At 69.6% G+C, this 53497-nt stretch carries 67 protein-coding genes and 1 pseudogene (2 of these 68 only partly in view); 27 read left to right on the forward strand and 41 right to left on the reverse strand.

Going from position 1 to position 53497, the window contains the following annotated elements; translation table 11 throughout:
- Nucleotides 1-563: the 3' portion of a sulfotransferase family protein gene (locus tag ACIA1L_RS11710; protein WP_396072620.1), read on the forward strand. Its footprint begins 499 nt before the window's first position; 563 of the gene's 1062 nt are visible here — the last part of the coding sequence; the start codon falls outside the window, past its left edge; it ends in the stop codon at nt 561-563.
- A gap of 69 nt (nt 564-632) precedes the next feature.
- Here ACIA1L_RS11710 and ACIA1L_RS11715 read toward each other — a convergent pair whose 3' ends face one another.
- From ACIA1L_RS11715 to ACIA1L_RS11760, 10 genes are all read right to left on the reverse strand, one after another.
- A complete protein-coding gene (locus tag ACIA1L_RS11715; RefSeq protein ID WP_396072621.1) occupies nt 633-1124 on the reverse strand; it encodes a hypothetical protein in 492 nt (163 codons plus the stop codon).
- Nucleotides 1125-1131: 7 nt separating this feature from the next.
- Nucleotides 1132-1494 (reverse strand): response regulator, encoded by a 363-nt coding sequence (locus ACIA1L_RS11720; RefSeq protein ID WP_396072622.1) that lies wholly within the window; start codon nt 1492-1494, stop codon nt 1132-1134.
- A complete protein-coding gene (locus ACIA1L_RS11725; protein ID WP_396072623.1) occupies nt 1491-1973 on the reverse strand; it encodes a chemotaxis protein CheX in 483 nt (160 codons plus the stop codon). The genes ACIA1L_RS11720 and ACIA1L_RS11725 overlap by 4 nt, the downstream gene beginning before the upstream one ends.
- A complete protein-coding gene (locus tag ACIA1L_RS11730; protein ID WP_396073041.1) occupies nt 1970-2347 on the reverse strand; it encodes a response regulator in 378 nt (125 codons plus the stop codon). Before ACIA1L_RS11730 ends, ACIA1L_RS11725 begins: the two co-directional genes overlap by 4 nt.
- Before the next feature lie 15 nt (nt 2348-2362).
- Nucleotides 2363-3208: a CheR family methyltransferase gene (locus ACIA1L_RS11735; RefSeq protein WP_396072624.1), complete on the reverse strand. Its 846-nt coding sequence runs from the start codon at nt 3206-3208 to the stop codon at nt 2363-2365.
- Complete coding sequence (locus ACIA1L_RS11740) at nt 3205-4386, reverse strand: chemotaxis response regulator protein-glutamate methylesterase (protein WP_396072625.1); 1182 nt, start codon at nt 4384-4386, stop codon at nt 3205-3207. The genes ACIA1L_RS11735 and ACIA1L_RS11740 overlap by 4 nt, the downstream gene beginning before the upstream one ends.
- Before the next feature lie 16 nt (nt 4387-4402).
- On the reverse strand, nt 4403-5275 hold the full coding sequence (locus ACIA1L_RS11745) for a hypothetical protein (protein ID WP_396072626.1): 873 nt from the start codon (nt 5273-5275) through the stop codon (nt 4403-4405).
- Nucleotides 5275-5712: a chemotaxis protein CheW gene (locus tag ACIA1L_RS11750; RefSeq protein WP_396072627.1), complete on the reverse strand. Its 438-nt coding sequence runs from the start codon at nt 5710-5712 to the stop codon at nt 5275-5277. The genes ACIA1L_RS11745 and ACIA1L_RS11750 overlap by 1 nt, the downstream gene beginning before the upstream one ends.
- 1 nt (nt 5713) lies before the next feature.
- A complete protein-coding gene (locus ACIA1L_RS11755) occupies nt 5714-8089 on the reverse strand; it encodes a chemotaxis protein CheW (RefSeq protein WP_396072628.1) in 2376 nt (791 codons plus the stop codon).
- Nucleotides 8090-8176: 87 nt separating this feature from the next.
- The gene (locus ACIA1L_RS11760) at nt 8177-8875 is read right to left on the reverse strand and encodes a response regulator transcription factor (protein WP_364699100.1); all 699 of its coding nucleotides are present in this window, start codon (nt 8873-8875) and stop codon (nt 8177-8179) included.
- 191 nt (nt 8876-9066) lie between these two features.
- Between ACIA1L_RS11760 and ACIA1L_RS11765 the strand changes: the two genes are divergently transcribed.
- Nucleotides 9067-9759 (forward strand): sensor histidine kinase, encoded by a 693-nt coding sequence (locus ACIA1L_RS11765; RefSeq protein WP_396072629.1) that lies wholly within the window; start codon nt 9067-9069, stop codon nt 9757-9759.
- 116 nt (nt 9760-9875) lie between these two features.
- Entirely contained in the window at nt 9876-10391 is a 516-nt protein-coding gene (locus tag ACIA1L_RS11770; protein WP_396072630.1) for a CAP domain-containing protein, read from the forward strand.
- Nucleotides 10392-10395: 4 nt separating this feature from the next.
- On the opposite strand, the gene ACIA1L_RS11775 is transcribed toward ACIA1L_RS11770, so the two are convergent.
- Entirely contained in the window at nt 10396-11505 is a 1110-nt protein-coding gene (locus ACIA1L_RS11775; RefSeq protein ID WP_396072631.1) for a UDP-N-acetylmuramate dehydrogenase, read from the reverse strand.
- A gap of 58 nt (nt 11506-11563) precedes the next feature.
- Here ACIA1L_RS11775 and ACIA1L_RS11780 point away from each other — a divergent pair, with 58 nt between their 5' ends.
- From ACIA1L_RS11780 to ACIA1L_RS11790, 3 genes are all read left to right on the forward strand, one after another.
- Nucleotides 11564-12325, forward strand: coding sequence for a maleylpyruvate isomerase family mycothiol-dependent enzyme (locus tag ACIA1L_RS11780; RefSeq protein ID WP_396072632.1), 762 nt, complete (start codon nt 11564-11566; stop codon nt 12323-12325).
- A gap of 86 nt (nt 12326-12411) precedes the next feature.
- Complete coding sequence (locus ACIA1L_RS11785; RefSeq protein ID WP_396072633.1) at nt 12412-13836, forward strand: GH1 family beta-glucosidase; 1425 nt, start codon at nt 12412-12414, stop codon at nt 13834-13836.
- A 4-nt stretch (nt 13837-13840) separates the two neighbouring features.
- Nucleotides 13841-14857 (forward strand): LacI family DNA-binding transcriptional regulator, encoded by a 1017-nt coding sequence (locus ACIA1L_RS11790; RefSeq protein ID WP_396072634.1) that lies wholly within the window; start codon nt 13841-13843, stop codon nt 14855-14857.
- Between the two features lie 48 nt (nt 14858-14905).
- Here the strand turns inward: ACIA1L_RS11790 and ACIA1L_RS11795 are convergent.
- The 11 genes and pseudogenes from ACIA1L_RS11795 to ACIA1L_RS11845 all read right to left on the reverse strand — a co-directional run.
- Nucleotides 14906-15412, reverse strand: a pseudogene (locus ACIA1L_RS11795) (O-acetyl-ADP-ribose deacetylase); the annotation flags it as partial.
- Nucleotides 15412-16239: an EI24 domain-containing protein gene (locus tag ACIA1L_RS11800; RefSeq protein WP_396072635.1), complete on the reverse strand. Its 828-nt coding sequence runs from the start codon at nt 16237-16239 to the stop codon at nt 15412-15414. The gene ACIA1L_RS11800 and the pseudogene ACIA1L_RS11795, both read right to left, overlap by 1 nt.
- 20 nt (nt 16240-16259) lie before the next feature.
- The gene (locus tag ACIA1L_RS11805; protein ID WP_396072636.1) at nt 16260-16694 is read right to left on the reverse strand and encodes a hypothetical protein; all 435 of its coding nucleotides are present in this window, start codon (nt 16692-16694) and stop codon (nt 16260-16262) included.
- 31 nt (nt 16695-16725) lie between these two features.
- Nucleotides 16726-17616 (reverse strand): alpha/beta fold hydrolase, encoded by an 891-nt coding sequence (locus ACIA1L_RS11810; protein ID WP_396072637.1) that lies wholly within the window; start codon nt 17614-17616, stop codon nt 16726-16728.
- On the reverse strand, nt 17613-17933 hold the full coding sequence (locus tag ACIA1L_RS11815; RefSeq protein ID WP_396072638.1) for a DUF2516 family protein: 321 nt from the start codon (nt 17931-17933) through the stop codon (nt 17613-17615). Before ACIA1L_RS11815 ends, ACIA1L_RS11810 begins: the two co-directional genes overlap by 4 nt.
- Nucleotides 17934-18011: 78 nt before the next feature.
- Nucleotides 18012-18491 carry a hypothetical protein gene (locus ACIA1L_RS11820; RefSeq protein ID WP_396072639.1) on the reverse strand — a complete coding sequence of 160 codons (480 nt, stop codon included), beginning with the start codon at nt 18489-18491 and terminating at the stop codon, nt 18012-18014.
- Nucleotides 18488-19141 (reverse strand): helix-turn-helix domain-containing protein, encoded by a 654-nt coding sequence (locus ACIA1L_RS11825; RefSeq protein WP_396072640.1) that lies wholly within the window; start codon nt 19139-19141, stop codon nt 18488-18490. The genes ACIA1L_RS11820 and ACIA1L_RS11825 overlap by 4 nt, the downstream gene beginning before the upstream one ends.
- Before the next feature lie 69 nt (nt 19142-19210).
- Entirely contained in the window at nt 19211-20143 is a 933-nt protein-coding gene (locus ACIA1L_RS11830; RefSeq protein WP_396072641.1) for an asparaginase, read from the reverse strand.
- Complete coding sequence (locus ACIA1L_RS11835) at nt 20140-20973, reverse strand: 3-keto-5-aminohexanoate cleavage protein (RefSeq protein ID WP_396072642.1); 834 nt, start codon at nt 20971-20973, stop codon at nt 20140-20142. The genes ACIA1L_RS11830 and ACIA1L_RS11835 overlap by 4 nt, the downstream gene beginning before the upstream one ends.
- Nucleotides 20974-21059: 86 nt before the next feature.
- Nucleotides 21060-22118 carry a YgfZ/GcvT domain-containing protein gene (locus ACIA1L_RS11840; protein WP_396072643.1) on the reverse strand — a complete coding sequence of 353 codons (1059 nt, stop codon included), beginning with the start codon at nt 22116-22118 and terminating at the stop codon, nt 21060-21062.
- 49 nt (nt 22119-22167) lie between these two features.
- Nucleotides 22168-22566 (reverse strand): Fur family transcriptional regulator, encoded by a 399-nt coding sequence (locus ACIA1L_RS11845; protein ID WP_396073042.1) that lies wholly within the window; start codon nt 22564-22566, stop codon nt 22168-22170.
- A gap of 62 nt (nt 22567-22628) precedes the next feature.
- On the opposite strand from ACIA1L_RS11845, the gene ACIA1L_RS11850 reads away from it, so the two are divergent.
- On the forward strand, nt 22629-23399 hold the full coding sequence (locus ACIA1L_RS11850; protein ID WP_396072644.1) for an aminotransferase class IV: 771 nt from the start codon (nt 22629-22631) through the stop codon (nt 23397-23399).
- Between the two features lie 30 nt (nt 23400-23429).
- On the opposite strand, the gene ACIA1L_RS11855 is transcribed toward ACIA1L_RS11850, so the two are convergent.
- Both ACIA1L_RS11855 and mtfM read right to left on the reverse strand, forming a co-directional pair.
- Nucleotides 23430-24038, reverse strand: a complete 609-nt coding sequence (locus ACIA1L_RS11855) for an FABP family protein (RefSeq protein ID WP_396072645.1) — start codon at nt 24036-24038, stop codon at nt 23430-23432.
- Nucleotides 24035-24139: a small membrane protein MtfM gene (gene mtfM, locus ACIA1L_RS11860; RefSeq protein WP_268245086.1), complete on the reverse strand. Its 105-nt coding sequence runs from the start codon at nt 24137-24139 to the stop codon at nt 24035-24037. The genes ACIA1L_RS11855 and mtfM overlap by 4 nt, the downstream gene beginning before the upstream one ends.
- A gap of 14 nt (nt 24140-24153) precedes the next feature.
- Between mtfM and ACIA1L_RS11865 the strand changes: the two genes are divergently transcribed.
- Nucleotides 24154-24528, forward strand: a complete 375-nt coding sequence (locus tag ACIA1L_RS11865) for a DsrE family protein (protein WP_396072646.1) — start codon at nt 24154-24156, stop codon at nt 24526-24528.
- On the opposite strand, the gene ACIA1L_RS11870 is transcribed toward ACIA1L_RS11865, so the two are convergent.
- The 6 genes from ACIA1L_RS11870 to ACIA1L_RS11895 all read right to left on the reverse strand — a co-directional run bounded on the left by ACIA1L_RS11870 (nt 24522) and on the right by ACIA1L_RS11895 (nt 29158).
- Nucleotides 24522-25592: a hypothetical protein gene (locus ACIA1L_RS11870; RefSeq protein ID WP_396072647.1), complete on the reverse strand. Its 1071-nt coding sequence runs from the start codon at nt 25590-25592 to the stop codon at nt 24522-24524. The genes ACIA1L_RS11865 and ACIA1L_RS11870 overlap by 7 nt on opposite strands.
- Before the next feature lie 234 nt (nt 25593-25826).
- A complete protein-coding gene (locus tag ACIA1L_RS11875; RefSeq protein ID WP_396072648.1) occupies nt 25827-26153 on the reverse strand; it encodes a DUF1416 domain-containing protein in 327 nt (108 codons plus the stop codon).
- A gap of 4 nt (nt 26154-26157) precedes the next feature.
- Nucleotides 26158-27006 (reverse strand): sulfurtransferase, encoded by an 849-nt coding sequence (locus ACIA1L_RS11880; protein WP_396072649.1) that lies wholly within the window; start codon nt 27004-27006, stop codon nt 26158-26160.
- Nucleotides 27007-27168: 162 nt separating this feature from the next.
- Nucleotides 27169-27246: an Ms5788A family Cys-rich leader peptide gene (locus ACIA1L_RS11885; RefSeq protein ID WP_342353765.1), complete on the reverse strand. Its 78-nt coding sequence runs from the start codon at nt 27244-27246 to the stop codon at nt 27169-27171.
- Between the two features lie 70 nt (nt 27247-27316).
- Nucleotides 27317-28105, reverse strand: coding sequence for a DUF2993 domain-containing protein (locus ACIA1L_RS11890; protein ID WP_396072650.1), 789 nt, complete (start codon nt 28103-28105; stop codon nt 27317-27319).
- 39 nt (nt 28106-28144) lie between these two features.
- Nucleotides 28145-29158 carry a hypothetical protein gene (locus tag ACIA1L_RS11895; RefSeq protein ID WP_396072651.1) on the reverse strand — a complete coding sequence of 338 codons (1014 nt, stop codon included), beginning with the start codon at nt 29156-29158 and terminating at the stop codon, nt 28145-28147.
- Nucleotides 29159-29412: 254 nt separating this feature from the next.
- Here ACIA1L_RS11895 and ACIA1L_RS11900 point away from each other — a divergent pair, with 254 nt between their 5' ends.
- The 11 genes from ACIA1L_RS11900 (at nt 29413) to ACIA1L_RS11950 (ending at nt 38210) form a co-directional block, all read left to right on the forward strand.
- Nucleotides 29413-30129: a winged-helix domain-containing protein gene (locus ACIA1L_RS11900; RefSeq protein WP_396073043.1), complete on the forward strand. Its 717-nt coding sequence runs from the start codon at nt 29413-29415 to the stop codon at nt 30127-30129.
- An 11-nt stretch (nt 30130-30140) separates the two neighbouring features.
- A complete protein-coding gene (gene mshD / locus ACIA1L_RS11905) occupies nt 30141-31010 on the forward strand; it encodes a mycothiol synthase (protein ID WP_396072652.1) in 870 nt (289 codons plus the stop codon).
- Nucleotides 31011-31266: 256 nt separating this feature from the next.
- Complete coding sequence (gene pstS / locus ACIA1L_RS11910; RefSeq protein ID WP_396072653.1) at nt 31267-32361, forward strand: phosphate ABC transporter substrate-binding protein PstS; 1095 nt, start codon at nt 31267-31269, stop codon at nt 32359-32361.
- Nucleotides 32362-32399: 38 nt separating this feature from the next.
- On the forward strand, nt 32400-33446 hold the full coding sequence (pstC, locus tag ACIA1L_RS11915; protein WP_396072654.1) for a phosphate ABC transporter permease subunit PstC: 1047 nt from the start codon (nt 32400-32402) through the stop codon (nt 33444-33446).
- A 100-nt stretch (nt 33447-33546) separates the two neighbouring features.
- The gene (gene pstA, locus ACIA1L_RS11920) at nt 33547-34593 is read left to right on the forward strand and encodes a phosphate ABC transporter permease PstA (protein WP_396073044.1); all 1047 of its coding nucleotides are present in this window, start codon (nt 33547-33549) and stop codon (nt 34591-34593) included.
- Between the two features lie 16 nt (nt 34594-34609).
- Nucleotides 34610-35386: a phosphate ABC transporter ATP-binding protein PstB gene (gene pstB, locus ACIA1L_RS11925; protein WP_396072655.1), complete on the forward strand. Its 777-nt coding sequence runs from the start codon at nt 34610-34612 to the stop codon at nt 35384-35386.
- Nucleotides 35387-35546: 160 nt separating this feature from the next.
- Entirely contained in the window at nt 35547-35996 is a 450-nt protein-coding gene (locus ACIA1L_RS11930; protein WP_396072656.1) for a hypothetical protein, read from the forward strand.
- Nucleotides 35993-36307, forward strand: a complete 315-nt coding sequence (locus tag ACIA1L_RS11935) for a winged helix-turn-helix domain-containing protein (RefSeq protein WP_396072657.1) — start codon at nt 35993-35995, stop codon at nt 36305-36307. Before ACIA1L_RS11930 ends, ACIA1L_RS11935 begins: the two co-directional genes overlap by 4 nt.
- Nucleotides 36308-36461: 154 nt before the next feature.
- A complete protein-coding gene (locus tag ACIA1L_RS11940; RefSeq protein WP_396072658.1) occupies nt 36462-37469 on the forward strand; it encodes a hypothetical protein in 1008 nt (335 codons plus the stop codon).
- 25 nt (nt 37470-37494) lie between these two features.
- Entirely contained in the window at nt 37495-37926 is a 432-nt protein-coding gene (locus ACIA1L_RS11945; RefSeq protein ID WP_396072659.1) for a hypothetical protein, read from the forward strand.
- Nucleotides 37917-38210 (forward strand): hypothetical protein, encoded by a 294-nt coding sequence (locus tag ACIA1L_RS11950; RefSeq protein WP_396072660.1) that lies wholly within the window; start codon nt 37917-37919, stop codon nt 38208-38210. The genes ACIA1L_RS11945 and ACIA1L_RS11950 overlap by 10 nt, the downstream gene beginning before the upstream one ends.
- 7 nt (nt 38211-38217) lie before the next feature.
- Here ACIA1L_RS11950 and ACIA1L_RS11955 read toward each other — a convergent pair whose 3' ends face one another.
- A complete protein-coding gene (locus tag ACIA1L_RS11955; RefSeq protein ID WP_396072661.1) occupies nt 38218-39015 on the reverse strand; it encodes an NUDIX hydrolase in 798 nt (265 codons plus the stop codon).
- Nucleotides 39016-39034: 19 nt separating this feature from the next.
- On the opposite strand from ACIA1L_RS11955, the gene ACIA1L_RS11960 reads away from it, so the two are divergent.
- Complete coding sequence (locus ACIA1L_RS11960; RefSeq protein WP_396072662.1) at nt 39035-40018, forward strand: Gfo/Idh/MocA family protein; 984 nt, start codon at nt 39035-39037, stop codon at nt 40016-40018.
- On the opposite strand, the gene ACIA1L_RS11965 is transcribed toward ACIA1L_RS11960, so the two are convergent.
- Nucleotides 39997-40464, reverse strand: coding sequence for a GNAT family N-acetyltransferase (locus ACIA1L_RS11965; protein ID WP_396072663.1), 468 nt, complete (start codon nt 40462-40464; stop codon nt 39997-39999). The two genes, ACIA1L_RS11960 and ACIA1L_RS11965, sit on opposite strands and share 22 nt — an antisense overlap.
- 90 nt (nt 40465-40554) lie before the next feature.
- Here ACIA1L_RS11965 and ACIA1L_RS11970 point away from each other — a divergent pair, with 90 nt between their 5' ends.
- Nucleotides 40555-41148, forward strand: coding sequence for a histidine phosphatase family protein (locus tag ACIA1L_RS11970; RefSeq protein WP_396072664.1), 594 nt, complete (start codon nt 40555-40557; stop codon nt 41146-41148).
- On the opposite strand, the gene ACIA1L_RS11975 is transcribed toward ACIA1L_RS11970, so the two are convergent.
- Nucleotides 41137-41340: a hypothetical protein gene (locus tag ACIA1L_RS11975; protein ID WP_396072665.1), complete on the reverse strand. Its 204-nt coding sequence runs from the start codon at nt 41338-41340 to the stop codon at nt 41137-41139. The genes ACIA1L_RS11970 and ACIA1L_RS11975 overlap by 12 nt on opposite strands.
- A 593-nt stretch (nt 41341-41933) precedes the next feature.
- Between ACIA1L_RS11975 and ACIA1L_RS11980 the strand changes: the two genes are divergently transcribed.
- Together ACIA1L_RS11980 and ACIA1L_RS11985 are read left to right on the forward strand one after the other, a co-directional pair.
- The gene (locus tag ACIA1L_RS11980; RefSeq protein WP_396072666.1) at nt 41934-42824 is read left to right on the forward strand and encodes a helix-turn-helix domain-containing protein; all 891 of its coding nucleotides are present in this window, start codon (nt 41934-41936) and stop codon (nt 42822-42824) included.
- Nucleotides 42814-43014, forward strand: a complete 201-nt coding sequence (locus ACIA1L_RS11985; protein WP_396072667.1) for a DUF397 domain-containing protein — start codon at nt 42814-42816, stop codon at nt 43012-43014. Before ACIA1L_RS11980 ends, ACIA1L_RS11985 begins: the two co-directional genes overlap by 11 nt.
- Nucleotides 43015-43016: 2 nt before the next feature.
- On the opposite strand, the gene ACIA1L_RS11990 is transcribed toward ACIA1L_RS11985, so the two are convergent.
- Nucleotides 43017-43778 (reverse strand): alpha/beta fold hydrolase, encoded by a 762-nt coding sequence (locus tag ACIA1L_RS11990; RefSeq protein WP_396072668.1) that lies wholly within the window; start codon nt 43776-43778, stop codon nt 43017-43019.
- Nucleotides 43779-43837: 59 nt separating this feature from the next.
- Nucleotides 43838-44548, reverse strand: coding sequence for an SAM-dependent methyltransferase (locus tag ACIA1L_RS11995; RefSeq protein ID WP_396072669.1), 711 nt, complete (start codon nt 44546-44548; stop codon nt 43838-43840).
- Between the two features lie 158 nt (nt 44549-44706).
- Here ACIA1L_RS11995 and ACIA1L_RS12000 point away from each other — a divergent pair, with 158 nt between their 5' ends.
- Entirely contained in the window at nt 44707-45174 is a 468-nt protein-coding gene (locus ACIA1L_RS12000; RefSeq protein ID WP_396072670.1) for a DUF4279 domain-containing protein, read from the forward strand.
- 48 nt (nt 45175-45222) lie between these two features.
- Here the strand turns inward: ACIA1L_RS12000 and ACIA1L_RS12005 are convergent, their stop codons facing one another.
- From ACIA1L_RS12005 to ACIA1L_RS12015, 3 genes are all read right to left on the reverse strand, one after another.
- The gene (locus ACIA1L_RS12005) at nt 45223-46230 is read right to left on the reverse strand and encodes an anion permease (RefSeq protein ID WP_396072671.1); all 1008 of its coding nucleotides are present in this window, start codon (nt 46228-46230) and stop codon (nt 45223-45225) included.
- Between the two features lie 3 nt (nt 46231-46233).
- On the reverse strand, nt 46234-46860 hold the full coding sequence (locus ACIA1L_RS12010) for a DUF47 domain-containing protein (RefSeq protein ID WP_396072672.1): 627 nt from the start codon (nt 46858-46860) through the stop codon (nt 46234-46236).
- Nucleotides 46861-47015: 155 nt separating this feature from the next.
- Entirely contained in the window at nt 47016-47945 is a 930-nt protein-coding gene (locus tag ACIA1L_RS12015) for a hypothetical protein (protein ID WP_396072673.1), read from the reverse strand.
- Between the two features lie 103 nt (nt 47946-48048).
- On the opposite strand from ACIA1L_RS12015, the gene sigJ reads away from it, so the two are divergent.
- Nucleotides 48049-48948: an RNA polymerase sigma factor SigJ gene (sigJ, locus tag ACIA1L_RS12020; protein ID WP_396072674.1), complete on the forward strand. Its 900-nt coding sequence runs from the start codon at nt 48049-48051 to the stop codon at nt 48946-48948.
- On the opposite strand, the gene ACIA1L_RS12025 is transcribed toward sigJ, so the two are convergent.
- Complete coding sequence (locus ACIA1L_RS12025) at nt 48928-49434, reverse strand: DUF402 domain-containing protein (protein WP_396072675.1); 507 nt, start codon at nt 49432-49434, stop codon at nt 48928-48930. The two genes, sigJ and ACIA1L_RS12025, sit on opposite strands and share 21 nt — an antisense overlap.
- 33 nt (nt 49435-49467) lie before the next feature.
- Here ACIA1L_RS12025 and ACIA1L_RS12030 point away from each other — a divergent pair, with 33 nt between their 5' ends.
- Entirely contained in the window at nt 49468-51534 is a 2067-nt protein-coding gene (locus ACIA1L_RS12030) for an ATP-dependent DNA helicase (protein WP_396072676.1), read from the forward strand.
- A gap of 6 nt (nt 51535-51540) precedes the next feature.
- On the opposite strand, the gene ACIA1L_RS12035 is transcribed toward ACIA1L_RS12030, so the two are convergent.
- Complete coding sequence (locus tag ACIA1L_RS12035; RefSeq protein WP_396073045.1) at nt 51541-52788, reverse strand: AI-2E family transporter; 1248 nt, start codon at nt 52786-52788, stop codon at nt 51541-51543.
- A 141-nt stretch (nt 52789-52929) separates the two neighbouring features.
- Here ACIA1L_RS12035 and ACIA1L_RS12040 point away from each other — a divergent pair, with 141 nt between their 5' ends.
- Nucleotides 52930-53226 carry a GroES family chaperonin gene (locus ACIA1L_RS12040; protein WP_396073046.1) on the forward strand — a complete coding sequence of 99 codons (297 nt, stop codon included), beginning with the start codon at nt 52930-52932 and terminating at the stop codon, nt 53224-53226.
- On the opposite strand, the gene ACIA1L_RS12045 is transcribed toward ACIA1L_RS12040, so the two are convergent.
- Nucleotides 53217-53497, reverse strand: the final stretch of a protein-coding gene (locus ACIA1L_RS12045; RefSeq protein ID WP_396072677.1) for a PrsW family glutamic-type intramembrane protease. Its footprint extends 1354 nt past the window's final position; the window shows 281 of its 1635 coding nt (coding positions 1355-1635); the start codon falls outside the window, past its right edge; the stop codon is at nt 53217-53219. The two genes, ACIA1L_RS12040 and ACIA1L_RS12045, sit on opposite strands and share 10 nt — an antisense overlap.

The following is a 53497-nucleotide window of genomic DNA, read 5'->3' on the forward strand; positions in this document are numbered from 1 at the left end:
GCTGGGCGCGTGCCGTCGACGACGCCCGCCGCGCCAAGCGCAAGCTAGGACCGACGCAGTGGTACGAGCTGCGCTACGAGGACCTCGTCGCGGATCCGCACGCTCGGCTGGCTGAGCTGTGCGCGTACCTGGGGGAAGAGTTCCACCCGGCCATGGCGGAACCATCGGCGGTGGCGGAGGTGGCGGTGCCGTCGTTCAAGACCTGGCATGCGCGTACGCACGCCCCGGTCACCACCCAACGCGTCCAGAGCTGGCAGAGCCGCCTGACGCGAGAAGAGATCGGACTGTGCGAGGCGGTGCTGGGCAGTCGCCTGGTCGCCCAGGGCTACGAGCTCTCGGGTGGGATCCGCCCGGCCCGGTCAGAGCTGCTGCGGTACGGCTGGACGGCGACACCCCAGCGGTTCGACCCGGCCCGCCGGAGCATCAGCCGGGTAGCCAGTCAGCTGCGCCGCGACGAGGATCTGGCGTACGTCCCCGTCGAGCAGGCGCCGGCCGCGGTGTTGCACCGGCAGGCCGCCCCGGCCGCGGTGGAGTCGGAGAGCCGGGTCGACGCGGCGCAGTAGCAGGACAAAGCACGACGCACAACGGCGGGCCGGGAGCTGATCCCGGCCCGCCGTTGTGCGTCGTGTCTGTCAGTTGACGAGAGACAGAGAGAACTTGCCCTTGCCGTAGCGGGATACCTCGATCGAGAGGTCCAGCCGCTTGCCGAGCGCGAGGAGCTGCGCCCGCGCGTCGTTGGGCAGGTCCATGCCGGGGTAGATGACCTGGTAGAGCTTCACGCCCGGCGAGCCTTCGCGGTTGAGCAGGCTGGTGAAGACGTTGAACAGCTCGAAGAGGTTCTCGGCGATGTTCGGGAAGAGCGTCTTCTCCTCGATGCTGTCCTCGGCGGCGCCCACGGGAAGCAGGCCGAGGGCGGCGCCCGCGTTGGCGGCGAGGCTCAGTGTCATCCCCGCCACCGCGTAGAGCTGCTGGGTGGTCTTGTCGGTGTAGATGGCGATCGCGCCGGTGGGCAGGTTCTCGGCGGTCATGGGATCGCCGGGCTGGACGTTGACGTCCCGGCCCAGGAGGTCCTCGAAGAGGTTGCGGACGGCGAGCGGGGCGGGAAGGACCGAGGTGTCAGACATGGCTATATCATCCCAAAATAGGAGAGAAGACCTCATCGAATTGCTCTGCAGTGAATGGCTTGACGATGAAGAAGGCCGAACCGGCGCTCTCGGCTGCGCTCTTCATCTCGTCGGTGCACTCGGAGGTGACGAAGCCGAACTTGACGTTGTTCCCCGCCGCCCGCAGCTTCCGGAGCACGTCGATGCCGGTCATCTCGGGCATGTTCCAGTCCGAGATGATCAGGTCCGGCTTCTCCGAGTCGGCCATCGCCGCAGCCTGGGCGCCATCCGCGGCCTCGACGAGGTCGTGCCCGTCGAAGCCGGCCTGGCGCAGCGTCCGGGTCACGATCTGGCGCATGACCCGACTGTCGTCCGCGATCAGGATCTTCATGCCGCACCTTCCTGCTGCTTGATGCTCTGCCACATCGAGATGGAGATCGGTTCGCCGTCCCAGACGCCGTACAGGCCGCTGATCTGCTCGGCTGACGGGTAGTAGGACGCGGTGTCGGGCGCCAACACCACGGTCGGCAGGGACAGGAAGCAGCCCGCCGGGAGCATGGCCTTGACGTTGCCGCCGACGATGTTCGCCAGCTCGCCCAGCACGTCCGAGACGTCTTCCTGGCCGACCTCGTCCAGCTCCATCGCGAGGAACGCCGCGGCAGACTTCTTCGCGGCCTGCAACGAGGAGGCGTAAACGAGGTGCCCGTGCCAGGTGCCGGTGATCGAGACGGTCGAGTGCACCTCGGTCGCCTGCTTGTCGTCGCCGGTCATGATCAGCGGGTTGATGCCCTCGGGATCCAGGTACGACACCCAGACCTGTTCCACCATCTCGGCGAGGTCACCCTCGCTCACCACGGTTTCGACACTCATGAGCTCGCTCCGGTCGGTACCAGGCCCAGCAGGGCCAATTTTTCGATCATCGCGCCCTCGGTGAAGGGCTTGATCACGTATTCGTGGGCGCCCGCGGCCAGTGCCCGGACGATCTGACTCTGTTCGCTCTCGGTCGTGACCATGACCAGCGTCATCTCCCGCAGGCGCGGCTCCGCCCGCACCTTGGTCACAAACTCGAGCCCGTTCATGTTGGGCATGTTCCAGTCGATGAGGGCCAGTTCCGGCACCTCGGTCATCGTGGTCAGCAGGTCCAGTGCCTCCTGGCCGTCACCTGCCTCGATCGCCTCGAAGTTGAGTTTCGCGACGATGCGCTTGAGAATCATCCGCATAGCCCGCGAGTCATCGATCACCATGGCGCGCACCGCAGCTCACCCCTTCCTTGCGGCGCCTGCTGGCACCGCGCTTCGCACTCGGTAGGCAGAGGTCCGGCCGGCCGCCACCCGTTCGTAGTTGTCGTCGATCCCGATCGTCGTCTCGGCCGCGCCCAGGAAGAGCCAGCCGTCCGGCCGCAGCAGTCGGGCCACGTTACGCAGCACCGACTTCTTCGTCGCGACGTCGAAATAGATCAAGACGTTGCGCAGGAAGATCACGTCGAACGGGGGTACGGAGGGCAGCGGCGCCGTCAGATTCATGTGCTTGAAGCTGACATTGCGCCGCAGGTGCGGTGCGACCCGCCAGTGTGCACCGGCCCGCTCGAAGTACTGGACGAGCTGAGCGGCCGGCAGACCCCGGTTGACCTCCACCTGGCTGTACTCGGCCGCTTCGGCTCGCTTCACCATCTCGGTGGAGATGTCGCTTCCCATGATCTCGTATCCCCAGCCGGTGGGGAGCGATTCTTGCAGGGTGATCGCGAGGCTGTACGCCTCCTGCCCGCTGGAACTCGCCGCGGACCAGAGCCGTACCTTGCGGGTGGAGCCCCGACTCTTGACCAGTTCGGGCAACACCACGTCGGTCAGCGCCGTGAACGGCTCCCGGTCGCGGAACCACGACGTCTCGTTCGTGGTGAGCGCGTCGATGATCCGCCGTTGGTCGGCCGGGTTCGGTTTGCGCTGGAGATTGGCGAGGAATTCGGCGACGCTGGCGGCACCGACCTGGCGGGCCACCGGGATCAGCCGGGCCTCGACGAGGTACTCCTTGCCGGGCGCCAGCACGATCGCGGCTTCCCGGCGGACCAGCGTCGAGACGAAGGCGAAGTCAGCCTGTGACAGCGTCATCGGGTCACCGCCGTCGCTCGTGGCGCGCGGCCCACCTGTACCCGCTGGATCAAGGCCGCCGCGATCTTGCCCAGCGGCAACACCTCGTCGGCCAATCCCGCGCCCACCACGGCACCGGGCATCCCCCAGACCACCGAGGTCGCCTCGTCCTGCGCCAAAATCTCGGCGCCTGCGTCACGCAGCACCTTCGCACCACCTCGTCCGTCGTATCCCATGCCGGTGAGAACCGCCGCGTACGACGCCGCCCCGAAGAGCGACGAGACCGAGCGGAACATCACGTCGACCGCCGGACGGCACGAGTTCTCCGGCGGCGCGCCGCTGAGCTGGGTCAGCGTCGCGGTGTTCCGGCGTTGCAGCACCAGGTGCTTGTCGCCGGGAGCGATATAGACCGTGCCGGGCATGAGCTCCATCCCGTCGCCCGCCTCCACCACGCGCAGCGGGGTGCTGCGATCGAGGCGTTCGGCGAACATCCGGGTGAAGACCGGCGGCATGTGCTGGGTCACCACGATCGGCACCGGCAGGTCCGTCGGCAGCGACTGCAGCACTTTGGTCAGTGCGTCCGGGCCGCCGGTCGACGACCCGATCGCGATGATGTCGATCCGCCCGTTCGCCGTCCGCCGGACCGGCCGCACCGGTGCGGCCGGCGCGGGTCCGCCGGGGCGTCCCGGCATGGTGCCGGGTCGGCCGGGCATGCCGGGACGCAGCCCCGGCGGCGGGGCGAGCCCCGGCCGCTTCAGCGGCTGGCCGGGGCCGGGCCGGGGCGGCGCTGCCGTCCGACGGCCCGCGAGCGCGTGGATCTTGGGTACGAGCTGTTCCCGGACGGCCGCGATGGATTCCGCAATGGAGCCGACGTTGCTCGGCTTGGTCACGTAGTCCGTGGCGCCCGCGGCCAGCGCTTCGAGCGTCGCGCTGGCGCCCGCGGCGGACAGCGTGCTGAACATGATCACCGGGATGAGCTTGTGCCGCTTGCGCAGCTCACGCACCGCCGCGATGCCGTCCATCTGCGGCATCTCGATGTCCATCGTGATGGCGTCCGGCTTGAGCTGATCGATCTTCGGCTGGGCCAGCAGGCCGTTCGCCGCGGTGCCGACCACCTCGATGCCGGGCGCGCCGGTGAGCGAGTCCACGATGAGCCTGCGGACCACCACGGAGTCGTCGACGACGAGAACTCTGATCATCGCTTCCCTCCGCCTCTCATCCGAGCCACGCCGGGCCGAGCGCCGCGACGACCGGCGACAACAACCGGTGTGCCGTACTGGTGTCCAACAGGTCCCGCACGACGAGGGCCTGAACCGCGCCGCTGAGCATGTTCCAGACCCCGCCGGCCCGGTCGGCCAGCGGAATCGCCGCCGTGTCGATCGCCTGCACGAGCAACATCTGCGCCGCGGCCGCCGTCCGCACCCGGTCCGACAGGTACGCCGCCCACGACGCCGAGTGCACCGCCGGCGACCAGCCACCAGCGTTCTTCCGGGCGTCCTCGGCCGACTGGGTCAGCCGGGCGAGGTCGTTCGGCGTGATCGACCGCAACCGGTCGAGCAGCGCCGAGACCGCGTAATGGTGCGGTCCCAGGTCGATCGGTTTGCCGGCGGGCAGCTTGCGCACCGCCGCCACCCAGCCCGCGCCGAGCATCCGGCGCGACGTCTCGTCGAGCACTTCCCGCAGATAGCTGGCCACGGCGGCGTCGCAGAGCAGGGCTGTCGCCGAAGCGGCCGTCTCGGTCTGCGTGGCGTCGCGGCCTTTGCCGGTCCACGTCCACGCCATCACGTCGTACCGCAGGCAGGTGAGCAGGGCGTCGACCGAACCGATCGGCGCCCGTTCCACCAGGGCCAGCGAGCTGGCCGCGTCGTCCGCCTTCATGCCCTTGAGCGACGGCAGCTTGCGCGCAGCGCTCTCCACTTCCACCCAGAGCGGGCCGCGAACCCCCTCGTCGGGCAGCCGTTCCGCAAGGATCGGCAGGTCCCCGACGCTGAGGCGCAGGGCGCGCAACAGCACCTCGGCGGTGGCCGACCCGCCGCCGAGGCGGGTCAGGTCGAAACCGAGGACGGGGGCGCTGACCAGGCTGTACATCAGGCGGTGGCTCGAGACGTGTCGACGGCCTGGTTGACGTCGAGGGCCAGCATCAGCCGGCCGTCCATCTTGAACGTGCCGGTGACCAGCTCGCGGGTGGACCCGGCGAGCGTGTCCGGCGGCGGCTCGAACGCGTCGTCGTCCAGGTCGACCACCTCGCCGATCCGGTCCACGAGCAGGCTGACCGGCTCGCCGTCACCGCGCAGGATCACGTTCATCACGGGACCCTGCAGGGCCTGGCGGGCGAGGCCGAGCTGCACCCGCAGGTCGACCGCCGCGATCACCTGACCGCGCAGGTTGAACAGCCCACCGACCGCGGGCGGCGCGAGCGGCACCGGGGTGTACTCGTTGTACGAGAGCACCTCCTGCACGGTGTCGACCTCGACGCCGAACAGCTGACCGGCCACCTCGAAGGTGGCGAACTGGCGGCTCGCCATCTCAGGCCTCCACCAGCATGTCGGCGCCGGACATCTCTTCATAGAAGTTCGGGTCGGCGGCGAGGATCGCCCGGCGTACGTCGAGCAGCTCGGTGACCCGCTGCTGGATGACCGCGGTGCCGATCAGACCGTCCTCCTCCGCGTCGCGGCGCGCGGTGGTCGAGTTCTCGGCGATGTCGACGATCCGGTCCACGACCAGCGCCACGCTGCGGCCTCCCTCGCTGTAGACGACCACCGACACGGTGTCGCCCTCTTCAGTCTCGCTGTACGCCCCCAGCAGGTGCGACAGCCGCACCAGCGGCAGGATCTGACCGCGGTACTGCACGACTTCGCGGGAGCCGGCCTGCTCGATGCGGTCCCGCGGGAACTCCTCCAGGCGGGTGACCGTGTCGAGCGGGATCGCCACTCGGCGCTCGCCGACCGCGGTGATCAGCAGGCGTTCGCCGGTGCCGGCTCCGGTGGTCGCCCGGGACGAGCCGATGAGGTTCTCGCGCCCGGAGTCGACAGCGAGGTGCGAGCGGCGGGCCAGAGCGGAGGCGTCGAGGATCAGGCCGACTTTGCCGTCGCCGAGGATCGTGGCGCCGGCGTAGAGGCCGATCTCCTTGAAGCGGCTGTTGAGTGCCTTGACCACGACTTCCTCGGTGTTGAGGACGCGGTCGACGACGAGGCCGAAGCGGCGCCCGTCGGCTTGCAGCACCATGATGTAGACGCCCTGGTCGCCGCTGGGGTCCAGGCCGAGGGTCCGGTCCAGGCGGACGAGCGGGAGCAGCTTGCCGCGCAGGCGGTAGACCGGTGCACCGGAGGCGTACTCGATCTTTGTGGACTGGCCGTCGATGAAGACCAGCTCGAGCACCGCAACCTGCGGCACCACATAGCGCTGGTCACCGCAGTCGACGGTCAGAGCCTGGATGATCGCCAGGGTCAGGGGGATGGTGAGGCGCCAGACCGTACCCTGGCCCAGGGTCGAGTCGACGCTGACCGCGCCGCCGATCCGTTCGATGTTGGTCTTGACGACGTCCATGCCGACGCCGCGGCCGGACACGTTTGTCACCTTCGCCGCGGTCGAGAAGCCGGGCTGGAAGACCATCGCCATGATCTCGCGCTTGTCCATGCCGGGAACCTGCTCGGGCTTCAACAGGCCCTTCTCGACGGCCTTGGCGGCGATCCGGTTGACGTCCATGCCGGCACCGTCGTCGGCGACCTCGACCGCTACGTGTCCGCCCTCGTGGTAGGCGCGCAGCGTCAGGGTGCCCTGCGGGTCCTTGCCGGCCGCGGCCCGCTTGTCGGCGTCCTCGATGCCGTGGTCGACCGCGTTGCGGACCAGGTGGGTCAGCGGGTCCTTGACGGCCTCGAGCAGGCTGCGGTCGAGCTCGGTCTCCTTGCCCTCCATGACCAGCTCGACCTTCTTGCCGAGCGAGTTGGAGAGGTCCCGGATGACGCGGGGCAGCTTGGACCAGATGTGCTCGATGGGCTGCATCCGGGTCTTCATGATGCCCTCTTGGAGTTCAGAGGTGATCATGCCGAGCCGCTGGGCGCTGCGGACCAGGCCGGAGTCGCCGAGGTCCATCACGCCGCGGACGAGTTGGTTCCGGGCGAGCACCAGCTCGCCGACCATGTTCATCAGGGTGTCGAGCAGGTCGACGTCCACCCGGATCGCGCTGTCCGCGACGCTGCGCTTGGGCGTCTGCGCCTGCAACGCCTCGTGGACTTCGGCCGGCTGGGTCTTGCCCTCCTCGAGCAGGATCGTGCCGAGCTTGCGCTCGTCGCCGTCGAGTTGTGCCTGGAGCGCGGAGCCGACGTCTGTGGCCGCCACTGCGCCGGTCTCGACCAGGATTTCGCCGAGGGGGCGGCGCTGCTCCTCGACCGGCTCGGGAGCCGGGCGGAGGCCCTTCTCCTCGAGCGGTTCCGGCTGCTCAGCCGGGGCGGGAGCCGCTTCCGCGGCCGGGGCTGCGGCAGGGGCCGCGGCGGGCGCGGCAGCAGCCGCGTCGCCGGGTGTGTTCATCTGCGCATGGACGGCGGTGATGATGCTGTTGACATCAACTTCGCCCTCGTTGCCGTCCTGCTCGATGGCCTCGAGCAGCGAGCGGACGCCGTCGATCGTGGCCAGCAGCGTGGTGATGGTGGTGGGAGTGACCGGCTGGACGCCGTCCCGCAGCCGGGACAGCAGTGACTCGCCCGCGTGGGCGAGGGTCTCCAGCCGGGTGAAGGCCAGGAAGCCACTGGTGCCCTTGATCGTGTGGATCGCCCGGAAGATGCGGGCGATCAGGTCACGCGAGGCCGGGTCCTGCTCCAGCGCCACGAGGTCCCGGTCGATCTGGTCCAGGTTCTCGTGGCTTTCCATGAGGAATTCGCCGACGATCTCGCCAAGGTCTTCCAACGCCCTACCTCCTGCTCGTTTCCCAAATCCCTCATCGACCCCCCGGAGCCCCACCTGAGGACACCCCGGACCGCTACGGGTTGCGGCTCAGTTGTCACCACCCGGGCGCCGGTAGCGGTAGCCGAATCCGCGGACGGACTCGATCGGGGATTCGTCGGGATCCGACCATCCGAGCTTGCGGCGCAACCGCAGCACGGCGAACTTGACCCGTTCCTGGCCGATGCCCGTGGGGTCGTCCCACGCCTGGGTCAGGAGTTGGTTGGGGCTCAACACTGCGCCGGCGTGCCGGACCAGGGCGTTGAGCAGCCGGAACTCGGTCGGCGTGAGGCGCTTCTCGTCGCCCTTGACGTAGACCCGGCGTTTGGTCGGGTCCAGGTGGACCAGGCCGTCGTCGTAGATCTGGCTGGCCCAGCTGTTCTGCCCGCCGGACGAGCGACGCAGCAGCGCCTCCACCCGGGCCAGCAGTTCGTTGTTGGCGAACGGCTTGGTCAGGTAGTCGTCGGCGCCGCCGCGCAGGCCGCGGACCTTCTCCGCCTCCTGGCCGTGGGCGGTCAGGACCAGCACGGGTACGTCGGACACGTCCCGCAGCCGCTCGAGCACCTGCCAGCCGTCCATCTCCGGCAGGCCGACGTCGAGCACCACCAGGTCGGGGTGTTCGGCGTACGCCTCCTTGAGGCCGGTGCGCCCGTCGCCCGCGTGGGCCACCTCGTATCCGGCCCGGCTGAAGAGCAGCCGCAGGGCCAGCGCGATGTCCGGGTCGTCCTCGACCACGAGCAGTCTGCTCATGCGCTCGTCACCATGCCCTCCGCCTCCGCCCCCGCGCGTCGCACGGCTGTGCCCACCGGGCGCGGCACGCGCTCGGTTCTGTGGGTCAGCGTCTTGCTCACACCCCCCGCGGACGCGGGCGGCGAAGATGAAATGTCCAAAACCACGATAGCGTGACGTGTCTGTTCATATACGGAAAGTTATAGTTCAGCGTGCGAACCCCCACGAACGTCTTCGCGCTTCAGGCTCGGTTCCTCGCGGTCATCTCGCACGAGCTGCGAACGCCGCTGACCACGATTGCTTCGTTCACCGAAAGCCTCGACACCGACGACCTCGCCCCGGCCGAACGCTCGGTGGCGCTGGCTGCCGTCCGCCGCAATACCGACCGGATGCTGCTGCTGGTCGACGACCTGATGGTGGTAAGCCGACTGCAGACCGGCGACCTCGACCTGTGGCCGACGGCGGTGGACCCGGCCCTGGTGATTCGCGAGGTGGCGGAGCTGCTGGCGAGCCAGGAGCCGTACACCGCCGCGACCGTGGACACGGCGGGCGGCCCACCGGTGTCCGCCGACGCGTCGCTGCTGCGGGACCTCTTCTACGCGGTGATCGGTACAGTCGCGAGCGCCGCCGCCGACCGGTCCGCCACGGTGAGCACCGAGGCGAGCGATACAGGCTGGCGAATCACCGTGACCGCCCGGCAGGCCGAGCGGCTCACCAACGAGTTCCTGATGGCCGGAATGCTGGCCGATCCGGAACCGCCGCACCGGCGGCGCAGTACAGCGCTCTGGATGCTGCTCGCGGAGGCCATCGTCACTCGGCACGGCGGCTCAGTGGAGCTGACCTTTGATCCTGCCGCCGGCGCGGGTGCGGAGATCAGACTGCCGCTGATGATCCCCACAGACTGACACGGCGACACAAGGGATATGTCGGATAACAGCAAAGAAGGGACTTAACTGCAGATTTCCGGTCCGATTAGACCGGCGGGCGAACAGGAGCCCGGCCCTGGACCGGGAGGAACACCGTGTTCGCATCCGTTCGACGTATCGCCCTCGCCGCGGCCGTCCCCGCCGCATTCGTTGCGCTGCCAGCGCCCGCGCCCGCCCTCGCCGAGACCGGCGGACCCGCCGCGGTAGCCGCCGCCGGACCCACGATCTCCGAGATCATGATGGACGAGGTCATCGTACGGACCAACGAGGAACGCGCCCTGTACGGCTGCCCCGAACTCACGGTGGACGACGAGCTGATGGTGGCGGCCGTCCGCCAGGCCCACTACATGGCGACCACCGGCAACTTCGGGCACATCGGCTGGCGCGGCTCGACCTTCGAGATGCGCTCCCGGGCTGCCGGCTACATGGACGTCGCCGGCGAAAACGTCGGCTGGGGCTACACCGGCTCCGCCGAGGTGATGGAAGCCTGGATGGCGAGCCCCGACCACCGCGAGAACATCCTCAACTGCGAAGCCAAATCCTTCGGAGCCGGGGTACGCCGCGCCGACGACGGCACCTTCTACTGGGCCCAGGTCTTCGGCTGGCGGTAGCCCGTCACAGCTCGCAGTTGACCAGGACCGGTTCGGGGTGCAGGACGACTCCGAACCGGTCGCGCACTCCGTCGCGGATCTCCCGGGCCAGACCCAGCAGCGCCGACGTCGTCCCGCCACCCCGGTGGGTCAGGGCGAGCGTGTGCTTCGACGAGATCGCGACCTCGCCGGTGCCGTACCCCTTGGTGAAGCCGGCTTTCTCGATCAGCCAGGCGGCCGGCACCTTCACCGTGCCGTTCGGCGCCGGCCAGCTCGGCGGCTCACCCGCGTCGGCGAGCCGGTCCTGCACACCGGCCCACTCCTGCGCCGAAAGCACCGGGTTGGTGAAGAACGAGCCGACCGATTGGGTGTCCCGGTCCGCCGGGTCCAGCACCATGCCCTTGCCGGCGCGCAGCTTCAGAACGGTGTCGCGCACCTGTTTCGCCGGGACCCGCTCGCCCACCTCGACACCCAGGTTACGGGCCAGTTCGGCGTACCGAATCGGGGCAGAATCTCCGGCGACCGGCAGCCGGAAGTCGACCTCAAGGACCAGCCACCGCTCGTTGTGCTTGAACACGCTGGACCGGTAGGCGAACCGGCACTCCGGCAGCGACAACGTCTTCACCTCGTCGTCCACCCGGTCATAGACGTGCACAGCCTCGACCGTCTGGGCGACCTCCTGCCCGTACGCGCCGACGTTCTGGATCGGGGTCGCGCCCGCCGAACCGGGAATGCCGGACAGCGCTTCCAGACCCGACAGGCCGTCGGCAAGCGTCGCGGCGACGAAGGAATCCCACGACTCCCCCGCGGCCACCCGCATCAGCACGCCGCGGGAGTCCCGCCCGACCGCTCGCATCCCCCGAGTGCGCAGCAACAACACCTCCCCCGGGAAGCCGTCGTCGCCGATCACGACGTTGCTGCCGCCGGCGAGAACGAGGACCTTTTCCCCCCGACGAGCAGCCGTACGCATGATTGCGACGGCTTCGTCCGTTTCCGCCGCCGGGGTGAGCGTGCCGGCCCGGCCGCCTAGGCGTAGCGTCGTGTAAGCCGCCAACGGCTGGGCAAGCTCAGATCGGGAAAGCTCAGCAGATGCGGTGGTGGGTGGATCAGCACTAACGTCAGGCACGACGTTCACCCTAGGCCGACGGGCCCAGGGGAACGCACAGGTGGTCCTCCTCGAGCGGGAGAAGCTGATGAACAGGCTCAACGCGACGAAGGACTTCTGGCTGGCGGCGCTGCGCGCCGACGGTCCGGCGCTCCAGGACGCCGTCGCACAGACCGGCCCTGAGGCCGTGGTGTCCGCGTGCCCCGGTTGGACAGTCGCAGACCTCACCGAACACCTCACCGTGCTCCTGCGCTGGGTCCGCGAGACCGTGCCCCGCGGCGTGGTCGACAGGCCCGCCGACCGGGTCACACCGGAACCCCGGCCCGACTGGTCGGACGCGCTGGACGGGCTGCGCCGGGAGCTGACCGGGACGATCGAGACGCTGGACGCGCTCGACGCCGACTTCCCCGCCTGGACCTGGCCGGCGCAGGCCAAGAAGGCCGGTTTCTGGCACCGCCGGATGGCCCACGAGATCTCGGTGCACCGCTGGGACGCCGAGACCACCGCAGGCCGCGCGACGCCGATCGAGACGAAGCTCGCCGCCGACGGGGTCAGCGAAGTGCTGGACACCTGGCTGCCCGCCGGCCGCCGCCAAGGCCCCACCGACCTGCACGGCGTCGTTCACCTGGTGGCAACGGACGCGAGCTACGAGTGGTTCGTCCGGCTCCGCGGTGCCGGCCTCGCCCTGCTCGACACCGGCACGATCCTCGACACCGACGACCACCACGCTCGTGCCGAGGCCCGCGGCGCCGCCAGCGACCTGCTGCTCGCGCTCATGGGCCGGGACACGCCCGGCCCGCTCACGATCACCGGCGATCCCCGACTGTTCAGCGCGCTCCGAACCGGATGATCCGGCGGTCGTAGGCTGTACCGGACAGGTCCGCAACGGCCCGGCCCGCCCGCCGCGTGGCCGGAACGCAAGGAGCGGTGAGGCGCATGACGGCGACCGTCCAGGTGGCACCGGACGGCGAACCACTGGCCTCGGGACACGCGTTCCCGGCCGGGTTCGTCTGGGGCGCGGCCACCGCCGCCTACCAGATCGAGGGCGCGGCCCACGACGACGGCCGCGGTCCGTCCATCTGGGACACCTTCAGTCGCACCCCCGGCCGGGTGTACGCCGGCCACACCGGCGACGTGGCCTGCGACCACTACCACCGGTACGCCGATGACGTGGCGCTGATGGCGGACCTCGGACTCGCGGCGTACCGCTACTCGATCGCCTGGCCGCGGATTCAGCCCGACGGCACCGGGCCGGTCAACCCGCGCGGCCTCGACTTCTACGACCGGCTCACCGACGAGCTGCTCGGCCGCGGCATCGACCCCGTCGTCACGCTCTACCACTGGGACCTGCCGCAGACCCTGCAGGACCGCGGCGGCTGGACCGTCCGCGCGACCGCCGAGGCCTTCGCCGACTATGCCGCCATCGTGCACGCCAAACTCGGCGACCGGGTAAGCACCTGGACCACCCTGAACGAGCCGTGGTGCTCGGCCTATCTCGGCTATGCCAGCGGCCAGCACGCCCCCGGCATCCAGGACCCCGCCTCAGCCTTCCGCGCGGTGCATCACCTGCTGCTCGGGCACGGCCTCGCCGCCCGGGCGTTGCGTGCGGCCGGCGCCCGCAGCGTCAGCATCACGCTCAACCCGGCGGCCGTCTTCCCCCTCGACCCGGCGAACCCGGCCGACGCGGCAGCCGCCCGGATCGTCGACGGCCTGCAGAACCGCATCTTCCTCGACCCGCTGCTGCGCGGCTCCTACCCGGACGACATGCGCGAGCACATGACCCGGTTCACCGACCTCAGCCATGTCCGGGACGGCGACGAGGCGATCATCCAGGCCCCGATCGACGTGCTCGGCGTCAACTTCTACACCCCCGCGTACGTGTCGGCACAGCCCGGCACGCCCGCCGCACCGGAGTATCCGGGCACCGAGGGTGTGGCTTTCCGGCCGCCGGTCGGGCCGGTCACCGACATCGGCTGGCAGGTCGAGCCCGCCGCCCTCACCCGACTGCTGGACCGCCTGCACACCGACTACGGCGTGCCGCTGCTGATCACCGAGAACGGCGCCGCGTACCCGGAAGGCCCGGCCGCCGACGGCGAAGTCCACGACGCCGCCCGCATCGACTACCTCGACGGCCACCTGCGGGCCTGCCTCGATGCCCTCGCGCACGGCGTCGACCTGCGGGGCTACTTCGCCTGGTCGCTGCTGGACAACTTCGAGTGGGCCGAGGGCTACCAGATGCGCTTCGGCCTCGTGCACGTCGACTACACCACGCAGAAACGGGTGCTCAAGGACAGTGCGAAGTGGTATCGGGAGGTGATCCGGCGCCACGGTCTCACCGGCCGGGCGCGGATCGGAGCATGAGCCGATGGTGACGCGCGAACGGCCGACCCTCGAAGCGGTGGCCCGCCGGGCCGGGGTCTCCCGCGCCACGGTCTCCCGGGTCGTCAACGGCTCGACGACCGTCGCCGCCGCGATCCGCGACGCGGTGGTCCGGGCCGTCGAAGAGCTCGGCTACGTGCCCAACCAGGCCGCGAGAAGCCTGGTGACTCAGCGTACGGAATCCATCGCGCTGATCCTGCCCGAGTCGGCCAGCCGCGTCTTCTCCGACGACCTGTTCTTCCCCGCGGTGATCCGCGGCGTCAGCCTCGAGCTGGAAGCCGCCGACAAACAGCTCGTGCTCATGATGGCGGGCTCGGCAGCCGGTCAGGAACGGGTCCAACGCTACGCAACGGCCGGGCACGTCGACGGCGTCATGTTCGCCTCCATGCACGGCACCGACCCGCTACCCGGCCGACTCGCGCGCCTCGGCATCCCCGTGGTGTGCAGCGGGCGGCCGATGAGCCCGGCGCACCCCGCGATCCCGTACGTCGACGTGGACCACATCGGCGGGGTGATGGCCGCCGTCCGGCACCTGCTCGACCTGGGCCGCCGCCGGATCGCCACCATCGCCGGCCCGCAGGACATGGTCGCCGGGATCGACCGGCTGACCGGCTACCGGACGGCGCTGCGCGACGCGGGCCTGCCCGAACACGTGGCGTACGGCGACTTCACCCGCGAGTCCGGCATTCAGGCGATGCGCCGGCTGCTCGCCGACGATCCCGCCCTGGACGCGGTCTTCGTAGCCTCGGACATGATGGCCCACGGCGCTCTGCAGGCGCTGCGCGAGACGGGCCGCCGCATCCCGGCCGACGTGGCGGTCATCGGCTTCGACGACTTCGAAATCAGCCGGCTCAGCGATCCGCCGCTGACCACCGTGCACCAGCCGATCGTCGACATGGGCCGCACCATGGCCGGCCAGATACTCGGCCTCGTCACCGCCACCGCCGACGTCCCCGCCGCCGTCGTCCTCCCGACCAAGCTGGTGGTCCGCGCCTCGGCTTGAGCACGCCGGCGGCTCCCGATCTGTGCCAGCCAGTCGGGCCCGGCGCCGGGCTACTCCCCGCCGGGCAGTCTCGGCGACATCCGCGCCGAAGAGTACAAGCCGGGCCAGGTCCACACCGACTGGCGCAGCTGCCCGGAGGACTGTTAGCGCCTGCCGCACCGCGTCGTCCACCGGCCAGCGGTAGACCCCGGCCGAGATCAACGGAAAGGCCACCGAGACGGCACCCAGCTCAGCGGCTACCCGCAGCGAGTTTTCGTAGCAGCCGCGTAGCAGTGCCGAACGGTCCTCGGTAGTGCTGAACACCGGACCCACCGTGTGCACCACCCAGCGGGCAGGCAGCCGGCCGGCTGTCGTCGCCACCGCCTGACCGATGGGGAGTCCACGGCCGTACTTGGCGGCGCGCAGCGCCCGGGTCTCGGCGAGGATTTCCGGGCCGCCCTTGCGGTGGATGGCGCCGTCGACGCCACCCCCGCCGAGCAGCGACGAATTCGCAGCGTTGACGATGGCGTCGACCTGCTGGGTGGTGATGTCGCCCTCGACGAGCTCGAGGTGCATCACAGTGACTCGGTGGTGATCGTGTCAGCCGGTAGGCCGAGGACCTTGCGGGACAGCAGGGTGCCGCCCGCCACCGCGGCCGGCATCAGCAGGACCGCGCCCAGCGGGATGAGGAAGCAGACGAACACCGCGACGCCGAAGCCGAGCGCGAGGGGGCGCCGGGTGCGCAGCGCTGCCCGGCGGTCGTGCAGCCGCTTGTCGCGTCGCTGGAACGGCACGCCGGTCAGCTCGACGGCGAGAATCCAGCCGGCCACCGCCGCGCCGAGCACCGGGATCACGGTCTGCCCGACCAGCGGGATGAAGCCACCAAGCAGCAGCGGAATGCCGAGCAGGATGGACAGGCCGACGAGGCGCAACGAGTCGCGCAGGCTGTTGCCGAGGGACCTCAGCAGCGGCACCTCGACCTCGTCGGGAACGCCGCCGTATCGGTGCTCGACCAGGCCGGAGATCTTCTCGTAGAACGGGTCGCCGATCACCAGCGTCACCGCGGTGAAGGTGAGCACGCCGAGCAGCCCACCCACCCCGAGGAGAGCCACGCCGGCAATAACCCGGATCAGGTCGCGCCACAGCGTCGACCAGTCGTCGGCGAACCAGGTCACCGCTGCGGCCAGGTCGCCGAGGAAGGCGATGACGGTGATCAGGGCGGCGGCGTAGAGGACGCCGGTGAGCACCGCGGGCACCAGGCCGAGGCCGAGCAGGCGGGGACTGCGCAGCACCAGGCCGAGGCCGCGGCCGAGCAATCCGGCGCCGGTCAGGAACTCGCGAACGGCACCGCCGGTCGCCGTCGCGCCGCGGGAGGCGGCAGCTCGAAGCGGAGAGTCATTCACGACCCGAAAGCATAGATCCCTCAGCCCACCAGCCAGTGCCGCCGGGACTCCGAGGTCGCGGGTTCGGAGCTGGACGACGTCGCGGACGGGCTCGACGACGGCACGACGACCGAGGTGGGAGTCGGCACCGGCGGCAGGGTCAGCGCCGGCGTCGGACTCACCGAAACCGAAACCGAAGGTACGGCGGAACTGGCCGCTGCACTGGCCGGGGTGCGGGGCGGCAGGGTCTCCACGACGGACACCGGCTCCGGGCCGCGCGGCACCCAGGTGGGGTCCGCGCCGAGCGTGGGACTGGTGACCGTCACGGGTGCGGTGCCGAAGCCGCCAGCGCCGCCGGGCGCACCTGCGGCAGGAGGTGTGCCATCGGGCGCGCCGAGGGCCCAGCCGGTGGCGACGGAGAAGGGCAGGCCGAGGGCGACGATAGCGAAAAAGGCTGATTTGGGGGTGAGCCGCACACCAGAAACACCGGTCGAGCGCCGGGAAAGGTTACGGTCGGGCGTTCAAGAACTCGGAGATGCGGTCCCGCAATTCGCGGCGGTGCGTCCAGAGGACTGCGGGCCGGTCGTACACGTGCAGCTCGGCGCCGGGCAGCAGACCCGCCAAGCGTTCCGCCCACGATGCCGGGTGCAGGTCGTCGCCGATGCAGCCGATCACCAACGCCGCGCCGCGCCAGGCCCGCAACGCCTCCTCGTCGGCGACGGCAGGCTCCCGCCACAGGGTGTCCAGCTCGGGCGCCAGTCCGTCGTGCAGCAGCTGCTCCACCCGCTGACGCAGGTACGCCCAGCCGGCCGGGGTGTTCCGCACCGACGGAGGCAGCTCCCGCTCGACGGCTTCCGCGACGGCTGCGGCCTCGCCCGACTCGACGGCGGCAAGGAGCAGCTCGAACCGCTCCACCGCCGCCCGGGGCCGTACGCCGTCGAGCGGTGCGGGCAGGTAGAACACGGCCCGGTCGAAGCGATCGGGGGCGTCGGCGAGCACCCGGCACAGCGCTGCGGAGCCCATGCTGACGCCGAGCGCCCGGGTCGCGCCCGAGTGGTCGGCGACGGCGCGCAGGTCGGCGGCGAGGTCGGCGAAACTCCACGGGCCGGGCGGCGCCGCGGACCGGCCGTGGCCGCGGAAGTGGAAGAAGACGCGGCGGCCGGTGACGCCGCTGCCCAGGGGGCGGGTGCCGGACAGGTCGCCGGCCAGGCCGTGCGCGAAGACGGTGACCGGGTCGCCGACGCCTGCCACCAGCTGCTCCAGGCGTACGCCGTGGGGGGTGTCGATGAGCTCGGTGGGCGGGGCCGGCAGGGTGGGCCGTCCGGTGCGCGGGGCGCTGGGGGTGGGTCCCGGGGTCCGCGGGCCGCCGCCGGGCGGGGGCGGCCGGCGGAGTCTCACCAGAAGCCCTTGCCGTCTGACAGGTCGCGTAGGCCGGGGCGAACGTCGAGCAGATAGATCAGGGCTGCGGCGATGCCGATGAGGCCGAACAGGCCGGTCGCCCCGCCGCCGACGCCGAGCAGGGTCAGGACGATGCACACGGCGAGGATGGCGAGCCAGGCGCCCTTGGGGAGGGTGCCGATGGCTTGGAAGCCGTCGCCGCGTTGGGTGATGCAGTGGATGAGCGCGACCGCTTGCACGACCAGCGAGACGATCGAGACGACGATCGTGATCCAGTTGGCGACGTCGTCGAAGAAGATGGGGGTCGCGTTGGCCATGATTGCCAGTCTATGCCGCAGGCCCCGGCTTGCACCGGGGCCTGCTGATCAATATCGGGGCGTGGCGCGTGGCTCGCGTCAGTTGGCGGCCGGGCGGGTGGCGGCGCGCTTGCGCGGCTTCGGCGCCGCGGTCGAGGCGGCGTGGATGGTCTTGGCGGCCTCGACCGCTTCGACCGCTTTGGGCTCCTCGGTGGCCTCGATGTCGGCGTTGACCACGTCAGCGGCCTCGACGACACCGGTGCCGACGACGCGCTCGCCGCGGGCGACCAGCGAGGTGTAGACGGCGAGGGCGCGCTCCTGAGCCTGCTGGGCGAACGCGACGGCGTTGGCGGCAGCGGTGTTGCGGAGCTTGTCGAAGTCGGCGGTGGTGGCCTTGTCGCGCAGCGAGGTGGCGGTGCTGCCGGCGGTGTCGTTGGCGATCTTCAGCGAGGCGACAGCGCGGTCACTCAGCTCGCTGACCACGCCGGGCAGCTTGCGCAGCTCGGCCCAGGCCAGGTCACCGGCGCCGGCGGCGGCGTAGAGCGGGGCGGGGATCCGGGTCTTGGTCTGCTCGGTCATGACTTCTCCTCGGGCTTTTTCGCGGCTCGGGCGCCGCGGGCGGGCTTGGTCTGGGTTCCGGGGGTGGGCGCCGGTCGGGCTTCCGGGGTGGCAGCCGCATCGTCTTGGGCTTCCGGAGTGGCAGCCGCATCGTCTTGGGCTTCCGGAGTGGCAGCCGCATCGTCTTGGGCTTCCGGAGTGGCAGCCACACTGTCCTCGGCGACGGCGGCGTCGCGCAGGACGGCTCGAAGTGCCTCGTCCTCGTCGGGAACTGCCTCGGGACCCTGCGGGTCGGGGTCGCCGGCCGCGCCGGTCGCGGGAGCGTGGCGCGCGTTCTCGTTGCGGAACGTTTCGTAGATCTGCGACAGCGACTGCTTTTGCGCGATCGTCAGTTCGGGGTCGACGGCGATGGCGGCCAGTACGCCTTGCTGGCCCTCGCCGTCCAGGAGGCCGGCGCGCAGGTACATCGCGGGTGTCGACACCCGCAGCGCGCTAGCCAGTTGTTGCAGCACTTCGGCACTGGGCTTCCGCAGGCCACGCTCGATCTGGCTCAGGTAGGGGTTGCTGACGCCCGCCTTGTCGGCGAGCTGCCGGAGCGAGATCTTCGCGGTCTGCCGCAGGTCACGGATGAACGCGCCGATGTCCTGGGGCAGATCCTTCGGTGTAGCCACGCGTTCGACCGTAGCCCGCGGTGCTAGCTCTTGCAAGCAGAACGCTTGCAAAAGCTAGCGTGAAGCACGTCACCAGGCGGCGCGGACCGCACCGACCCGGACGCCGCCGCCGAGCAGTTCCACGGTTTCCAGCTCAGCCAGAATCGGCGCGTCGACACCGAGCTTGCGCAGCGCGGAGACCAGCACCGGCATCCGGGCCCGCATCCCGCCGTCATCGATCTTGATCGCCACCGCGCCGGCGCCCGGCACGGCCACGGCCACGACACCCTCGGCACCACCCTTGGCCAGCAGGCCTGGCACGCCGTGCATCAGCCGGGTGTCGTCCTGCCCGGTCCCGGCCACCAGCTCGGGATTCGCCCGGATCGCATCAGCGACCGCCCGCTCGGGTCCGTCCGCCGCCGAGGCAAGCCGCTGGAAGCCACGGGCCAGCGCGGTGAGCGAGAAGGCGAGGACCGGTGCACCGCAACCGTCCACCCCGGTCGCCGCGACCGGCGCACCGACGATGTCGGTCACCGCGTCGGTCAAGACGCCCTGCAGGGGGTGTGCCACATCCCGGTAATCGCGCAGCGGCCACCCGTTCACCACACAGGTCGCCAGCATCCCGGCGTGCTTGCCCGAGCAGTTCATGAAGACGCGTTGTGCCTTGCCGCCCGCGCCGATCACGGCGTTGCGCGCGGAATCCGCGAGGGGCAGATCTTCCGGGCACAACAGGGCGTCCTCAGTCAGCCCGGCCGCGCCGAGAATGGCCCGGACCCGCTCGACGTGGAACGGCTCACCGGAGTGGCTGCCGCTGATCATCGCCAGGTCGGCCGGATCGGCGACAGTCAGGCCCGCCCGCACCATGCCGACCGTCTGCATGGGCTTGTTAGCCGACCGTGGAAACATCGGACTCGTCACGTCGCCCGCCGAGACGGCGACCGCGCCAGCGGCGTCCAGGACCACCACCGAGCCATGGTGGACACCCTCGACAAAGCCCGAGCGTACGACTTCCGCGAGAATCATCGCGCCGGTACGCCGAGCAACTCGCGCGCCTCCGCAGTGGTCAGCGGCGGCCGCTGGGCCAGCTGGGCGAACCCGACCGCCCGGGCCACCAGCTGCATGTTCGACTCCACCGGCTGTCCCTTCGCGTAGGTGATGGTGTCTGCCAAGCCGACCCGCAGGTGCCCGCCGGCGGACAGCGACGCGAGCATGACGGGGATCGTGGTGCGCCCGATGCCGGTGGCGGAGAACGTGGTGCCGTCGGGCAGGTCCCGGATCGCCCGGTGACACGCGGTCAGCGCCTCGGCGGTGCCCGGCATGCCGCCCGGCACGCCCATCACCAGGTCGACGTGCACGTGCCCGCCGAACGGGAGGCCGTGCTTGTCCAGCAGGCGCTGCAGACTGGTGAGCTGGCCCAGGTCGAAGATCTCGTACTCTCCAACGATGCTCTTCTCCTGCATGCGGCCGTGCAGGTCGACGATGAACTCCCAGCGGTTCGTGAACACGCCGTCGCCGACGTTGACCGTACCCATGGTGCAGGAAGCCATCTCCGGGCCCGCGTCGAGCACGGCGAGCCGGTCCGACTCGGAATCGGTGACCACGCCCTCGGAGGACAGCTGGATGATCAGGCCGGTGGACTGCCGCAGCGCGGCCACAGTGTCGCGCAGCCGCCCCCGGTCGAGGGTGGGCTCGGCCGCGTCGTCCCGGATGTGCACGTGGATGATCGCGGCGCCGAGCGCCTCGCACTCCTTGGCGGTCGCCACGAGCTCGTCGATCGTCACGGGCAGCGCCGGCACAGCCGCCTTGCTGTTCTCCGCTCCGGTCGGCGTGACAGTGATCAAGGTCCCGGTCATAACCGAGATCCTGCCATGCTGTTCCACGTCCGGGGCGGCGACGGCCAGCCGGGCGGGGGCAGCGGCCGGCGGCGTCAGCGAACCGATCAGCCCAGGTCGATGGCGGCCGCGGACTCGCCCACGGTGAGCTGGGCGTCGTCAGCCACATTGCGCTTCAGCACCGCCAACGCGATCATGCCGAGCTCGTAATGGCGGACCGCGGTCCCCACAAACCCGACAGCGCGCTCGGCCAGCATGACCGCAGTGCCCTGTGCCGGCGGTTGGTCGGTGGCGACGCCGTCAAGGTGCAGCAGCGCCAGCCGCCGCGGCGGTCGCCCGAGGTGATGCACCCGTGCGACCGTCTCCTGACCGCGATAGCAACCCTTGTCGAGGTGCACCGCCGGCCCGATGAGCTCCGCCTCGGCGGGAATCGTCCGATGGTCGGTCTCCCACCCGAGCCGCGGCATCCGGCGCGCGACCCGCACCGCCTCATAAGCCCACAATCCCGCATTGGGTACGCCCGAAAGCCGCGCCACAACCGCATCGACCTCCCCCCGCCGCACCAGCAGGTCAACGCCGAGTGGCACCCGTCGAGCCAGGCCGCCGTCGAAGGCGCGTACGTCGTATCGGGCAGTGGGGCCGGGCGGCACGGACCCGGCGGCGAACTTCGCGCCGGGCACCTCGCCGATGCGGGGCTCGGCCAGCTCGACGCCGAGCAACCGCGCCGCGGTAGCGGGCGCGTCCGGGCCGACCAGGGACAGCACAGCGATCTCGCCGGTGGCGTCGCGCGGCTCGACCTTGGTGAAGAACCGCATCATCTCGAGATACTTGAGCAGGCCCGCCCCGGCACCCGGCTCGGTGTCCAGCCATGCGGTCGTGCCGTCCTCGGCCACGAGGGCGTGCTGCTCGACGTGGCCGTTCGGGGAGAGGACGAGCAGCTCAGTGCCCTGCCCGGCGCTCAGCTCGGTGAGGTGCTGGGTGGTCAGCGTGTGCAGCCAGCTCGCCCGCTCCTCGCCGGGGACGGCGAGCACGTCCCGGTGTGACCGGTCCACGAGGCCGACGGCCGTGTCGAGGGTGCGCTGCTCGCGCATCGGGTCACCGTAGTGCGCAGGAACACCCGCGTCGGCCGACTCCGGCTCCAGTTCCTCGATGAGAACCGTGGTCATGCCTGCGCCTCCCGGCTTCCTTGCCGCCCAGCAAGTGAGCCGCGGACCGTCATGCCTGCTCCTTGCAGTTTCCGCAGACGCCGAAGAGGGACACGTGGCCCACGTCGACGCGGAAGTCGCGCTCGTCGCGCAGCTGGGTGGTGACCGGTTCCATGATCGCCGGATCGACCTCGTCGACCTCTCCGCAGGTGCGGCAGACCAGGTGCACGTGTTGATCTTCGCCCGCCCGGTGGTAGGTCGGCGAACCGTGCGACAGGTGGGTGTGGCTGACCAGGCCGAGCTCCTCGAGCAGCTCGAGGGTGCGGTAGACGGTCGTGATGTTCACTCCCGCGGCGCGCTCACGCACCGAGTGGTGAATCTGTTCCGGCGTGGCATGGCCGAGGTCATGCACCGCCTCCAGGATGAGCTGGCGCTGCGGGGTCAGTCGCAGGCCGCGCTCCCGGAGCATCTCGGCAAGGGATGAGGCGGACACGCTATGAGCATAGTTCGCGCGGCGATACCCTCCGCGACGTGAGCGTCGTGATTCCCGGCTCAGGCGAGCTGACTCCCACCGACCGCGGGCTGCTCTACGGCGAGGGCGTCTTCGAGACCTTGCACGTACGCCCGGATGGTCCCTGGTTGCTCGACGCGCACCTGGCCCGGCTAGCCAGGTCGGCAGCAGCCTTGGGGCTCGAGGTGCCGGCCGGTCTCGCCGACCTGTGCGCCGGAATCACCCACCCCGATGGCGCCCTCCGGCTCGTGGTGACACCGTCGACCTACTTCGCCACGCTCGACGCCGTGCCGGACACCGTACGCCTGCAGCGCCGTGCCGGGATCCGGTTGATCACCCACGACCTGGGTGTCACCACCCGGCCGCCGTGGTCGCTGGCCGGCGCCAAGACGCTGTCCTATGCGGAAAATCTGGCCGCGAGACGCTGGGCGGTCGCCCAGGGCGCGGATGACCTGCTGTGGTTGAACAGCCGGGGCGACGCGCTGGAGGGTCCGACAGCAAGCCTGATCTGGCTGACCGGCGACACCCTGTGCACGGTCCCGGCGGAACGCGCCGGCATCCTGCCCGGCACGACGGCCGCGCACTTGCTCAGCCTGGCCGCCGAGGTCGGCTTGCACGCAGAGGAACGGATGATCACCGCCGCCGAGCTGCCCGGCACCGACGCGATCTGGCTGGTCAGTTCGCTGCGCGGCCTCGCGGAGGCAACGACGCTGAACGGCACACCCCGCGTGGCATCCACCTGGACACCCCGCCTCCAGGACCTGCTCGGCTTCCCCCGGGCCCGCGCGTGAACCCTGCGCGGCCGCGGTGCGTTCCGTCGGTCAGCCGCCGACCCGGATCAGCCGGGCTGACAGGTGTGGCTTGAGGCTTTCGCCGTTCGCCGACATTTCGTGGGCGTAGAGCAGCGCGCCCTCGATGATGCCGAACAGGCGGTGGCCGCCGGTGACCGCGAGGCCCGTGGCGGTGTGCCCGACCCCGGCCGTCGTCATCTCCAGGCGGGTGCCGTTGGCTTCGGCCTTGCCCTCATAGATCTCGATGACGCCGTCCTGCGTGGTCAGCGTGGCTTCCATCTCGTCGGTGGGCCGCCCGTTGGCGTTCAGCACCGGCCGCCAGAACCCGGTCTCCCGGTCGCCCTGACCGATCGGCGCGGAGTCGTCGTCCAGCAGCCAGATCCGCGACTCGAACGCGAGGAACGGCCGGCCGTCGTGACTGATCCGGATCTCCTGGGCGAAGTTGTAGTCCTTCGCTTGCGGGAACCCGCCCTGACCCCGGCCCCGCCACAGCCCAATGAACGGCAGCAACCCGAGCAGCGCCTCGGGCAGGTCCGGCCCCTGGCGCAGGTCGTGAGTGTCCTCGTACGGGTACTCCGCGACCGGCGGGGCGTTCAGCCAGGGCGGCGGTCCCAGCGGGTTCTCGGTATCCCTGCTCACCAGCGTCCCCTTGCAATGCGCATCGCCAGATAGCCCAAACCGCCGGCCAAGCCGCCCATTCCGGCGACCAGCAGGCTCACGTACCCGATCTCAGTAACCATGACGTCGCCATCCTATGCTGACCGCTATGGCCCGCCTTCTCGTCGTCAAGACCACCGCCGGCGCGGACGCTCCGGAGCGCTGCTCGCAAGCGTTCACGGTGGCGAGTACGGCGGCTTCCGCCGGGGTGCCGGTGTCGTTCTGGCTCACCGGCGAGTCGGCCTGGTTCGCGTTGCCGGGCCGGGCGGCCGAGTTCGAGCTGCCCCACGCGGCTCCCCTGCCCGACCTGCTCGAACTGCTGCTCGGCGCGGGGACGGTGACGCTGTGCACGCAGTGCGCCGCGCGCCGGGACATCGGGCCGGATGACGTGCTGCCGGGCATCCGCATCGCCGGTGCCGCGGTCTTCGTCGAAGAGATCATGGGCGAGGGCGCACAGGCCGTCGTCTACTGACGGCAGCTCGTCGTCGCGCTGACCCGACCGTCAGCGACCACCACGGAAACCTCGCCGACCCGGTACGCCCAGCCTTGCGGTTCTGCCCTGATGACGAGCGCCGCGCCGGTGAGCTCCTGGAGCTTGCGGCCCAGGTCACCGGGCAGGGTGAGGCCGGAAGCCGTGACCGTCGCCGCGGTAGTGCCGTCCGGACATTTCACGTCGGCGCTAGTGGCCGGGGCGTTCGCGCCGAGGGCCGTCATTGCCGCGGAGAAGGCTGGCGGCAGAGTCGCGGCGGGCTGGGGCGTGGGGTTCAGGTCCACCCCGTCCGCGGTGGGCCGGCAGCCGGTCGACACCCGCAGGGCGAAAACCGTGGTCGTGTCCTCGACCGCGGCGTCCAGCCCGATGAACTCCCCAGCGTCGGCGCGCAGCGCGTGCCGGGTGTTGTCGGCGAGGTGCCGGACCGCCGGCTTCCACTCAGCCGGCAGCGCTTCGGCAATCGCATCGAGCGCGCCGGGCGCCTGGTCCGGCCGCACCCGCACGATGATCTCTCGGCTGGCCTCGACGCCGTCGCGCGCCGGGGTGACCGGGCAATCGGTGTCGAAGCGCAGCGGTCCGATCTCCACAACCCGGTCCGAGGCGTCCGCTGCGGCGAGGGCCGTCCCGGTCGCCCGCTCCAGCAGTGGCACAGCGGCGGCAATGTCACGCTGCTCGGCGACAGTCGGCGGATCGTTGCGCACCGACCACACGGCCGCGCCGGCAAGCCCGACCGCCCAGACCACGACCAGCCCCGTCAGCCACCAGCGCCGAGCCGGGCGCGGCGCATCCCCAGCACCGCGCCCGTCGAAGCCAGGGGCGGGACCAAAGCCGGGGTCAGGACCGAAGCCGGGGGCCGGAGCGCCTCCCCAAGCCGGGCCGACAGCGCCCGAGCCGCCAGCGCCCGAACCAGCGGCACCCGGGCCGGTGGCGCCCAGACCTGCGGCACCCGGACCAGCAGCGGCCGAGCCAGCGGCACCCGGACCAGCAGCACCCGGGCCGGTGGCGTCCGCGGCAGACGGCGGCGGGGTGGAGTCGGGCGGATTCACGGGAGCCATGCTCGCACGCCCCGCCCCTGAACAGCGCCGAAGGGCGGGACCCGGGGAGGGATCCCGCCCTTCGCCACAGAGCGCGGGTCAGGCAGCGCGAGGCGAACGCCACGAAACGAAGCGCGAGCCACACGGTCGAAGCGTGGGTCAGGCAGCGCGAGGCCGAACGCCACGAAACCAAGCGCGAGCCACACGGTCGAAGCGTGGGTCAGGCAGCGAACAACAGAGCGTGGGTCAGGCGGCGACGCTGAGGCCGACCTCGTTCACCCCGCGGGCGGCGTCCACGGCGAGGTCGCCGTTGCCGGAGCGGGACAGGGCTCGCAGCGTCCACGTGCCCGGCGCCGCGAAGAAGCGGAAGACGCCGCCGGGCGACGTCACCACTTCAGCGGTGAATTCGCCGGTGGCGTCGAGCAGGCGGACGTACGCGCCGCCCACCGCCGAGCCTTCGGCGTCGGTGAGGACGCCTGTGATGACGGTTTCCTTCTGGAGGTCGACCCCAGCGGGGAGGGGGGCCGACTGGTCGGGTGCGGCGCAGCCGTCCGCGACGTTGGAGGTAGTCATGGGCTCAGGCCTTTCCGGGCTCGTCGCCGAGCGCGATCGGCACACCGATGAGCGAGCCGTACTCGGTCCAGGAGCCGTCGTAGTTCTTCACGTTGTCGTGGCCGAGCAGCTCGCGGAGCACGAACCAGGTGTGCGAGGAGCGCTCGCCGATCCGGCAGTACGCGATGGTGTCCTTGCCGCCGTCCAGCCCGGCCTCGCCGTAGATCTTGGCGAGCTCGGCGTCCGACTTGAAGGTGCCGTCTTCGTTCGCGGCCTTGCTCCACGGCACGTTGATCGCCGTGGGGATGTGGCCGGCCCGCTGCGACTGCTCCTGCGGCAGGTGAGCCGGGGCGAGCAGGCGGCCAGCGAACTCGTCGGGACTGCGGACGTCGACGAGGTTCTTCACGCCGATGGCCTGCACGACCTCGTCGCGGAAGGCGCGGATGGTCAGGTCCGGTGCCGACGCCCGGTACTGCGTGGCGGCGCGCTGCGGCAGGTCCTTCGTGTACGGACGGGCGTCCAGCTCCCACTTCTTGCGGCCGCCGTCGAGCAGCTTCACGTCGCCGTGGCCGTAGAGCTTGAAGTACCAGTACGCGTACGCGGCGAACCAGTTGTTGTTGCCGCCGTAGAGGATGACGGTGTCGTCGTTGGCGATGCCCCGCTCGGAGAGCAGCGCGGAGAACTGGTCGGCGTCCACGAAGTCCCGGCGCACCGGGTCCTGCAGGTCTTTCTTCCAGTCGAGCTTGATGGCGCCGGGGATGTGCCCGCCGTCGTAGGCGAAGGTGTCCTCGTCCACTTCGACGAAGACCACTCCGGGCGCGTCCAGGTTTTTCTCGGCCCAGTCGGCAGAGACGAGTGCGGTGTCGCGACTCATCGCATTACTCCCTTGTCAGGTGAGATGGGGGGTGAGCCGGTGCGCGGAGCATGGAGAAAAGAGGTCGCACGCGCGCCGACCCGACGAAACGGATCAGGGATTGCGTACGGCGCCACTGCCGAGCGAAGAGAAGCCGGGCGAGGAGAAAGGCGAGTGGCCCCGTCAGCGGACGGGGCAACACAGGCAGGCGGCCACGCGGCACAGGTCGACCGCGCGCCTCTTGGTGAGCAACAGGCTCATGGGAAACGACCCTACCAGCGGGTCCAGGTGCCGGAACACCTCCGACCACGATCCGGGAAGGAGGCGGGGCTCACAGCCCGCCGGAGCTGAGCGACACGTTGCTCGCGCCGGCGGTCGCGACCAGGCCTTCGGGCTTGGGCTCCACCTTCTGCACCTGCATCCCGAGCGGCAGAGCGGGCACCTTCAGGTCGAGGCCCAGGTTCTTGACGTAGTTGTCGATCAGGTTGCGGACGAGCGGGATGTCGGGCAGTCCGGCCGCGGTGACGTCGGCGAAGCGGACCTGCACCACGCCGTCCCTGACTTCGAGGTTCGCCGTACCCGTGACGTTGAAGGTTTGGCCCAGTGCCTCGACGGGCGCCGCGAAGGCCAGCTTGCCGGCCTGCTCGCTGACTTTGATCCCCGGCTGACCGATCAGGTCGGCCAGGTTGGCGTAGTCGATGGTGCCCACGCCGGTGACCGTGCCCGCGATGATGTCGCCGGTGCCGGAGCGCAACGCCTCCAGTGGCGCGGTCACGTCCTTCGCGCGGATGTCGAGCTGCGACATCTTGACGGTCTTCCCGTTGCCCGCGGGGCCGGAGTAGTTCTTCAGCAGGATCTGGATCTCCTGGTACTTCCCGGCGGACACCTGGGTCAGGAACGGCACGCCCTTGATCGTCACGTCCGGTTGTTCCGCGGTGGCCTGCTGGTCGGCGACCTGCTTGGCGACCCGGTCGGCGATCTGCCCTTCGGCATAGGAAGCCGCGGCCCGGTCCGCCACGACGAGCGCCGCGGCGAGGAGCGCCAGCAACACCAGGAATGTGATCAGCAGCCGCCGGCCGCGGCGCTTCCGCGGCCGTGCCTGCTCTTGCACCTGAGCCACCGGTCCTCCTCGTTCACCATCGGGGGAATGTAGGCAAGCTTAGGAGAGAAAGAAGAATGTCAACGCGTACGTGCAGGGCAAAGTCAAAGCGAACGCGCCCAGCGGGCCCTGCATGTGCCGGGCCACCCAGAGCGTCGGCGCCTCGCCGGCCATGCTGCGCCCGGCCTCGGAGTAGTTGACCGCGAGGTCGACCAGGCCGGCGATTCCTGCGACAGCGAAGCCGAGGATCGCGCCTTTGCCGGGCGTGAAGGGCAGCACCAGGACGCTGCCCAGCCCCGCGGCGGCCAGGGTGCCGAGCATCGCGCCCAGCACGACGCCCGCCGCGCCGCGCGGCACCTGGGCAGCGATCCGCGGTTTGGGCCACACCGCGTCGGTGAGGTGCGCGACGAGCAGGGCGATCGCCACCGCGGTCAGCGACACGAGGATGGCCTGGGTGCCCACGGGCTGGCGGGTCAGCACGATGAGCAGGGCGAATGACACCACGCCGACGACAATGAGGAAGGTGCCGCCCAGGGCGTCGCGGAGCTGGGTGCGGTCCCGGGCGCGGATCGCCTGGCCGGCCAGAGCCGCCACTAACGTGCCCGCGGTCACGTACACCAGCGGCAGGACACCAGCAGATTCGCTGTTGACTGCCGCCCAGGCTGCGATTGCTCCGCCCACCGCGCATACGCCGGACACCACACCGGCGGCGGGCGGCCGGATGGCCATCGTGAAAGCCAGGATGTAGAGGAGCTGCACACCGATGATGACGATCGCGTACGAGAGTCGCGCGTCCGGCACCGACGACTGCGCGCCCAGGATGAGGCCCACTCCGAGCAGGGCCGCAAATCCGGCGATGGCTACCGACAGCTTCCGGCGTACCGGAGCGACCGGAATCTCCTCGTCGTCTTCCTCGGCTTCGGGTTCCTCGTCGTCGCGCTTGCCGAAGCTGGGCTCCTTCTCGGGAGCCCCCGCATAGAAACCAGACGACGAGCGGCCGGGCGCAGACCGCGCGATCTCGCGGGACTTGTCGTCGTCCCAGGAGTCGCCGTCGCGGTCAGTGGTGGGGAACACGCCTGCGATGGTGCCAGATGAAGGCCCGGTTTCACGCATCGCCGCCGCTGGGCCGGCCGGCGCCCGCCCCCGAGAAGGGGGCATTCGTCACATCACCCGACCCGCTCGGCATCGGGGGCGGGCCGCTGCATCGGTTAAGGTGATCCCAGCCCACCCGTCAGTGACGCCGGGACGAGACCCTGCCGGTCGCGCGTCCGGTGTGCCGTGCGGCCGGGTCACCCGAAGCGGCCCGCGCCGCGAGGATCGAGGTGAGTGTGGAAATCCTCCTGTTGGTGACGGCCCGCGCCGGTGAGGCGTCCGCCGTACTTCCCGCTCTGGACCTGCTGCCCCACTCCGTGCGTACGGCGCCACGCGACGTGCGCACCCTCGTGTCGGGTCCCAGCCCCGACGCTGTCCTGGTGGACGCCCGGACCGAACTGGCCGAGGCCCGCGCCACCTGTCGGATGCTGCACGCGACCGGCAGCGGTGTGCCCCTGATCGCCGTGGTCACCGAGGCCGGCCTGATCGCCCTCAATGCGGACTGGGGTGTCGACGACGTCATCCTGGCCGCCGCCGGTCCGGCCGAGGTCGAAGCTCGGCTGCGCCTGGCCGTCGGCCGGCTGTCCAGCGCCACCGCCGGCACCGGGAGTTCGATCCGGGCCGGCGAGCTGACCATCGACCCCGACACGTACGCCGCGAAGCTCAAGGGCCGCCCGCTCGACCTCACCTACAAGGAGTTCGAGCTGCTGAAGTTCCTCGCCCAGCACCCGGGTCGGGTGTTCACCCGGGACCAGCTGCTGCGCGAGGTCTGGGGCTACGACTACTTCGGCGGCACCCGTACGGTCGACGTGCACGTCCGGCGGCTGCGGGCCAAGCTCGGCTCGGAGTACGAGTCGATGATCGGCACGGTGCGTCAGGTCGGCTACAAGTTCGTGTCGCCGCCGTCCGGCCGCCAGCTGCCCGACAACCAGCCCGTAGGCATGAAGGTCTGAGCGCGTAACCCATGACTGATGTGCGGAGCACCGACCGGCTCACCCCCGCCGAGGCGGCCGAGGTTTTGGCCTTGTCCGCCGCGGCGGAGGAAGCGGACGGGGTCAGCCCGCTGTCCGAGGACGGCGTGTTGGGCCTGCGCGGGTCGACGCACCGGCATTTCCTGACCACCGCCGAGTCCGGCGAGTTCGCGGGTTACGCCTATCTCGCCGAGTTCTCCGGTGAGCTGATCGTGCATCCGAAGCACCGGCTGCGCGGGCACGGCTCTGCCCTGCTCGCCGCGGCCGGCCCGGGTGAGCTGCGGTTCTGGGCACACGGCGACGAACCTGCCGCGCGCGCCTTCGCCGAGCAGGCGGGTTTCGAGCGCTCCCGCGTGCTGTGGCAGATGCGCCGTTCGCTCGCCGCGCTGCCGGCTGCTTCGTTCCCGGCGGACGTCCGTATCCGAGCTTTCGTGCCCGGTGCCGACGACGAGGCGTGGCTGGGGGTCAACTCGCGGGCGTTTGCGCACCACCCGGAGCAGGGTCGCTGGACCTCCGACGACCTGCGGGTCCGGTTCGCCGAGCCGTGGTTCGACCCGGCCGGCTTCCTGCTCGCGGTGGATCCGGACGACAAGCTGCTCGGCTTCCACTGGACCAAGGTGCACCCGGCGACGGCGGACGAATCGGCGCTGGGTGAGATCTACATTCTCGGCGTGGACCCGGGCGGGCACCGCCGCGGGCTGGGCGCCGCCCTGAGTGTCGAGGGTCTGCACCACCTGGCGGGCCGCGGTCTGAGTGATGTGCTGCTCTACGTGGACGAGTCGAACGCTTCCGCGGTGGCCCTGTATCGCCGGTTGGGCTTCGAGATCCACACCACCGACGTGCAATACCACCGATCCGCCTAGCGGTGTGACCGGCGCCACGGTAAAGGCGCCAGGTTAACGCAAAATATCGGACATCGCGGCCAGACGCCCCGCGGTTCACGTAACGGACAACCCCGCCTTAGCCAAAGGCCACGGACTGGGGCGCAACCGTTCACCTCTCGTTCACTTAGCCCCGGGAAGCCGGTCACCTGGCCCTCCTAACTTTCCGGTTGTGCCGATGAAACCTCGGCCGCCGGGACACGGAGCCCGGAGCAAAGCTGATTCGAGAGGGACCACCGTGAAGCTCCAGCGGTACTACGTTGCCGGCATTGCCTTGACGACCGCGCTCGCGCTTTCCGCGTGCGGATCCGACAACACCGACTCTTCCGCCGCCCCCGGCGCTTCCGCGGCCAAGGGCAACTGCGCCGCCGGTCAGCTGACCGCGCAGGGTTCGTCCGCGCAGAAGAACGCGATGGACGAGTGGATCAAGACCTACCAGCAGCAGTGCGGCGCCGACGCCAAGATCGGCTACGAGAGCACCGGTTCCGGCGCGGGCATCCAGGCGTTCATCGCCGGCACCGCCGACTTCGCCGGTTCGGACTCGGCCCTCAAGCCCGAGGAGCAGCCGCAGGCCGACGCCAAGTGCCCGGGCGGCCAGGCGCTCAACCTGCCGATGGTGACCGGCCCGATCGCGGTCGTCTACAACGTCGACGGCCTCGACGGCCTGCAGCTCTCGCCGGCGACCCTGGCGAAGATCTTCGCCAACAAGATCACCAAGTGGAACGACCCGGCCATCGCCGCCGAGAACTCGGGCGCGAAGCTCCCGGCCACCACGATCCAGGCCGTGCACCGCTCCGACGAGTCGGGCACCACCGACAACTTCACCAAGTACCTCAGCAAGACCGCCGAGGCCGAGTGGACCTTCGGCAACGCCAAGGCCTGGAAGGCTCCGGGCGGCACCGGCGCCAACAAGTCGGACGGCGTCGCGTCGCTCGTCAAGAGCACCCCCGGCACCATCTCCTACGTCGAGATGTCCTTCGCCGAGAACAGCAGCCTCAAGATGGCCAAGGTCAAGAACGGCGCCGGCGAGTACGTCGAGCTGACCGGTGACAGCGCCGGCAAGACCATCGCGGGCGCCAAGATCGCCGGCACCGGCGACGACCTGAAGCTCGAGATCGACTACGCCACCAAGGAGGCGGGCGCCTACCCGATCGTCCTGGTGACCTACGAGATCGCGTGCAGCAAGGGCAGCGCGAAGGCCGCCGCCATCAAGGGCTTCCTGAGCTACACCGCCAGCACCGGCGGCCAGTCGGCGCTGGCCCAGCTGGGCTACGCCCCGCTGCCAGAGTCGGTCCGCAGCAAGGTCGAGGCTTCGGTCGCGAAGATCTCCTGACCCGCCGAATCCCCTCCTAGACGACAGCGAGCGAGCGAATGGGCGACTTTCCCTCCCGCTCGGCGGTCCGTCGGCCCACCGACGCCGACGGACCGCCGATCCCCCCGGACCAGCGCCGCGGCGGCCAGCCGTTGGGCGGTGGGGGCGCACTGCCCACCAAGGCCCGGTTCTCCATGGAGTCCGGCTTCCGCGGCCTCAGCACGGCCGCCGGAGCGATGGTGCTGGTCATCATCGTCGCCATCGCGATCTTCCTGGTCAGCAAGGCGGTGCCCGTGCTCAGCGCGAACACCGAGAACTTCCTGACCTACAAGGCCTGGTTCCCCAACGACACCGAGCCGCGGTTCGGCATCGCCGCGCTGGCGTTCGGCACCGTGCTGTCGTCGGTCATCGCGCTGCTCGTGGCGGTACCGATCGCCCTCGGCATCGCCCTTTTCCTCTCGCACTACGCGCCGAAGCGGCTCGCCACGCCGCTCGGCTTCGTCATCGACCTGCTGGCCGCCGTACCCTCCGTGGTGTTCGGTCTGTGGGGCCGCGACGTGTTCTCCCAGCCGGTGCAGGACTTCTCGGTCTGGTTGAACAAGTACTTCGGCTGGCTGCCGATCTTCGGCGGCGACGGCCCGTTCGGTCGCTCGATCCTGCTGGGCAGCCTGGTCCTGGCGATCATGGTGCTGCCGATCGTCACCTCGCTCTCGCGCGAGGTCTTCCAGCAGACCCCCGGCATGAACGAGGAAGCGGCACTCGCCCTCGGCGCGACCAAGTGGGAGATGATCCGCACCGCGGTCCTCCCGTTCGGCAAGCCCGGCGTCATCGCGGCGGTCATGCTGGGTCTGGGTCGCGCGCTCGGCGAGACCATCGCCCTGGCGCTGACCCTCGGCACCACGTTCACCATCTCGGCCAACCTGATCCAGAGCGGCGGCAACTCCATCGCCGCCAACATCGCCAACACCTTCGGCGAGGCCAACGCCACCGGCCGCGGCGCACTGATCGCGTCCGGCCTGGTCCTGTTCGCCATCACCCTGGTGGTCAACATGATCGCCCGCGCGATCATCTACCGCCGCCGCGAGTTCCGGGACAGCTCAGCATGACGGACTGCACCGAAGCGAGCCTGCGAGTGCAGGGCCAGGACGGCATGCCGAAGTGGAGCACAGCATGAGTCTTCTCGAGAGAGAAACACCCGGTGTCGCCATGACGCCGGACAACATCCGGTCGAAGAAGCTGCCGGTCGTCGCCGACCTCGGCATCGCGGCCGCTGCCCTGCTGGTGTCCGCCGCGGTCGTCCTCGGTCTGGGCATCGGCAACTGGGTGTTGGTGGTCGTCCTCGGCATCGCCTTCTACCTGATCGGCCTCTACTTCGGCGCGGGCAAGGTCGAAGGCCGCCGCTCGGCGCGCAACCGGATGTGGCGCGCGCTGATCTACGTTGCCTGCTTCCTCGCCATCCTGCCGCTGGCCTCCGTCGTGTGGACGCTGGTCTCCAAGGGCGCCGCCCGGCTCGACGGCGACTTCTTCGGCACGTCGATGAACAACATCGGCGCCCGGGACCCGAACGGCGGCGCGTACCACGCGATCATCGGCACCCTGGAGCAGGTCGGCATCGCCACCCTGATGGCCGTCCCGCTCGGCGTCCTCGGCGCGATCTACCTCGTCGAGTATGGCCGCGGCAGGTTCGCCCTGACCGTCCGGTTCTTCGTCGACGTCATGACCGGCATCCCGTCGATCGTCGCCGGCCTGTTCGTGCTGGCCTTCTGGGTGCTCATCGTCAGCCCGTGGTTCAACAACGGCACCCCGCGCTTCTCCGGCTTCGCCGCGTCGCTCGCGCTCACAGTGCTGATGCTGCCCACGATCGTGCGGTCCACCGAGGAGATGCTGCGGCTGGTGCCGGGCCCGCTACGTGAGGGTGCGTACGCGCTCGGCGTACCCCAGTGGAAGACGATTTTGAAGGTCGTTCTGCCCACCGCCCTGCCCGGCATCGTCACCGGCATCATGCTCGCCGTGGCCCGCGCCGCCGGCGAGACCGCCCCGGTGCTCCTGGTCGCCGGCGGCGCCGCGGCGATCAACTTCGACCCGTTCGCGGGCAACCAGACGTCGCTGTCGCTGTTCGTCTACCAGCAGGCGGGCGATGCGTCGAAGTTCGCGCCGGACCGCGCCTGGACGGCGGCGCTGACGCTCGTCGCCCTGGTCCTCGTCCTGACCATCGCAGCGAAGCTGCTCGCCCGCCGCAACCGGCTGTCCTGAGGTAAAGGTGTCCCCCATGGCCAAGCGCATCGAGGCGAGCAACGTCTCGTCCTACTACGGCTCGTTCAAGGCGATCGACAGCATCTCGATGACCGTCGAACCCAAGACGATCACCGCCCTGATCGGCCCGTCCGGCTGCGGCAAGTCGACCTTCCTCCGGTCCATCAACCGCATGCACGAGGTCCTGCCCGGCGCCCGCATCGAGGGCCGACTGACCATCGACGACCAGAACATCTACGACCCGGACGTCGACGTCACCGCGGTCCGCCGGATGATCGGCATGGTCTTCCAGCGCCCCAACCCGTTCCCGACCATGAGCATTTACGAGAACGTGGTCGCCGGGCTCAAGCTCAACGGCGTGAAGAAGAAGGCCGTTTTGGACGAGGCCTGCGAGACGTCGCTCAAGTCGGCCAACCTCTGGGACGAGGTCAAGGACCGCCTCAACCGCCCGGGCGCCGGCCTGTCCGGCGGTCAGCAGCAGCGGCTGTGCATCGCCCGTACCATCGCGGTCGAGCCGCAGGTCGTGCTCATGGACGAGCCCTGCTCGGCGCTGGACCCGATCTCCACGCTGGCGATCGAGGACCTGATGTTCAAGCTGAAGGACCGCTTCACGATCATCATCGTCACGCACAACATGCAGCAGGCCGCCCGGGTCAGCGACAAGACCGGCTTCTTCTCGATCGACAAGACCGGCGAGCCGGGCCGCCTCATCGAGTACGACGACACCCAGAAAATCTTCAGCAATCCGACCGAGCGCAAGACCGAGGACTACATCACCGGCCGCTTCGGCTGAGTCTGCGCTTGGATCTGCGCCGTCGTCGCTGGTCAGCCCGGTCTGGGCCGGTACCGGTGACGGCGGCGCCCTTCTTTGTCCCCCGAACCACGACTTGCGTCAATGGAAAGTCGCAGGTACTTTCCTATCAGGAAAGTCGTGGGAAGATGCAGGGGAATCAATGAGCAACGACGTGGTAGCAGCCCGGGCCGCACTGTCCGACATCTACGAACGCGAACGACAGGTGCACGCCGCGGCCGTCCGCGACGCACATCCGTGGTGGTACGTCGCGGGCATCGCCGCCCTATTGATCACCGTGGGAGTCGTCGACGAACTCGCCTCCGGCGTCTCCTACGTCTTCTGCGCTCTCACCTTCTTCGCGATCTTCGCGGAATCCCGTTCCAAGATCAAGCTGCCGGACGCCGTATCGTGGCACTGGGCGCCGCTGCTGGCCTATGCCGTCGTCACCGGCGTCTGCGCCTGCGTCTATTTCGGTGGGCGCTACCTGGCAACCCGCGAAGGCCTGCCGGTGCCGGGGATCATCGCCGGAATCGCGATGGCGGCGACCTACGTCAGCTACCTTCCGCTCCTCGACGCGGCGACGCGCAAGGCGGTGGGGGTGCCGTCGTGAACGCGGTCTCCCGTGGCTTCAACGACATCATCCACCCCCAGCCCCGGCTGTCGATCATGGCAATGCTCGCCGCCGCCGAGCGGCTCGAATTCGGCTACATTCGCGACAGCATCGGCCTGAGCGACTCCGCCCTGTCCAAGCAGCTGTCCACTCTCGAACAGGCCGGCTACCTGGAAATCAAGAAGTCCCATCTGGGCCGGGTCCGGTGGACCTATGTCCAGCTCACCCACGGGGGCCGACTCGCGCTGGGCGCCCACGTCCACGCCCTGCAAACGCTGCTCGCCGTCGCCGACCCTCCGCCCGTGAGCTAGCCGAACCGGACGACCGCGCCGCCGTCGTCGGTCAGCTCGATCTGCGGCATGACCGGCACGGCGCCGTCTCGACACATAGCGCCGCCGCCCGCCGGTGTTCGGTGTTCGGTGTTCGGTATTTACCGAACACCGAACAGGTGTCATGCTGACACCTATGGAAACCGAGGCGCTCACCGTCGACGCCTTCGCCCAGCTAGGCATAGATGCCCGCACGCCCCACGACGACGCCGATGCAGACCTGATCATCGAAACCGCCGGTCTCTGCCTCACTCTGCAGCTGAAACGACGCGCACTGGTCAGCGCAGGCGACGCCGAACAGGTACTCCGAGATTCCGGCCTACCCACCTCCGCCGTCCTGATCGTCGCTGACCGCGTGACCCAGGCGGCCCGAAAGATCTTGTCCGTCCCGGGGGTGGGCTACTACGACCTCCGCGGTCGGCTCGCGCTGCGCGCCGACGGGATGGTGATCGACGCCGAAGTGCAGCCTTTACGGAAACGTCCGCAGCGCATGCGCCCGCTGAGTGGCAAGGCTGGTCTGGAGATAGCCTGCGCAGTACTACTGCGGCCCGAACAGGGAACTGCGGTACGTGAGCTAGCACGTCAAGTCGGCCGCTCGGCTAGCACAGTGTCCGAAGTCTTGGCGGCGTTCCGTTCCGCGGGACTTGTCAACGCCGACAACAGCGTCCCGGACTCTCGCCTGTTCTGGGACGTGGCCGAAAACTGGGCGACGCCCGGGACGTACCTGTTGCAATTACCCGTACTTGACGACGCACCATCAACTCAGACGCTGCGTCTCGGCCATACGGACGTAACGGCACCCGGCTGGGCGCTTACGGACTCGGCCGCCGCGGCGGCGTACGGGGCACCGGTGGCATTTCGGTCAGGGCAAGTGCTCGACTTCTATGTACCCGACCGCACAGTGCAGCACCGGGCGACAACGTTGCTCGGCACTCCGGAGAAGCCGGCCCTAGCCCGAGCTACCGTGCGAATCGCGCCGGTGCCTGCAGTAGTGCAAGAGCGAGTCGACCTCACGACAAACCCTATGGAGTGGCCGCTGGCCCACCCGTTGTTCGTTGCTCTCGACTTAGCGCAAGACCCGGGGCGCGGTCGAGAGATTCTCGACGCCTGGACACCTGATGGGCGGTGGACACGTGTCTGGTAAAAGGGTCATCTTCATCGGTGACGCGATGGCCGCCGTGGTGCAGGGAGTCATCGAAGTCCGTGCACTGATCGGACAATCTCCGGTCGTGGTCGGCGGCGTAGCGGTGTTGTCGAGGCTGTCGAATCCCTATCGCGCCACCATCGATCTCGATGTCGTCGATCGGCTGCACGGAGAGGTGCCACAACTCGAGGTACTACGGGCCGCAGCCGGAGCCGAGCCGATTCAGCCCGCTGCCGTACTCCTGCCGACGCCGTACGGTCCTGTGAAGGTCGTGCTCGAGGTCCGTCAATCCGAACTCGACGTGCCGAGCGACGACCCGGGCGACCGCTTGCACGCCGCGGCTCACGCATGGGCGAACGACACCGCCACGGACGTCACGCTTGAGGTGATCCGTGCGAATGGGGAACGCCGGGAAGTAGCCAGACTTGTCGCCGAGCCTGGCCCCTGGTGGCGATGAAGCTGCAGGCGGTGATGAACCGGTCGGTCGGTAAGCAGGGAACCGACCTTCTCGACATCGTCAGGCTCGCCTTGGATGACGGCACGCGCCCCGCCGCCCTGGAGCAAATCGGAAACGTCGACCCGTCGATCGCCGCCGACATGGCGCTGCATGTAGACCTCTGGTTGGTGCGCCGCCGGCAACAGACGATCCGCTGGATCAATGCGGTCGGCGGCACCGATGTCACGGCCGACGATGTCGACCTGGTAGCCGAACTTCTCCTCAGGGCGTGCGCCCGTCATTAACGCTCGGTTACCTGAACCGCACGACCGCGCCGCCGTCGTCGGTCAGCTCGATCTGCGGCATGACCGGCACGGCGGCGTTCCGGTGCGCGGTCGCTGCCACCAGATCTTCCACCTTTTCGTACGGGGACAGCTCGTCCAGTGTCACCCGCGTCGGCGGGAGCATGGCCAGGCCGTCGGCGGCCGCCGGGCTGATCCAGGTGGTCGCGCTTGCCTCGCCGGAGACGTCCCGGGCCGTCTGCGCCTCAGGCAGGAGTGCGACGAAGAACCAGGTGTCGAAGCGCTTGGGCTCGAACTCCGGCGTGATCCAGCGCGCCCAGGGAAAGAGCAGGTCGTCGCGGAGACGGAGGCCGCGCTGGGCGAGAAGATCGGTCATCGACAGCTCGCGACGGGCCACGGCCTGCCGGTCGGCCTCCCAGTCGTCGCCGGTCACGTCGCCGACCGTCCGATCCGGCTCGTCGATCGGCCCGGCCAACAGGACGCCTGCCTCTTCGAACAGCTCCCGGGCCGCGGCGCCGACGACCGCCCGCGCCTGCTCGTCGGGCACGCCGAGCCGGCTGGCCCAGTCGGATTTGAGGGTGTCGGGGCTGTCGCCGGGATCCACCCGGCCACCGGGGAACGCGTGGACACCGCCGAACACCATGGTGGTGGCGCGCTTGAGGACGTACACCTCCAGGGTTTCGGGGTGCACGAGCACGACGGTGGCCGCGGCGCGCGGCTCGACCGGCGTGCCGCGGAACTCGCGGGCCTTCTGGACCATGGCGGGCGGCAACGGGATCACTCGGCTCACCGCACGATCTTCCCCCATCCGCCGTAGCGTGGCGACCATGACGACCACTCGCTGGGGGATTCTGGGCACGGGACGCATCGCCGGCACGTTCGCCGCCGACCTGCGGCACGCGCCCGGAGCTGAGCTTGCCGCGGTCGGCTCCCGATCGCTCGACACGGCGAAAGCCTTCGCGGCGGAGCACGATGCCGCCCGCGCGCACGGCTCCTACGCCGAGTTGGCCGCCAACCCCGACGTCGACGTCATCTACGTCGCCACCCCGCACACCGCCCACTACGACGCGACGATGGCCTGCCTCGCCGCGGGCAAGCCGGTGCTGTGCGAGAAGCCGATGACCCTGGAGCTCGCCACGTCGGCCCAGCTCGTCGACGTGGCGCGCGCCGGCCGTACCTTTCTGATGGAAGCGATGTGGATGCGCTGCAACCCGGCCATCCGCAAAATCCACGAGCTGCTCCGCGCCGGCACGATCGGCGACATCGTGGCGCTGAACGCCGACCTCGGCCTGCAGGGACCGTTCGAGGCCACCCACCGGCTCCGCAACCCCGCCCTCGGCGGTGGCGCGCTGCTCGACCTGGGCGTCTACCTCATCCACCTGGCCCACCTCTTCTTGGGTACGCCGTCGACAGTGCAGAGCACGGCCCAGCTCACATCGGAAGGCGTCGACGAGACGACCGGCATCCTGCTCGGCTACCACCCGCGGGCGATCGCGGCACTGACGTGCAGCATCGCCGGCGCCACCCGCAACGGCGCGTCCATCACCGGCACACGGGGGCGCATCGACCTGCCCGCAGGCTTCTACGCTCCCCCATCCTTCGTCCTGCACAGCTCGTCCTCGTCGACCTCGTTCGACTTTCCGTTCGAGGGGTCGGGCTACCAGTTCGAGGCAATCGAGGTGCAGCGCTGCCTGGCCGAAGGCCTAGTGGAGAGTCCGCTGGTCCCGCACCTCGCCACCCTCGAAGTCATGACCATGCTGGACACCGTCCGCGCCGAGATCGGCGTCGCCTACCCGGACTCGCCCAGCTGACGTACACCGACGGTCTGCCCACCGCTGCGCTCACCGGTCGGCCGGAAACCCAGCTTGAGATAGAAGTCCTCCGGCCCGCCGGCCCGCGGCTCCCACGTCACGTACGCCCGGTCCCGGCCGCGGGCCTGAATCTCGGCGCACACCGCTTCCACGGCGAAGCGCCCGTAGCCACGACCCTGCGCTTCGGCCGCAATGTTCAACCGCCACAGTCCGGAACGCACCTCGCCGGGAACCTTGGCTGCCTCCCACGGGATGTCGAGGAACGCCATCAGGAAGCCGACCGCCCGGTCACCGTCGTAGATCAGGCGCGGCCACGCGTACTCCGCGAACACGTACGCCTCCGCCAACGACTTGACCACCGGCTCGACCAGGTCCGCCTGATCGGCCCGCACACTCACTGCGAGCGCCGCCTCATAGTTGTCCGGGGTGATCTCCGCCAGCCGCATGCGGCGCACGATAACGCCTGGTGCTGACCGCTCGCTCCGCATTATTGCCGCGGTATGCCAGCCTTACCTTGAGCCCACAAGGGAGGCGATGTGGTCAACCGTTTCGTCTACCTCGCCAGACACGGCGAGGCCATCGACGACGGCGACCTCAGCGCCCGCGGTCGTGAGCAGGCCCGCCTCCTCGGCCGGCGCCTGGCTTCCGTACCGCTGACCGCCGTCCATCACGGTCCCCTGTCACGTGCCACGCAGACCGCTCGGCTGGTCACTGAACAGCTGCCCGGCGTACCCGTGCATTGCTCGGAAATCGTCGGTGACTACGTGCCGCCGGTGCCGGATCTCGACGCACTGCCCGCGGTTTTCGCCCAGTTCCTCGACGGAGTCACCGCCGACGAGTACGCCGCCGGAGCCACCCTGGCAGCCGACGCGATCGACCAGCACACCGCGCTCAGCCCGGTCGACACCCACGAGCTGATCATCACGCACAGCTTCCTGATCGCATGGTTCGTCCGCCACGCCCTCGACGCCCCGGCCGCACGCTGGCTCGGCCTCAACGCCGCCAACTGCGCCTTGACCGTCATCCACTACCGCCCCGAACGCCCGCCGGCGCTGCTCACCTTCAACGACAGCAGTCATCTGCCGGCGGAGTTGCGCTGGACGGGTTTCCCGCCGGATCTACACGTCTAGCTCGGAACGGGCGATCTTCCCGGATGCGACCTGCCGCAAGGTTGCTCGCAGTTCCTCCCGGTCGAGCACCAGCACCACGTTGCCACGGTCGTGGGCAACCGCCTCTACGTCGATGAGGATGCCGTTCACGTCGACGGTGACGCAGTCGTTGTCCTGCTCACTGAGCTTGATGATCAGGTCGTTACGAAGCATGGGAATCCCTTCGTTCGTGGGTCCGCCTGCTTGATCGCTGGCGGCGAAGATTGACCGTCTAGCGCGGGCGAGGGGTCTACTCACAGTTCACGAAGCGCATCGCGAAGCCGCGCCAGGTCTTGAATACTGAGGTGCCATACCGGGCTGAACCCCTCACGGACATCGCCTGGTGGCGTCCGAGCCGCGTCGGGCAGGTTCGCCCCGGGCGTTCGCCGGGGCAGCGCCGGAACTCGTCTCATTTGTCGCGCATCCGCTCCCGCACAGGTCCTGTGTGGTTCATCGGATCGGGACAAGTCATCGTCACTCCACAGACCGGGCACCATGCTCCTTTGGCCTTGAGCGTCAGTAGACCGGCCAAGAAGCCGAGGACCGAAGCCGCTCCGATAGCGATCGCTGTAGCCATCTCGCCTCCGCATGTCTGGCTCGTCGCTTCCGATCGTCGGCGGGCTCCACCCACCATGCAAGGTTCCAATTGGGGAATTTGCATTTTGATCATTGACGATGGGCTGGCGGGGGCGCCAAGCTTGCAGAACGCGCGCTGCATGACTCCAAACTGGAAGGTTTGACGAGTCGGAACGGAAGGCGGTCCAGGTATGGTGGTTCCAGGCAGCGGCTCGACTGTGCCGCGACGCACTCTCGGCATTGGCCTACGTGCCGCACGAGAGAAGGCGGGTGTGAAGCTCAAGGACGCGGCCACGCTGCTGGGCGTGAGCGAGCAGACCATCTGGCGAATCGAGCAAGGCACCACATCGACTAGGCCCCCCTATGTCCAGGCGCTCTGCGACGCGTACGGGGTCTCTGACGGGATGCGAGAGGTGTTCGTCGGACTTTCGCGCGAGACTCGATCACGTGGGTGGTGGCACGCCTATGGCGACGTCCTGCCCTCCTGGTTCGAGGCATACGTCGGCTTGGAGCAAGCAGCGCAGCGCATCCGCATCTTCGACCCCGCCATGGTTCCTGGACTTCTACAGTGCCGCGAATACACCGGCGCATTCATCCGGGTCGAGAGACCCGACCTGTCGGACGACGAGGTCGATAAACGGGTGGAGCTGAAGCAATCGCGTCAGCAACTGCTGACGCGCTCATTTCCCACGCCGCCTTCGGTGGAAGTTATCATCAGCGAAGCAGTACTGATGGTCGAGCCGAAACCGGAAATCACCATGCGCAAACAAGTTTGGCACCTCTTGAAAGCGACCGAGCTGCCCAACGTGTCCATCCGGGTGCTTGGTCGCAAGGTGGGACCACATCGAGCATCATTGACGGGCGCCTTTACCTTGCTCGACTTTCCCGAGCACAATGGCAGCGCACCGCCACCTACGGTCTACAGCGAGAATCTGACCGGCGCGCTCTACCTCGATAAAGTTCCCGAGATAAGGGCATATTCCGAGGCCTGGGATGCGATCGCCGACGCCGCCTTATCGAAGCCCGATGCCATCGATATGTTGAAATTGTATTTGAGGGAGTTGAACGACCGTGAGCGTTGACGCCAGCGGGGCGAAATTCAAGAAATCGCGGCGTTCCGGCAATAACGGAGCCTGCGTCGAGGTTGCTACCAACCTTCCGCACATCGTCGCGATTCGGGATAGCAAGGATTCGGATGGACCGGTCCTCGTATTCCCCGCGTCGATGTGGGCCGCGTTTCTAGACGCGGTCCACGTCGGCGACTTCGACTGAAGCTAGTCGTCGGAGGGTCGGCGCAGGAAATCAGTCAGCAGCTTCGTGGTTTCCGCCGGGCGTTCCAGGCTGGGCAGGTGGCCGGCCCAGGGCAGTTCCACGTGTTGGGCGTCGGGCAGCAGGGTCGGCAGCTTAGCGGCGATCTGCCGGAAGTCCGGCAGGTCGTGCGCCCCGGAAACCGCCAAACAGCGAGCCTGCACCGCGGCGAGCTCAAACTCAGCGGAGAGCGGCGCAAACTCTTCCTCGGCCGCCAGTTGCACGTCGAAAGCGTGGCGCTGCATGCGGCGGACCTGCTCCCGAGTGGCGGCGTCAGTATCCGGACCGAGCCAGGTTTCCACGTTGAGGTCGGTGGCTCCGGCGATGTCGCCGGCGGAGATCAGCTCGTCTTCCCGGGCGTTGAACGCGGACAGCTCCGGGCTGCGTTCCTGACCGGACAGCGCCGAGCAGAGCAGCGCCAGCGCGGTGACGCGGTCGGGCCAGCGGGCGGCAACCTCCAGGGCGACCCGCCCGCCGAACGAGGAGCCGACGATCACCACCCGGTCGACATCCAGGGCATCGAGCAGGTCCCGCACATCTTCGGCGTCGCTGTGCGAGCGGTCCGGCACCGGGCTTTCGCCGAAGCCGCGGAAGTCGCAGCGGATCAGTCGGAAGCCGGCGTCGAGGAGGGTGGACCATTGCGGGTCCCACATGCGCCGGTCGCAGACCCCGGAATGCAGGAAGAGCAGGTTCGTGCCGGCACCGGCCACGTCATATGTGAGCGTCATCGCGGCTGACCTTAGACCGCGTACGCGAAGAAGGTGACCGCTTTTCGGGGGCAGCGCAGTCAGACCGGTGTCAGGATCAGCCAGCCGAAGCCGACGACGTCGCGGTAGCCGCCGAGGTAGTCGGCGCGCCGCTGATCGGCGAACGCTCGGGCGGCGGGTGTGCCGAGTCGTTCGATGCCTGCCCGCCAGTCTGATTCGAAGTCGTCCCATTCGGCCAAAGTCGACTCGGCGATGTGCAGCGGGCGGAAGCCGGCAGCCACCGCGGACTGGGCCATCGTTGCCAGGTCGGGAAGGTCGCCAAAGAGCGCGCGGACTTCGTCGCTCGGAGTCGTCCGGTAGATCGCGTCGGCGAACAGCAGCTTTCCACCGGCATGGGTCAGTCTGTGCAGCGCGGCGAGGGCTTGGCCGGTGTCGCCCCAGGCATATCCGGCACCGACGTTGACGACGAGCGCCGCGGGTTGCGTCCAGTCGGCCGCGTTCGCGCAGTGAAAGGTAACTCTGTCCGCGGCGCCCCGTTCCTTCGCTCGCCCGGCAGCCCGCTCGACGTCGGCGGCGTCCCGCTCCACGCCGTCGCCTGGCAGGTCGAAGGCGGTGCACAGGCGCAGCAGGAGTTCGCCGCTGCCGCATCCCAGGTCCAGCGCCCGCCACCCGGTTCCGGTGGGTGCCAGCCTGCGATTCAGGTCCCGCACGCGGTCGTCGCCCAGCGGAGCGTTGTAGGCGAGACCGGCAGCCGCGGCCGCCAGGAACGCCTTCGTCTCGTCGTTATGCACCAGCACAAGGTAGCCAGCGGTGGTGTTTGCTGAGCCGCACCGCTGTTCGCCGCGCTTACGGCGGTCCGCGACGTGCTGATCGCAGGTGATCAGCCGCGTTCCGCGAGGAGGTGAACACCCGCACGCCGCGCGCGTTTCCGCACTAGAGTGCCGGACCGATGAAAGTTACGAAGTGCACGCATCGCGCGTACCTGTATGTGGAGCGGGACCATTCCGCCGAGCCGGCCTATACCGATGCCGAGCTTGACCGGATCGCCTTCGATCCGGATTCGGTCACCGCGCTGGTGGGAATTACCCCGACCGAGGCATGTCGGCGTGGCGATCCTGATCCGCGTCCGGGGCGACTACCCCGCAGGTTCAGCCGGTGGTCGTTTGAGCTGCCCGAGCGGGAAACGTTCGAAACCGAGGACGTTGTCATGGAGCTGCTGGACGTGATCGAGCCATACGCTTCGGGGATTGCCAGGGCGTGCGATGAGTTGGGCATGCGGGCCGGTGTCATGGTCGTGATCTGCGTGAAGGATGGGCGCAGTCCGGTGCTTGGGTATCAGGGACAGACCATTCAGCGGCTGGCAAGACTGGGCCTGTCGCTCCACCACGACCTGTACGTCGACCTCGGGGACGAGTGACCCCGCCCTCCTCAACCGCAGGAGAGCGGGGTCCGGGCGTACCGAAAATCAGCCGAACAGCGGCCGTACGCAGAAGTACGTGATGCACGCGATCGCCGCCGCCGCCGGGAACGTGGTGATCCAGGCGATCACGATGTTGCCCGCGACGTTCCACCGGACCGCGGACAGCCGCTTGGTCGCGCCGACGCCCATGATCGCCGAAGTGATCGTGTGCGTGGTGGAGATCGGCGCCTTGAGGACCAGGGCGTTGAAGAACAGGACCGAGCTGGCGACCATTTCGGCCGCGAAGCCCTCCGCCGGGCCGAGGTCGATGATCTTCCGGCCGAGGGTACGGATGATGCGCCACCCACCCGCGTACGTGCCTGCCGCCAGCACCGACGCCGAGGTCCAGTAAACCCACCCCGGGATGTGCGTGGAACTGTCCTGGAAGCCGCCGGTGTAGAGCGCGAGCACGATGATGCCCATGGTCTTGGCGGCGTCCTGCATGCCGTGGCCGACAGACATGAAGGCTGCGGAGATGGTCTGGGCGATGCGGAAGCCGCGGTTGAGCTTGCCGGGGTGGCCCCGCCGGAACATCCACATGAGGGCGACCATGACGACAAAGCCCAGGAGGAAGCCGACGAAGGGCGAGGCCACCATCGGGATGAGGACCTTCTGAACGATGGTGCCCCACTCGATGGTGCCGTGGCTGGCGAACAGGGTCGCGCCGACCAGGCCGCCGAAGAGGGCGTGCGACGAGGACGAGGGCAGGCCGAAATACCAGGTGATCAGGTTCCAGGCGATGGCGCCGACCACGCCGGCGAAGACGACGCCGAGGCTGGGGACGCCGATCGGGAGTTTGACCAGGCCGTCGCCGACGGTCTTGGCGACGCCGGCGCCGAAGTGGGCGCCGATGAAGTTGCCGAGCGCGGCCATCGCCAGCGCGACGCGCGGGGTGAGGGCGCGGGTGCTGACGCTGGTGGCGATGGCGTTCGCCGCGTCGTGGAAGCCGTTGGTGTAGTCGAAGACCATCGCGGCGAGGATCACCGCGAGGACCGCTATGAGCTCGGGGGACAAGGCCTAGGACTCCTTGACCGAGATGGTCTCGACCGTGTTTGCCACGTGCTCGAAGGCGTCACAGGCGGCTTCGAGCTCGTCGGCGACCTCCTTCATCTTGAGCACGGTCAGCGCGTCGTACTCGCCGGAGAAGAGTCGGACGAGCAGCATCCGGTAGGCGCGGTCGCCGTCGTTCTCCAGACGGTTGATCTCGATCCAGTACTCCTCGAGGCCCTTCATGGACTTCAGCTTGGGCATCGATTCGGCGGTGAGCTTGGCCTGCTGGTCGAGGACGTTGACCAGCTCGTGCATTTCGCGCGGCAGCGACGGCAGCTCGGTGAGGCCGTACAGGTAGAGCAGGTTGCCGACGGCCTCGAGGTGGTCCATGACGTCGTCGAGCTGGGAGCCCAGCGAGTAGATGTCCTCGCGGTCGAACGGCGTGATGAAGGTCGAGTTGATCTTTTTGTAGAGCGTGTGGGTGATCTCGTCGCTGTCGTGCTCAACGTCGGTCAGCCGGTCGCTGACGGATTGCACGTCGACGCCGGGCAGGGCCAGCTCGTTCAGCAGCTCGGTGCCCCGCACGAGGTTCTGAGCGGCGCGGCTGAACAGCTCGTAGAAGGCGCCCTCGGTGGGGCGGAAGGAGAACTTCACGGCGCGAACCTCGTTTGACGGGTGGACGGTCTGTGCGATTTCCCGGGGAATGCTAGGTAACACCGATCCCGTTGCGGTGCCCGCCTACCCCTGCTCAGCACCAGTTCAGTGCGCGTTCACCTCACGTTAACCTTGGCCGTACCCAATGGGCGGGTTTATATCTTTTGTGCCAGGTCGGAGCGGCGAGGTTGGGGCGACGGGCGGCGCATGGGCGGCAGCGGAAGGCGCACGGGATGGCGGCGCAGGTGGCGGGCCAGGGCCGTCTGATCGGCATCGGCGATGGCGTCGACCCCCGCCTCGCCCAGTTCGGTCCAGACCGCCTGGCGCGCCTTCCGGCTCCCCGAGGGCAGGCCTGCGAAGCGCACCGTACGCCCGTCCTCATGGGCCGACCGCACCAGCGCGTGCAGCTGATGCCGCTCCTCGGCGGGGATTTCCTCGCAGCCGTCCCAGCCGAACCGGCGGGTCCAGTGCTCGCTGATCATCGGCACCAGGGTCGGCGGCGCCGCGGCGGCGCCGATGTCCTCGAACGAGCCGTCGGCGAACGCGTACCGTTCCCGCTGGGTTGCCAGCAGCTCCCGGGCGTTCACGATGCCGGCGACGACGACGGTGACCGCGCCCGCGTTCAGCCTGCCATCCAGGCAATGGCTGAGCATCCGGGCGTGATCGCGCAACTGCTGGTCGAGCAGCCGGTACGCCCGCAGCAGCGTCTCCGCGTCCCGGGTCGGCCCGGCGAACTCCACCACCAGCCGGAACGGCACCCGCTGGTCCTTGCAGAGCCGGCCGCCGCGCGCCTTGGCGCGGGCGAACAGCGGAGCGAGCACGAGCCGGCGCAACGTCTGCCCGGGTCGCGGTGTCCCCAGGTAGAGCTCGCCCTGCGGTCCGGGGCGCACGGGGATGGAGATCCCGGCCAGTCCGCGGCGCAGCACGTCGGGCAGCGGATCGGCGATGTCGTCCCCGACCAGCGCGTGCCCGGCTGGCAGGTACGGGCGGGGTCGGCGGGCCATCGCGATGCCGAGGGTGGTGGCGCCGGTGACACCGGCAACTCCGGCCAGGCCGCCGAGGAGGATCGCTACGTTGTCCGCCACAGTCACGTCCCCCTGCACAATTCAGGCTAAATGCCCCTATAGCGTTCACCACTGTGTCACATGTGACTCCCGGGACCGGGCAATGTCGCGCAGAATTCCTCTCATGCCGCCCGTGGTCGCAGAGCAGTTCGAGATGCAACGCCCTCATCTCCTCGCGGTCGCCTATCGGATGCTCGGCAGCCGGGCCGAAGCCGAGGACGCCGTCCAGGAGGCCTGGCTGCGCTACCACCGCGCCCGCGAGGCCGGCGACGACATCCAGGAGCTGCGCGGCTGGCTGACCACAGTCACCGGGCGGATCTGCCTCGATGTGCTGAAGTCCGCGCGGGTGCGCCGCGAGGCGTACCCGGGTCAGTGGCTGCCCGAACCGGTCGTTGCGCGGCTCGACGACCCCGCCGAGCGGGTCACCCAGCGCCAAGAAGTCAGCCTCGCCCTGCTCGTGGTGTTGGAGAAGCTCACTCCGGAACAGCGCGTCGCCGTCGTGCTGCACGACGCCTTCGCCGTGCCGTTCGAGGAGATCGCGGCCGTCCTGCACACCACCGCAGCGGCGGCGCGACAGCACGCGTCGCGGGGCCGCAAGGCGGTCACCGAGGGACAGGCTCGTCACACCGCGGACCTCGCCGAGCAGCGCCGCGTCCTGGAGGCATTTCTGACCGCGACGGCCAGCGGCGACCTGCAGGCCCTGGCCGCGGTGCTCGCCCCGGACGTCGTCGCCATCGGCGACGGCGGCGGCGTGGTCAACGCGGGCCGCAACGCCATCCTCGGCAGCGACAAGGTGGCGCGCTTCTGGGCCGGCCTCTTCGTCCGGCTCATGCGCGAAGCGCCGGACAGCACGATGGAACCGGTGCTGGTCAACGGCGACGCGGGCGTGCTGATCACCGCGCCCTACCCCGATGGGCGCGAGCTGGTCGCGGTGCTCTCGGTGGCCGTCGCCGACGGCCGCATCACGGCCGTCTACAACCAGCTCAACCCGGCCAAGCTGGGGTCAGTCCTGGACCGTCGATAGCCATTTACGGTACGCCGAAGCGAACGGCTCGGTCCCGTCCCCCAACGCCACCACCAGACGCCGAGCCGCGGCCCGAGCCTCGGTGACGACCTCGTCCGGATAGCCGAACTGCACCCGGTGCTCCTCGAACTCGTCCTCGTCGCGCAGCTCGATCAGCCCCGAGTCGCGCCGCCGGGAGACGTCGAGATCCAGGTCGACGATGTGGACCGTGTCACCCTCCCAGCGGGCCGGGGTGGCGATGTCGCAGTACACCTCGCTGGTCCGCGGCGGCGGGTTGAACATTCCGGTCCACCAGGCCCGGTGCGGGATGAGCAGGACGAACGGGATCTGCTCCACCGACGGTTGTCCGTGGTAGACGGAAGCCGTGCCGCGCGTCACACCGACCCAGATGCCCAGATCGTCCTCGGTGAGCCGACGCGCCGGATAATCCCGGTGAGCTGATCCGTCGAACTTGGTGTAGACCACCCGGACCATGTCACTCGGCATGACAAAGACCCTAGCGGTGCGACGGTTTCGTCGGTGGTGCCGGGTACGGTCTTCGGCGTGACTGCCCCCGCCAAGTCCCGCCGCACCACCGCCAGCGCCAAGGACCTGCTCGCCGCCGCTGTCGGTGCGGTCCCCGGTGGCTCCTCCCGCCCAGGCCAGGAGGAGATGGCGACGGCTATCGAGCGGGCGGTCAAGCAGCGCGAGCACCTGCTCGTCCAGGCCGGCACGGGCACCGGCAAGAGCCTCGCCTACCTGACCCCCGCGCTGCTCGTCGACGGGCCGGTGGTGGTCTCGACGGCCACCCTCGCCCTGCAGAACCAGCTCGTCGAGCACGACCTCCCGCGCCTGTCCGCAGCCGTCGAGCCGGTGCTCAAGCGCCGCCCGACCTTCGCCGTCCTCAAGGGCCGGCACCACTACCTCTGCGTGGCGAAACTGGAGCACGCCGACGAGGAGGAACCGACCGACACCCTCTTCGACGACGCCCCCGCCGCGCGCAGCACCCAGTGGCTAGGCGAGGCGGGCCGGCTCGGCAAACAGATTCAGCGCGTCCAGGCCTGGGCGGAGAAAACCACCACGGGCGACCGCGACGAACTCGACCCCGGCGTCGACGACACCGCGTGGCGGCAGGTCTCCATGCCGGCCCGCGACTGCGTCGGTGCGGCCCGCTGCCCGTACGGGGCGGAGTGCTTCGCGGAGGCGTCCCGCGCCCGCGCCCGCGAGGCGGACATCGTGGTGACCAACCACAGCCTGCTCGCCGTGGACATGCTCGCCGACCGGCACATCGTCCCGCCGCACAAGCTGCTCATCGTCGACGAGGCCCACGAGCTGGCCGACCGGGTCTCCTCCGCCGCCCAGGCCGAGCTGACCCCGGAGGCCGTCGAGCGCGCCGCGAAACGTGCCCGCCCGCTGGTCACCCCGGCCGCCGGCGAGTCCCTGGCCGCCGCCTCCGACTCCCTGCTCCTGGGCCTGGCCGACCTGCCGGCGGGCCGCTTGACCACCGGCTTGCCGCCGCTGCTGCACCAGGCCCTGCTCCTGCTGGACGCCGCCACCCGCGCCTGCCTCGACGGCATCGGCGACATCAAGGCCGACGATCCCGACCCGGTCCGCAAGCAGCAGGCCAAGGCCCACCTCGACGAGCTCTCCACGACCACCCAGCGTCTGCTCGAAGAGTCCGACTTCGACGTCGCCTGGATCGAGAAGAACGACCTCGGCAACGGCCGCCGTGCCCTGGTAGTCGCGCCCCTGTCCGTGGCCGGCACGCTCGCCACCAACCTGTACGACGAACGCACCGTGGTCGCGACCTCGGCAACCCTGACCCTGGGCGGCCGCTTCGACACCGTCGCCCGCTCGCTCGGCCTGCCCGGGGCTGTCGTCCCCGCAGCCCGCTCTGGCAACGGGCTGACCCCGGACGCGCCGCCTGTGTCCGGCGACGGCTGGACTTCCCTCGACGTCGGCTCCCCGTTCGACTACCCCAAGCAGGGCATCCTGTACGTCGCCGCGCACCTCCCCCGCCCCGCCGCCTCCGGCCTGCCGGACGCCGCCGGCGAGGAGTTGCTGAAGCTGGTCGAAGCGCTCGGCGGGCGTACCCTCGGCCTCTTTTCGTCTCGCCGCGCGGCGACGCAGGCCGCGGAGTTGCTGCGCGCCAAGACCGACCTGCCCGTGCTGTTGCAGGGCGAGGAGACGCTGCCGATCCTGGTCCGCAAGTTCAAGGAGCAGAAGGAAAGCTGCCTTTTCGGCGTCATGTCCCTCTGGCAGGGCGTGGACGTCCCGGGCGACGCCTGCCAACTCGTCGTGATCGACCGCCTGCCGTTCCCGCGCCCGGACGAGCCCCTGGCCGCCGCCCGCGCCGCCGCGGTCGACGCCACGGGCGGCTCCGGCTTCGCCTCGGTCAGCGTCCCGATCGCCGCCGTCCGTCTCGCTCAGGGCGTCGGCCGGCTGATCCGGTCCACCGGCGACAAGGGTGTGGTCGCGGTGCTGGACTCGCGACTGGAAACGGCGCGGGGATACGGCGCTTTCCTCCGCAAATCCCTGCCCCCGTTCTGGTACACCACCCGGCCGGACGTCGCCTTCGGCGCCCTGCAACGCCTCGCCAAGCAGTAGCCGGCGTCAGGCCTTGAGGTCGACCGCCGTGACGACGACAGCGTCCGGTGGAGTCTCCGGGCGGCGGCGGGACAGGCGGCGGACGCCGGTGTTGAGGACCGCGATCAACGGGACCGCCACCAGGGCGCCGACGATGCCGGCCAGGACCACACCGCTGGCGATGCCGATGATGACGACCAGCGGGTGGATCGCCACGGCGCGGCCCATGATCAGCGGCTGCAGGATGTGACCTTCGACCTGCTGGACCAGGATGACCGCGCCCAGCACGATCAGCGCGACGATCCAGCCCTGGTCGACCAGGGCCACCAGGACCGCCACCGCGCCGGAGACGCTGGCGCCGACGATGGGGATGAAGGCGCCCAGGAACACCAGGGCGGCCAGCGGGAACGGGAACGGGACGTCGAGGATCACCAACGCCAGGCCGATGCCGGTGGCGTCGATGAAGGCGACCAGCACGGTCGCGCGGACGTACGAGCCGAGCGTGGCCCAGGAGGCGTCACCGGCGTCGGAAAGGCTCCAGCGGGCGCTGACCGGGAAGAGGCGAACCAGGAAACGCCAGATCTTGCGGCCGTCGCGGAGGAAGAAGAAGGTCGAGAAAAGCACGAGGAGCGCACCGGTCAGGACCTCGGCCAGGGTGGCGGCGGTGGCGACACCGGTCGCGGTGAGCTGGGAGGTGTGGGCGTTGATCCAGACCCGGCCGGACTCGATGGCCTGGTCGACCTGGTTCTCGTTGAGGTGCAGCGGGCCGGTCTGCGCCCAGTCCTGAATCTGCCCGATGCCCGCGCTGGCGTTCTCGGTGAGCTGCGGCAGCCCGTCGACGAACTGGTTGACCACCAGGGTGAGGGTGCCGGCGACCGCGCCGATGCCGCAGATGAGCACCAGGAAGGTCGCCAGGGACGGGGGCAGCCGCAGCTTCAACAGCCAGCTGACCGCCGGGGCGAGCAGCGCCGACAACAGCAGGGCGATCGCCAGGGGAATCACGACGATGCTGATGGTCCCGATGAACCGGACCAGCACCCAGCCCACCACACCGACGACGATCAGCCGCCACGACCAGGCCGCGGCGATGCGCAAGGAGTGCGGCACCTCGGTGTCGTCCTTGCTGGTCGTCGAGTGGTGCTCGAAGGTCGGCACGGGCGCCGGGAAGTCCAGTTCGGCGTCGTCCGCCGGGCGTTCCGTCTCGGTCCGAGCCGTCCGAACAGACTCACGGCCCGACTCGTACGCCTTGCGGAGATTCGCCCGTACTCGCTGCAAGCGGCTCAACCGCCCAACCCCCCTGCCATCGACACGCGGGTTTCACCGTAGTCGAGACCGGCACGCATTCCGCACGGGTCGCCGGCGTACCGTCCTAGCGTGAGCATCGACACCCAGACCGAGGCCGGTCTTCCCATCCGCATGCTGCACGACCGGGTTCTCGTACGGCTCGACGGCGGCGAGGGGGAACGCCGGTCGAGCGCCGGCATCGTCATCCCGGCTACCGCGTCGATGGGCCGCCGGCTGTCGTGGGCCAAGGCGGTCGGCGTCGGGCCGAACGTCCGTTCCATCGTCGTCGGCGACCGCGTCCTCTTCGACCCCGAGGACCGTGCCGAGGTGGAGCTGCACGGCAAGGAGTACGTCCTGCTTCGCGAGCGGGACCTGCATGCCGTGGCAGCCAGCCGCCACGAGTCCGACGGAACCGGCCTCTACTTGTAGTAACCCGGCGGCGGCCCATAGCCGGGTGGCGGACCGTAGCCAGGCGGCGGGCCGTAACCAGGCGGGGGTGCATAGCTGGCTGGTGGGCCGTAGCCAGGTGGCGGGCCGTAGCCAGGTGGCGGGCCGTAGCCAGGTGGCGGGCCGTAGCCAGGTGGCGGGCCGTAGCCAGGTGGCGGGCCGTAGTTGAACTGCGGGCCGGCGTACACCGGCATCGGGGGCGGCAGCCGGACCGGAAGGGGAACGACCGGCTCGTCCGGCGGATTGACCGTGC

The sequence above is a fragment of the Actinoplanes sp. NPDC051859 genome, from assembly GCF_044452725.1.
Classification (GTDB): Bacteria; Actinomycetota; Actinomycetes; order Mycobacteriales; family Micromonosporaceae; genus Actinoplanes.

Coding starts and splice junctions, on each gene's coding strand:
- ACIA1L_RS11745 (WP_396072626.1), bottom strand. CDS start 5,275: ATGTACAGCCTGGTCAGCGCCCCCGTCCTCGGTTTCGACCTGACCCGC.
- ACIA1L_RS11780 (WP_396072632.1), top strand. CDS start 11,564: ATGAACAGGCTCAACGCGACGAAGGACTTCTGGCTGGCGGCGCTGCGC.
- ACIA1L_RS11830 (WP_396072641.1), bottom strand. CDS start 20,143: ATGATTCTCGCGGAAGTCGTACGCTCGGGCTTTGTCGAGGGTGTCCAC.
- pstA (WP_396073044.1), top strand. CDS start 33,547: ATGACGCCGGACAACATCCGGTCGAAGAAGCTGCCGGTCGTCGCCGAC.
- ACIA1L_RS11875 (WP_396072648.1), bottom strand. CDS start 26,153: ATGACTACCTCCAACGTCGCGGACGGCTGCGCCGCACCCGACCAGTCG.
- ACIA1L_RS12025 (WP_396072675.1), bottom strand. CDS start 49,434: ATGCCGAGTGACATGGTCCGGGTGGTCTACACCAAGTTCGACGGATCA.
- ACIA1L_RS11865 (WP_396072646.1), top strand. CDS start 24,154: ATGCTGACCGCTATGGCCCGCCTTCTCGTCGTCAAGACCACCGCCGGC.
- ACIA1L_RS12040 (WP_396073046.1), top strand. CDS start 52,930: ATGCTGCACGACCGGGTTCTCGTACGGCTCGACGGCGGCGAGGGGGAA.
- pstC (WP_396072654.1), top strand. CDS start 32,400: ATGGGCGACTTTCCCTCCCGCTCGGCGGTCCGTCGGCCCACCGACGCC.
- ACIA1L_RS11785 (WP_396072633.1), top strand. CDS start 12,412: ATGACGGCGACCGTCCAGGTGGCACCGGACGGCGAACCACTGGCCTCG.
- sigJ (WP_396072674.1), top strand. CDS start 48,049: ATGCCGCCCGTGGTCGCAGAGCAGTTCGAGATGCAACGCCCTCATCTC.
- ACIA1L_RS11945 (WP_396072659.1), top strand. CDS start 37,495: ATGGCCGCCGTGGTGCAGGGAGTCATCGAAGTCCGTGCACTGATCGGA.
- pstB (WP_396072655.1), top strand. CDS start 34,610: ATGGCCAAGCGCATCGAGGCGAGCAACGTCTCGTCCTACTACGGCTCG.
- ACIA1L_RS11990 (WP_396072668.1), bottom strand. CDS start 43,778: ATGACGCTCACATATGACGTGGCCGGTGCCGGCACGAACCTGCTCTTC.
- ACIA1L_RS11840 (WP_396072643.1), bottom strand. CDS start 22,118: ATGACCACGGTTCTCATCGAGGAACTGGAGCCGGAGTCGGCCGACGCG.
- ACIA1L_RS11760 (WP_364699100.1), bottom strand. CDS start 8,875: ATGAGCAGACTGCTCGTGGTCGAGGACGACCCGGACATCGCGCTGGCC.
- ACIA1L_RS11815 (WP_396072638.1), bottom strand. CDS start 17,933: ATGGCCAACGCGACCCCCATCTTCTTCGACGACGTCGCCAACTGGATC.
- mtfM (WP_268245086.1), bottom strand. CDS start 24,139: ATGGTTACTGAGATCGGGTACGTGAGCCTGCTGGTCGCCGGAATGGGC.
- ACIA1L_RS11965 (WP_396072663.1), bottom strand. CDS start 40,464: ATGCGGCTGGCGGAGATCACCCCGGACAACTATGAGGCGGCGCTCGCA.
- ACIA1L_RS11725 (WP_396072623.1), bottom strand. CDS start 1,973: ATGAGTGTCGAAACCGTGGTGAGCGAGGGTGACCTCGCCGAGATGGTG.
- ACIA1L_RS11750 (WP_396072627.1), bottom strand. CDS start 5,712: ATGGCGAGCCGCCAGTTCGCCACCTTCGAGGTGGCCGGTCAGCTGTTC.
- ACIA1L_RS11730 (WP_396073041.1), bottom strand. CDS start 2,347: ATGGTGATCGATGACTCGCGGGCTATGCGGATGATTCTCAAGCGCATC.
- ACIA1L_RS11955 (WP_396072661.1), bottom strand. CDS start 39,015: ATGGGGGAAGATCGTGCGGTGAGCCGAGTGATCCCGTTGCCGCCCGCC.
- ACIA1L_RS11960 (WP_396072662.1), top strand. CDS start 39,035: ATGACGACCACTCGCTGGGGGATTCTGGGCACGGGACGCATCGCCGGC.
- ACIA1L_RS11835 (WP_396072642.1), bottom strand. CDS start 20,973: ATGACCGGGACCTTGATCACTGTCACGCCGACCGGAGCGGAGAACAGC.
- ACIA1L_RS11880 (WP_396072649.1), bottom strand. CDS start 27,006: ATGAGTCGCGACACCGCACTCGTCTCTGCCGACTGGGCCGAGAAAAAC.
- ACIA1L_RS11720 (WP_396072622.1), bottom strand. CDS start 1,494: ATGAAGATCCTGATCGCGGACGACAGTCGGGTCATGCGCCAGATCGTG.
- ACIA1L_RS11820 (WP_396072639.1), bottom strand. CDS start 18,491: ATGACCGAGCAGACCAAGACCCGGATCCCCGCCCCGCTCTACGCCGCC.
- ACIA1L_RS11735 (WP_396072624.1), bottom strand. CDS start 3,208: ATGACGCTGTCACAGGCTGACTTCGCCTTCGTCTCGACGCTGGTCCGC.
- ACIA1L_RS12000 (WP_396072670.1), top strand. CDS start 44,707: ATGAAAGTTACGAAGTGCACGCATCGCGCGTACCTGTATGTGGAGCGG.
- ACIA1L_RS11845 (WP_396073042.1), bottom strand. CDS start 22,566: ATGCTCCGGGAGCGCGGCCTGCGACTGACCCCGCAGCGCCAGCTCATC.
- ACIA1L_RS11975 (WP_396072665.1), bottom strand. CDS start 41,340: ATGCTTCGTAACGACCTGATCATCAAGCTCAGTGAGCAGGACAACGAC.
- ACIA1L_RS11940 (WP_396072658.1), top strand. CDS start 36,462: ATGGAAACCGAGGCGCTCACCGTCGACGCCTTCGCCCAGCTAGGCATA.
- ACIA1L_RS11885 (WP_342353765.1), bottom strand. CDS start 27,246: ATGAGCCTGTTGCTCACCAAGAGGCGCGCGGTCGACCTGTGCCGCGTG.
- ACIA1L_RS11930 (WP_396072656.1), top strand. CDS start 35,547: ATGAGCAACGACGTGGTAGCAGCCCGGGCCGCACTGTCCGACATCTAC.
- ACIA1L_RS11715 (WP_396072621.1), bottom strand. CDS start 1,124: ATGTCTGACACCTCGGTCCTTCCCGCCCCGCTCGCCGTCCGCAACCTC.
- ACIA1L_RS11790 (WP_396072634.1), top strand. CDS start 13,841: ATGGTGACGCGCGAACGGCCGACCCTCGAAGCGGTGGCCCGCCGGGCC.
- ACIA1L_RS11980 (WP_396072666.1), top strand. CDS start 41,934: ATGGTGGTTCCAGGCAGCGGCTCGACTGTGCCGCGACGCACTCTCGGC.
- mshD (WP_396072652.1), top strand. CDS start 30,141: ATGACTGATGTGCGGAGCACCGACCGGCTCACCCCCGCCGAGGCGGCC.
- ACIA1L_RS11740 (WP_396072625.1), bottom strand. CDS start 4,386: ATGATCAGAGTTCTCGTCGTCGACGACTCCGTGGTGGTCCGCAGGCTC.